Raw genomic sequence first — 57,671 nt, forward strand, 5'->3', positions numbered from 1 at the left:
CGTCGGACAGCGTCTTCACGTCGTCCGGATCGTTCGGGCACGCCACGATAGGCTCGTGGATGTCGGCGAGATCGATCTCGATGACGGCCGCGTACTCGGCGTCCGCATCCGGCGACAGCAATTGCGGGTCGGCGAGCCACTGCTCCATGCCCGTGATACGGCGTTGCAGGCTGCGCGGGTCCTGGTAGCCCTGGGCGATCATCCACTTCAGCAGCGTGATGTTGCTGTTGAGGTACTCGATGATCGGTTCCTTGTTCAGATGGACCGTGCAACCGGCGGCGGAGCGCTCGGCGGAAGCATCCGACAACTCGAACGCCTGCTCGACCTTCAACTCGGGCAGACCTTCGATTTCAAGGATGCGTCCCGAGAAAATGTTCTTCTTGCCCTGCTTCGCGACCGTCAGCATGCCTTGCTTGATCGCGTAGAGCGGGATCGCGTTGACCAGATCGCGCAGGGTCACGCCCGGCTGCATCTTGCCCTTGAAGCGGACCAGCACCGATTCCGGCATGTCCAGCGGCATCGTGCCGGTGGCGGCGGCAAAGGCGACGAGGCCCGAGCCGGCGGGGAAGCTGATGCCGATCGGGAAACGCGTATGCGAGTCGCCGCCGGTGCCGACGGTGTCGGGCAAGAGCATGCGGTTCAGCCACGAGTGGATCACGCCGTCGCCGGGGCGCAGCGCGATGCCGCCACGGGTGCTGATGAAGTTCGGCAGGGTCTGGTGCGTCTTGACGTCCACCGGCTTCGGATACGCCGCCGTGTGGCAGAACGACTGCATCACGAGATCGGCCGAGAAGCCGAGGCACGCCAGGTCCTTCAGTTCGTCGCGGGTCATGGGGCCCGTGGTGTCCTGCGAGCCGACCGAGGTCATCTTCGGTTCGCAGTACGTGCCGGGGCGCACGCCCTGGCCTTCCGGCAGCCCGCAGGCGCGGCCGACCATTTTCTGGGCCAGCGAGAAGCCCTTGCCGCTGTCGGCCGGCTGCTGCGGCAGGCGGAACAGCGTGGACGCGGGCAGACCCAGCGCTTCGCGTGCCTTGGCGGTCAGTCCGCGACCGATGATCAGCGGAATGCGGCCGCCGGCGCGCACTTCATCGAACAGGACGTCGGACTTGACCTGAAACTCGGCGATCACTTCGCCGTTCTTCAGCGCACGGCCTTCGTACGGGCGCAGCTCGACCACGTCGCCCATTTCCATCTTCGACACGTCGAGTTCGATCGGCAACGCGCCGGCGTCTTCCATCGTGTTGTAGAAGATCGGCGCGATCTTGCCGCCCAGGCACACGCCGCCAAAACGCTTGTTGGGGACGAAGGGGATGTCCTCACCCGTGAACCACAGCACCGAATTGGTGGCCGACTTGCGCGAGGAGCCGGTGCCGACCACGTCGCCCACATACGCGACCAGATGACCCTTTTCCTTCAGCGACTCGATGAACTTGACCGGCCCACGCTTGCCGTCTTCTTCCGGGGTGATGCCGGGACGCGCGTTCTTCAGCATCGCGAGCGCGTGCATGGGAATGTCCGGACGGGTGGTCGCGTCCGGGGCGGGCGAAAGGTCGTCGGTGTTGGTTTCGCCCGTCACCTTGAACACGGTGATGGTCAGGCTTTGCGGCACTTCGGGGCGGCTCGTGAACCACTCGGCGTCGGCCCAGCTCTGGATCACGGCGCGCGCGTTCGCGTTGCCCTTGTCGGCCAGTTCCTTGACGTCGTGGAACTGATCGAACATCAGCAGGGTTTTCTTCAGCGCATCGGCGGCGACGGTACCGACTTCGGCGTCGGACAGCAACTCGATCAGCGGCTCGATGTTGTAGCCGCCCAGCATCGTGCCGAGCAGTTCGGTGGCGCGGGCGCGCGAGATCAGCGCGCAGGCGGTCTCGCCTTTCGCGACGGCGGCCAGGAAGCCCGCCTTCACACGGGCGGCTTCGTCCACGCCGGCGGGCACGCGATGGGTGATCAGGTCGAGCAGGATCTGCTCTTCGCCGGCGGGCGGATTGGTCAGCAATTCGACCAGTTCGGCGGTCTGCTGAGCCGTCAGCGGCAGGGGAGGAATGCCGAGCGCGGCGCGTGCGGCTACGTGAGCGCGAAAATTTTCAAGCATGGGGGACCGTTGGTATTGCGTTTCAGGGAAAGGCTTTTCAGCCACACCGAGGCTGTTCCGGGCGCTGCTTTTATCGCCATTGTAATCGAGACGGATTACCTCGTCAAATGTCTTATGTCTTATGTCTTATACAAGACCTAGCCGCCCGGGTCTGCGATGAGTCGATAGACGTCTTGTCAGAGTACGGAACGTTCACGCCCGACGCATTGCCCCATCCCGCGCCGACGCGTTATACATCGTGACAAACCGAATCCGGAATCACGCCGCGACGATTCGCACGCTTTTACCTAACTAATCGTAGTTAATAGAGACGACGCCGAAGCCGCAAATCACACAAAGCAAAAGAATGGAGACTTCGATATGCCGAGATTTACGCCGCAGGGAGTCGAGGACCCGATGGCGACCCTGTGCCGGATGGCGCTGGAGACGCAGTACGACGACCTGCCGGCCGACGTGATCCGTCACGTCAAGCACACCCTGCTCGATGCGATGGGCGTGACCATCGGCGGATCCGCGATGGAGGGCATCCCCGCTATCGTGTCACTCGTGAAGGAGCGCGGCGGCAATCCGCAAACGCCGCTGCCCTTCTACGGTGGCCGCGTGCCGGCCAGCGAAGCCGCACTGGCGATGGGCCCGATGCCGCGCGCGATGGACTGCGGCGATCTGCACGAAGAGGCTGGCCACATCACAGAATACGTGGTGCCGACGCTGCTTGCTGCGACCGGTCTTTGCGGCCCGGTGTCGGGCAAGGCGTTTTTGGCGGCGATGGCCGTCGGTCAGGAAACGCTCGTGCGGCTGGGCACGGCCTATAAGGTCATCAACCGCGCGATCAAGCACCACGAATGCGGCGGTCACTACATCTTTGGCGCCGTGGCCGCGGTCGGCAAACTCATAGGGCTGACGCAAGAGGAACTGGAAAACGCGCAGGGCATCGCACGCACCATGACGCAACCCAACACGATGGGCATTTACTCGCCCGCCACGCTGATGGTGCGCATGCATCACGGGCTCGTGAGCCAGGCAGCGATTACCTGTTGCCAGTTGGCTCAACGCGGCATCACCGGGCCGCGTGCCGAGGTGCTGCTCGGTCCCAAAGGCTATTTCTCTACGGCGCGCTGGCACACCGATCCCGACTTCATTCTCAAGGATCTGGGCGAACATTGGGAGATGGAAAACATCATCACCAAGGGCTATAGCGCGTGCTATTTCTCGCATTCGTCCATCGACGCCATCCGCCAGTCGATGAAGGAAAGCGAACTCGGCGCGCACGATATTGCGAGCATTCACATCGAGACTTCCACGCCGGGCTGGCGCGCCGTGTGCGAGCCGCAGGAGAAGAAGTGGAATCCGGTCGCGGTGCCCGAGTGTCAGTTCAGCCTGCCCTATGTCGTCGCCATCGCAGCGTTCGACGACAAGGTGTTCCTCGAATCGTACAGCGAAGAGGCACGTTCTCGTCCCGAAGTGCGCGAGCTGATGACGCGCATCACCGCCGAAGAGAACCCCGACGTGTCCGATTGGGGTGCACGTCTGACCATCAGGCTGCGCGACGGGCGCGAGCTGATGAAAGAATGCATCTACGTGAAGGGACATCCCAGGAATCCGTTCACTACCGAAGATTTCATCGCCAAATTCAGGCTATGCGTGCCTTATTCGGCGATACCGCTTGCCCGGCAAACCGTGGACAACATGATCCGCGACATTCTGCAATTCGACGAAGTGGACGACGTGGTCAAAGTTCTTCTCGACCCGCTGGCACCGAACCCGACCTGACTTCGACCGGTGCCTGCACGGCCAACTCGAACCTGCTTTCATAACTTCCAAGGAGACACTGCCATGACCGCCACACAGCAAGCACAATCCTCGGTGCCATCCAATTGCCCTCCGCTGGAACAGGCGGTGGTGCAGTTCATCCAGGACCTGAGATACGAGCACATCGACGCGCACGCACACGCCGGCATCAACCGGCTGATGCGCGACCAGCTCGCGGTACAGATCGGCATTTCGAAGATGCCGTGGTCCGGGCAATTGCTGAAGTACGCGACGACCCAGCAGCGACCGGGCACGAGCCGCGTGAGCGCCTCGACGTTGACGATGAGCGCCATGGACGCCGCCTTTGTCAACGGTTCCTACGGACATGGATTCGAATACGACGACGCCCACGGTCCCAGCTACAGCCATCCGGGCAGTTGCGTGATCCCGGCTGCATTGGCCATCGGCGAGGAACTCGGTTCTTCGCTGGAGGAAGTGATCACCGCGATGGTCGCGGGCTACGAAGTCTACGCGCGCATCGGCCTGCTGGCCTCGCCGGATCTGCTGCAACGCGGCTTTCATCCGCACGGCACGCTGTCGAACTTCGGCGCCGCGGCGGTCGCCGCCAAACTTCGCGGCTTCGATGCCGAAACGACGCTGCAAGCGCTGGCGATTGCACTGAGCCATGTCTCCGGCACGACCGAATACACCTCAACCGGTGGCTCCATCAAGCGCATCCACGCAGGCATCGGCACGCGCAACGGCATCGTCGCCGCCGACATGGCCCGAGCCGGCATCACGGGACCGCGCGCGTTCCTCAGCGGAAACAAGGGCTTCTTCCGCACCTTTCTGCAACGTCCGGCGGGCGATGGCTCCGAAGAGCGCTTCGCTTTGGATCGGCCTTTCGAGATCGCTACCGTCTGGCTCAAGGCCTATTGTGCGTGTTACTGCACGCATGCCTACATCGACGCGCTGCGTCCGTTTTCAGCGCGTCGTGACGAGATTGCCGATGTGCATCTGAAGATCTCGCCTCATTTCAATGTCGTCGTCGGCACGGCCAACGCCAATGCGTACGAGCCGAGGAACATCGAGCACGTGCAGTTCAGCCTGCCGATTCAGGCCGCCTTCACGCTGCTCGGCAATGGCAATGGCTATCCGGTCCATCGCGACTACCTCGCCGGCAAGGTCGACATGACGCCCGTGATCGACATGGCGCGCAGCATCCGCATCACCCAGGAACCGGCGCTGGAGCGAGATTATCCGGGCAAGTTCGTCGCCGATGTGACGGTCACTTTCAGGAACGGCGACTCCGAGCATGTATTCGTGGAAGACCCGATGGGCACCGACAAGAATCCGATGCCCGAGCAGGAGCAGGACGCGAAGTTCATGGAACTCACCGTCGATGTGCTGGGCGCGGATCGAGCCGGGAAGCTGCTCGCCGCATTGCGTGCGATGGACCCGCGCATGAGAGCCGCGGAGCTGATGAGCCTGTGCGCCACGGAGCGTTGAGGAGAGCCGGCGCGACGCATGAGGCGTCGCGCTGGCTGCATGCATCAGTTCCCGCCGTTGCCGCCGAAGCCATGCACCCCCGCCTCCAGCGACGGCGACTGCGTGCGATAGCAATGCTGCATCCAGCGCTCGTAGCGCAGGCCATCGGAGAGCGGCAGTTCCATCGCGCGGCGCGCCATCTGCTTCATCGAAGTCAGCGCGAGCGCGTCGGCCTGAGCGATTTCCTGCGCCAGTTGCAGCGTCGCGCTCTCCAGTTGCAGAGATGGAACGGCCAACGCGGCCAGCCCCATGTCCGCGGCCTCGCGGCCCGTCATGCGCCGGCCCGTGACCAGGTAGTACATGGCCCGCTGCAAGCCCAGCTTGCGCGGCAGCCGCTGAGAGCTGCCGCCGCTCGGAAGCAGGCTGCGGCGGATATGTTCGTCGCCGAGTTGTGCGGCTTCGTCAGCGATCATCAGGTCGCAGGCGAGCGCCAGTTCGAAGCCGCCCGCGAGCGCGTAGCCGTTGATGCTGGCCAGCACGATCTGCGGTGCGGACTCCAGGCGCTCGTAGGTGTCCTGCATCAGGTCCTGGTGACGCAGATGCGCGGCGCGGTCGGCCAGCACCCCGCTTGCGAGCCATTTGAGGTCGTTGCCCGCGCAGAACGCGCGGCCGCTGCCCCGGATCACGAGCACCTTGATCTCGCCGGCCGCAGCGATACATTCGCGCACCGCGTCGTTGAGATGCTGCAAGGTTGGCCCGTCGAGCGCGTTCATGCGCTCGGCGCGGTTCAGGGTGATGCGGCGCACGTGCGGCGCGGGGTGGTCGATCAGCAATGCCACGATGTTCCCCTTTTTCATTCGCTCAGGCGAAGCGCACCAGATCGTCGACGCCTGCGCGCGTGGTGCGAAACTGGTTGACCGGGTGCCCGGTCTGCGCAAAGCCGAACGAGATGCCGCAAATCATGTGCTGCGTGTCGGGAATGCCGAAATACTCGCGCACGAAATGCGCGTGGCGTGCGAGCGCCCCTTGCGGCGTCGTGGCCACGCCGTGAGCGTAGGCTGCGAGCAGAAACGAGGAGACGAAGCCGCCTGCATCCACGAGCGCATACGGACCCAGTTCGGCAGGCACGGTGATGATGGCCACATGCGGCGCATCGAACATGCGGAAATTGCGGAATGCCTGCCGCGCACTGCGTTCGGCATCCTTGGGGCCGATGCCGAGCGACGTATAGAGCGCGATGCCCGCTCCGCGCCGACGCTCGCCATAAATGCCCTTGTAGCCGGGCGGAAACGGCAGATCGGATTCGGTTTGCGGATGGCTGAACGCGCGCTCCATCAGCGCCTCGCGGAAGCGCTCCGTGCTTTCGAGCGTTTCGGTGATGACGAGTTGCCACGGTTGCACGTTGCACCACGACGCCGAGCGGCTCGCCATGCCGACGATGCTGCGTATCAGTTCGGCATCGAGCGCCTTGTGCTCGTATGCGCGGCATGTTGAGCGGCCGCTCGTGAGTCGATCGAGAGCGGTGAGATCGGAAGTATGCGATGTCATTTCGATAAGCCTGTTGCCTGTTCCCAAGCCCTCAGATAAAGGTGTCGCGCGCGCGCAATGCTTCAATGCGGTCATCGGGCAGCCAGCCGCGCAGCGCGTCGACGGCGTTGTCCGTGCTCGATGCCGCGGGCGGCTCGGGCGGCGCGGCGGGCGTGCGCGAAAAGCGCGGGCCGGGCGCCGGGTGCATCACGCCGTCGAGGTCGATGAACGTGCTGCGTGCCTTGATATGCGGATGGCTCGATGCTTCGTCGAAGTCGAGCACCGGCGCGAGGCAGACGTCCGTTTCGCCGAACCGCCGCGCCCACTCGTCGCGCGTATGTTCCCTGAACCTCGCGGCCAGCACCTCTTTGGCCTTCGGCCATTGCGCGCGATCCATCTGCTTTTGCAGCAGCGGATGATCCTGTAGCTCTAGCTTTTCAAGCAGGAGCCTGTAGAACTTGCCTTCGATCGGCGCGACGCTGACGTACTTTCCATCGGCGCATTCATACACCTCGTAGAAGTGCGCGCCCGTATCGAGCAGATTGGTGCCGCGTTCCTTGCCGAGCATGCCTGCCGCGTGCAGACCCATCGTCACCGTCATGATTGACGCCACGCCGTCCACCATCGCGGCGTCCACGACCTGGCCCTTGCCGGAACTGCGTGCCTCGATGATGCCCGCGAGCAGTCCGAACGCCAGATACAACGAGCCGCCCGCATAGTCGCCCAGCACGTTGAGCGGCGGCGTGGGCGCCTGCCCCGCGCGCCCCATCGCATGCAGCGCGCCGGTGATGGAGATGTAGTTCAGATCGTGCCCGGCCACCTGCGAAAGAGGGCCGTCCTGACCCCAGCCGGTCACGCGGCCATACACGAGACGCGGATTGCGCGCGAGACACGTATCGGGGCCCAGACCCAGCCGCTCCATCACGCCGGGGCGAAAGCCTTCGATCAATGCATCGGCCTGATCGATCAGTTCGAGCACCATCTCGACGGCGTCCGGGTCTTTCAGATCGACGCGGATGGACTTGCGGTTGCGCAGCCCCAGATCGAACTGCACGGGACGCGGCGCACCGAGGCCCGAAGGCTCCTTGCGGTCCACACGGATCACCGTGGCGCCGAGGTCGGCCAGAAACATCGCGGCCAGCGGCCCGGGACCGATGCCCGCGATCTCGACGACCTTGACGCCCGCGAGCGGTCCTCCCCGGGAAGGTGCGTCGGACATGATCAGATCACTCCTTCGTCGCGCAATTGCCGCAGACGATCATCCGGCAGCTTCAGCAAATCCCGATAGATCGCTTCGTTGGATGCGCCGAGTTCCTGCGCCGGCTGATCGAACTGCACCGGCGTTTGCGAGAACCGGATAGGCAGGCCCATGCCCATCGCGCCGACATCGGCGAGGCCCGGATGCTCGAGCTTCACCACGGCGCCGCGCGCCTGCAACACGGGGTCCTTGAGCACATCGAGCGGCGAACGCACAGGGGCCGCGGGCACGCCGCGCTTTTCCTGAAGTTCGCGAATCACTTCTTCCGTGCTGTGCTGTCGCGTCCATTCCTCGATGGTCGCGTTGATTTCGGTCGCGTGCTTCATGCGCGGACCGCGCGTCGCGTAGCGCGGATCGACGGCCATCTCGGGCTTGCCGATAGCCTCCATAAGATTGCGGAACCAGTCGGGCTGGAACGCCACCATGGCCACGTGGCCGTCGCGCGTGCCGTACACGCCGAACGGCACGAGGCGATCCTGAAAGTTGCCCGAGCGCTTCGGGTAGCCGTTCGCGAAGAACACATCGAAGTGCTCCTCGGCCACCATCGAGGACAGGCAGTCGAGCATGGAGACCTGCACCAGTTGCCCCTCGCCCGTGCTGCCGCGATGGATGAGCGCCGCGAGAATGCCATTGACTGCGTAGAGCGGCGCGACGAGATCGGCGATAGGCAGGCCCCAGCGCGTGGGCGGCCCATCGGCGACACCGGTTACGTCCATGATGCCGGAGAGCGCCTGCACGATGATGTCCATCCCCTTGAGATTGGGGTAAGGGCTCGGCTCGCCGAAGGCCTTGATCGATGCGTAGACGATTTTCGGATTGGCCTTGGGCACGCTTTCATAGTCCACGCCCAGGCGCGCCGTCACGCCCTCGCTCGCGTTTTCGATGACGACGTCGCATTCCTTGACCAGTTCCATGAAGAGCGCGAGGCCCTGCTCCGACTTCAGATCGAGCGTAATGCTCTTCTTGTTACGCGCGCGATTGAGGATGGTCAGCGACACATCTTCCTCGTGCCTGACACCGAAGTGGATGCCTTCCCTGCCCACATAGGGCGGGTTATTGCGCGCGATATCGCCGCCGCCGGGCGACTCGACGCGAATGACTTCGGCGCCCAGACCACCCAGCAATAGCGACCCGTAGGGCCCGGCCAGCGCCACGGTCAGATCGAGAACGCGAATACCCTGCAAGGGTCTTGTAGCTGACATGCTTGTCTCCTGAAGCAGCCGCCAATCCAGCCATTGACGGCCGCCAGTCTTATTGAACCGCCGTGCCTAGTAGGACTTCGGCAAGTCGAGCTTACGCTCCGCGATATTCGACAGGATAAGCTGCGGCGTGACCGGCGCGATGTAGCCGATCCACGCTTCCCGCATGAAGCGCTCGACGTGATACTCCTTCGCATAGCCGAAGCCGCCGTGCGTGAGGATCGAGGTCTGACATGCGTTCATGCAGGCCTCGGATGCCAGCAGCTTCGCTGCGTTCGCTTCGGAGCCGCAGGAGAGTCCCTTGTCGTAGAGATCAGCGGCGGCAAAGATCATGTGATTCGCCGCTTCCAGTTCCGCCCAGTTGCGCGCCAGCGGATGCTGAACGCCCTGGTTCTTGCCGATGGGCCGACCGAACACCACGCGTTCCTTCGCATATTGCGTCGCGAGCTTGAGCACCGCGCGGCCGATGCCGATCTGCTCGGCGGCAACCAGCACGCGCTCGGCGTTCATGCCGTGAAATATGTAGCTCAGACCCTTGCCTTCCTCACCGATCAGCGCGTCCTTCGACACCGGCAGATTGTCGATGAACAGTTCGTTCGTATCGACGGCGGCGCGGCCGAGCTTGTCGATCTCCCGAATATCGACGTAATCGCGGTCGAGCTTCGTGTAGAACAGGCTCAGCCCTTCGCTGTGCTTCTTCACCTGTTCGATCGGTGTCGTGCGCGCGAGGATCAACATGTGATCGGCGACCTGCGCGGTCGAGATGAATACCTTCTTGCCCGAGATGAGATAGTTCCCGTCGGCCTGCTTCTTCGCCGTCACTTTGAGCTTGGTGGTATCGAGACCCGTATCGGGCTCGGTCACGGCGAAACACGCCTTGTTCTCGCCACGCGCGAAAGGCGGCAGCCACGCTTTCTTCTGCGCTTCCGTGCCGAAATGCACGACGGGCTGCAAACCGAAGATGTTCATGTGGATGGTGGACGCGGCAGCCTGCCCGCCGCACTCGGCGACCGCGCGCATGAAGAGCGCCGCTTCCGTCACGCCCAGATTCGCGCCGCCCACATCCTCCGGCATGCAGATGCCGAGCCATCCGCCACTCGCGACGGCGTCGAAGAACTCGTGCGGAAACTCGTGATTCTTGTCCTTGTTGCGCCAGTATTCGAGCGGAAAGTCCGTGCAGATCTTCTGCGCTGCATCGACGATGGCATGCTGATCCGCGCTGAGTTGGTAGTCCATGGCCTAGTCCTTCTCGAAGTATGAAATCAGGCCTTGTCGGCGGGACGCAGCATCATCAGACCGGTGCGAAGAGCGGTGCAGACGATCTCGTCGCGCTGATTCCGGGCAATGTGCCTGAAGGTCACGATGCCCGAGTCCTTGCGGCTTTTCGACAGACGCGTCTCGACAATCTCGGTCTCGACGCGGACCGTATCGCCATGAAAAGTGGGCTTGGGGAAGGCGATTTCGCCGAAGCCGAGATTGCCGAGCGTGGTGCCGAGGGTGGTCTCATACACGGTGATGCCCGCCACCAGCGCCAGCAGAAACATGCTGTTCACGAGACGCTGGCCGTACATGGTGTTCTTGCTGTATTCGGCGTCGATATGCAGCGGCGCGCAGTTGTACGTCATGGCCGAGAACAGGATGTTGTCGGTCTCGGTCACGGTGCGGCGGATGGCATGTTCGATCACCATGCCAGGCTTGAATTGTTCGAAGTAAAGGCCAGCCATTTATCTGTCTCCTGAGATTCGGTGAGCAATCAGCCGTTGAACGACTGTGCGAGTTCGATGATTTCGCGCGCCGTCTTGGCATGAGCAATGTCGATGTGTTCACCGTCGTAGATGCACGATGCGCGGCCTTCGGCCTGGGCTTTGTCGAGTGCGTCGATCATCCCCTGATAGAACGCCACCTCTTCCTCGGCAGGGCTATAGGTCCGGTTGACGATCTCGACGTTGGAGGGATGCAGCACCAGTTCCCCGCTCATGCCCAGTTGCCGGTCGTTGGCCGACGACACCTTGAGCCCGTCGAGGTCGTGCACCTGTTGCCAGACGCCGCCGATGGGCAGCTTGCCCGCAGCGCGCGCGGCCATGACGATGCGCGACTTGAGGTATTGGGTCTCGCGGCCGTCCAGCGACCAGACGGTCTTTAGCGCACGGGCCACGTCGGCGTTCTTGGCCGTTGCGCCGACGATGGCGGGCACGCGTTCATGCTGGGCGATCTCGTACGCCAGTTGCAGCGAGCGCGCCGTTTCCAGCAGCGGAATCACCTTCGTATGACCCACTTCCACGCCGGCACGGAACTCGGCCTCGGCCAGCATCGATGAAACGGTATGAATGTCTTCCGGGCCGCAAGGCTTGGAGATGACGATGCCTTCGACTACGGCACTGACGATAGCCAGAATGTCTTCGAAGTCGTACAGATGCGCGCTGCGGTTGACGCGCACCCACACACGCTGTTTCTGCTCCGCCAGCCATGTCAGCTTCGACCTGACGATCTCGCGCGCTTCGGCTTTCTGCGCGGGCGGCACGCTGTCCTCCAGATCCAGGATCAGCGCATCGGCTCTGGAATTGATGGACTTTTCGATCCACGTCGGCTTGTTGCCCGGAACGAAGAGGAAGGAGCGTATGGGTTTCATCTGGGTGGTCATCACTGTCTCGGTCTGTAGATTTACCTAACGATTGATAGTTAGTTTCCTCCTCACGCCGAGGTAGTGTCATTTGGGGTTTACACCGACATCGATCGGCGCATGACACCAGGCCACCAACCCTCATGGATAACACTCATGGAACATCCTCAAAACACCGCACAAACTATCTAACATTAATTAGGTAAAAGCGTTTTCATCCTGCGTGCCGGCGCTCGCGTCATCCGAGTTGCCTATCGAATGCCCGGCACATCGCCTTGCAGAACTCACGACTTTTGAATGCTCTTACTGGAGGAGAAATGAGAAACGCCATGAACGACATGCCGTCCGACGCCGCCGGCGCCACCGCTCAAACGCCGCTACATCTATCTCGCGATCACGTGATCCATGACAGCGGACGAGCGTGGTATGTGCTCGTGATGCTGACGCTCGCGTATTCGCTCGCGTACATCGATCGACAGCTTCTCAATCTGCTGGTCGAACCGATCAAGCGCTCGCTCGTCATCTCCGACACGCAGTTGAGCCTCGTTCAGGGCGTCGCTTTCATTGCCGCGTATATGGCCGCATCGCCGCTGTTCGGGCGGCTCGTCGATGTGACCAACCGGCGCAATCTTCTCTTGGTCTCCATCTGTCTGTGGTGCGCCTTCACCGCACTGTGCGGCAATGCGGATACGTATCGAGGGCTGTTCCTCGCGCGTCTTGGCGTTGGCGCCAGCGAAGCGTGCGTGTTCCCGCTCGCGCTATCGATGATCGCCGACTGCTTTTCGGCGAAGAAAATGCCGCGCGCGATGAGCATATTCATTCTCGGCCCGATGCTCGGCGGCGGGCTCTCGCTCGTCGCGGGCGGCTTCGTGATCGAATTCGCACGCGCCTTTCATGAACACTTTCCGATCCTCACGCAGTTCCAGACCTGGCAACTCGCGTTCGTCATCATCGGGTTGCCCGGGATGCTTTTTGCGTTGCTGGTGCTGCTTACCGTGCGCGAACCGGCACGCAGCAGCGTGATGAGCGCGCGCGAAGACGAGCGGCAGTTCTCGACAGGCGCTTCAGCGAGCTATCTCTGGCAGCGACGCGGGTTTTACGCTCGGATTCTGCTCGGCGTCGGCATGCTTGCGATCGTCGTGCTCGGCATGCCCGCATGGATGCCCACGTACCTGATTCGCACGCATGGCATGCCCGCCTCGCTGGTCGGATTTCGCTTCGGCGGGCTGGTCGTGGTCTTCGGCATTGCCGGCGCGTTGACCGGGCCGTGGGTCGCGCGCCAACTCGAAAAGCGTGGCTATGAAGATGCGCCGCTGCGAACCGCGGCAATCTCCATGATCCCGATGATGCTCTGCTGCGCGAGCATTCCGTTCGTACCGGGAACGACCGGTGCGCTGGCCGCGGCGGCCGGCATCGTGTTCTTCTTCAGCCTGCCCACTGGATGCATGGCCGCGGCGTTGCAGCTCGTTGCGCCGAGCCGCATGCGTGGCACTGTCGGCGCGATTTATTCGTTCGTCGCTCAACTCGTTGGCTTCGGCGCGGGCCCGACGCTGATTGCGCTCATCACCGATCGTGTATTCCAGAATCCGAAGATGGTCGGACATTCGATCGCCATCGTGTGCGCGATTGCGTCCGCGATCGCGGCGTGGTTGCTGATTACCGCGCTGCCGCACTATCGGCGCTTGCTGGCCGAAGAACGGGCGGCTCAGGTGCGCTGAACGAAGGTCTTATCGACGCGATCAACGACACGTTCCAAAGGCATTCATCCGCCAGCCGTCCCGCGAAGATCGAGGTCCGCGCGCGACGGCCTGACGACAGCGGCTCAGGACTAAGCAGCCACTTCCTTCTTGCGCGCGCGCCGCCGCGGCTTGCCCGGCGGCTGCGCGCCCTCGAAGAACATCGTGATGAACTGATCGACGATTTTTTCGAGCGATCCCTTCTTCGGATCGAACCATGTCTGAACCGAATTGATGAAGCCGAGGACATAGACACGGCTCAGCGCGATATCGATATCCTCGCGCAAAAAACCTTCCGCGCGCAGATCGTCGAAGACGGTGGTCCACAGCCGCTGATGCCGCTCGCGCCGTTTGATCTGACGCTCGCGCACCTGATCCGGCAACTGGCTCAGCAAGCGGCCATGTGCGAGCGCGTAATCGCCGAACTTGATCAGCGCACTCATCTGACCGATGACCGCCGCCCTGAAGCGGTCTTCGGCGTTAGCGTTCTCGGGCAGCGCGCCGAAGTGCTCGTTGATGTGCTGCACGATGCTGTCGGCGCCGTGCTCCATCACCACATCGACGAGTTCTTCCTTCGACGAAAAGTGATAGTAGATGCTGGCGGCCTCGATGCCGGCCTGATCCGCAATCGAGCGCATCGTCGTTGCCGTGTAGCCCTGCGTCGCAAACGAGCGTGCCGCCAGCCGAAGCAAGGTCTCTCGGGTATCCGCGCTGGGATTTACATTTTTCTTTCGCACGTCTGTTCCTACGTCTCTGTCCAGTTTCCACACCGACTCGCGGGCGCTCATGACGACCTAATGTTCGTTTGAGAGATTACCGCATTTCTTTTGGACGAGCCAGCGCGTTCACAGTACGGAACGCGCCGCTGCGAGCGACTGGAACACAGACGCATCTTCGGCGGAGTCCGGCTTTACACCCGCCCTTTCCACGGCACCATCGCTTTCTCCAGATACCGCATCAGCATATCGAAGCACAGCGCGAAGAAGCCGATGACGATGATCCCCATGATCACGACATCGCTTGCCAGAAACTCTGCCGCGTTCAACACCATGAAGCCGAGGCCGCGCGTCGATGCGACCATTTCCGCCGCGACGAGCGTCGTCCAGCCCACGCCGATGCCGATACGCATCCCCGTGAAAATCTCCGGCAGCGCCGACTTGAGAATCACGTGGATGACGACCTGCGTGCGCGTCGCGCCCATCGAATAGGCCGCGTGAATCTGCTCGATCGATACCGAGCGCACACCCGCGCGCGCGGCGATCGCGAGCGGCGCGAAGATCGCGAGATAGATCAGAAAGACTTTCGAGAACTCGCCGATGCCGAACCAGATGATGATGAGCGGCAGATACGCGAGCGGCGGCAGCGGCCGGTAGAACTCGATCGGCGGATCGAACACGCCGCGCGCGTGCCGCGAGACGCCCATCATCACGCCGACGGGAATCGCCGTGACGCAGGCGAGCGCGAACGCGCCGAACACGCGCAACAGGCTCGCGACGATATGTTCGGCGAGCGTCGAGTTGGCGAAGCCTTCGCTCGCCACCGAGATGAACTTCGCGAACACCGCTTGCGGCGACGGCAGAAAGAGCGGCTTGATCCAGTGCATGCCGGTGATCAGAAACCAGCCGGCCAGCAGCACGGCGACGGTCGCGATGCTCATCGCGAGACTGCTGCCGTAGCCCGGCACGCCGAACGTGTCGCCCGGTTTCACCGGCTTTTTCTTCGACTGCCGCGCGGGTCTGCCGGGTGGACGCCGCGATGCGCCTAACTCCCGTTCGATCGCGGGACCGGCCACGGTCATCGATGCTCGCTTATCCATGATGCAACTCCTCGGCGGCGTGATGCGCGGCGCGTTCGTCGCCGTAGATGATGCCGAGCACGCGCTCGCGCATCTCGATGAAATCGGGACTCGACTTGATCGCGCGCGCGTCGCGGGTGGCGAGGAAGCGGCGGTTGAAATCGAGATCGTAGCTATGCGTGATGCGGCCCGGACGCGGCGACATCACGATCAGCCGGCTCGCCAGAAAAAGCGCCTCCTCCACGCTGTGCGTGATGAAGAACAGCATCTTCTGCGTGCGCTGCCAGACATCGAGCAGCAGTTCCTGGATGGTCTCGCGCGTGAGGGCGTCGAGCGCGGCCATCGGCTCGTCCATCAGCAGCATCGCGGGATCGCAGGTCAGCGCGCGGGCGATGCCCACACGCTGCTGCATGCCGCCCGACAACTGATAGATCATGTGCCTGTGGAAGTCCTGAAGGCCGACCAGCGCGAGGTTGCGTTTCGCGATCTCCTCGCGCTGCGCCTTCGGCACGCCCTGCAGCTTCAGCCCGAAGGTGGCGTTGTCGAGCACGTTGAGCCACGGCAGCAGCGCATGCTTCTGAAACACGACGCCGCGATCGGCGCCCGGTCCTTCCACCGGCCGGCCGTTTAGCAGCATCTCGCCCGACGATGGCGCGATGAAGCCCGCCATCAGCGACAGCAGTGTCGTCTTGCCGCAACCCGACGCACCGAGCGCGACGACGAATTCGCCGTCGCCGATGGTGAGATCGATGCCATCGAGCGCATGCACGCGCTCGCCCGGGCGTCGTCCGGGAAACATCACATTGACGTTCTTCACCTGCATGCAACCCATATGTCCTCCCGGACTCGGATGTGGCAAGGGCAAGCGGCGCGTGCCCGGGTCAGGCTCACTTCAGCTTTTCGGCGGCCTCGACGTATTCGGCCGTCACGTACTTCGAATAGTCCGGCAGCACCGCGTTGACCCGCTTCTGCTGCTTCAGGAAGTCCGCCGTGTCCTTCAGCGCGAAGGCCGCGCGGCTCGATGCGCCGCCGCCGAGCCACTGCTTCGACGCCTGCTCCTGCGCCGACGGATAGCCGTACAGCGCGAGCGATTCCGGCACCTCGGCGGGCGTCCCGCCGATCGTCTTCGCGATCGCCGAAGCCTGTTGCGACTGCGCGCTCCACTTCGACGGATCACTGCGATATTGCTGGTCGATATCGGAAATCGCCTTGACGAACTTCGCCATGAAGTCCTTGTGCGCCTCGCCCCACGCGCGGTCCACCGCGATGCCGTCGAAAGTCGGCTTGCCGAGCTTCGAGAGATCGCCCGACGTGATCAGCACCTTGCCGCTTTTCTTCAGTTGCGAGAGCGCCGGATCCCACACATAGGCGGCGTCGATGTCGCCACGTTCCCATGCGGCCGCGATCTGGTTCGGCTGCATGTTGAGAATCTTCACGGAAGACGGATCGATGCCCCAGTGCTGCAGCGCAAACATCGTGTGATAGTGCGTCGTCGAAACGAACGGCACGCCGATGGTCTTGCCCTTCAGATCGGCCGGCTTCTCGACGCCCGAGCCGTTGCGCACGATCATCGCCTCGGCCTCGTTGATGTTGTCGAGAATCCAGAAGAGCTGCGCATCCACGCCCTGACTGACGGCGGCGGCGAGCGGACTGGAGCCGATCACGCCGATCTTGACGTCGCCCGAGGCCATCGCGGTCGCCACTTTCGCGCCCGATTCGAACTGGCGCCAGTTGATCTTGTAGCCGGTGGCCTTCGCGATCGAGCCATCCGCGATGCCGACGACCCACGGATCGACGATCTGCTGGTACGCGATCGTCACTTCCTTGTCCTCGGCATGCGCGGTCTGTGCGACGCCCCACGCGCACGCGGCGATCGCAAGCGAGGCCAGCGCGCGCGCCGGCGCGAACGTTCGAAGCAGCTTGCCGGACAGCCTTTTCAAGCCGGAGACGCGGATCGTTTTCATGAGCTTTCCTGGAGAAGTGGAGAATCGGGAACGCCTGCGCGCGACGCTCCCTTTTCCGGTGCAGGCTCGTTGCGCGTGCAGCGAACCGATGCCCGAGTATCCACAGCGAAAAATCCGGAAAGTTAGTGCCAGACGGAACCAATCGTTGGGTCCACATCGAGGGCGCCGTTTGCCGGCGCGCCGCCGCCGCGCTTCATTTATGTTGGCGGATCATACATAGCCCGATACGCGTCGCGCGGATCACGTCGGCCTACGACTTCCTTTGTCCTACCTATAATTGTGACGGGCCGTCGCCTTGCGATGGCCCGGTCAAACTTCACATTCTTGGCACTTATGGTCAGGCCAAGATTCTTCGAGAATTGCCTCACGCAATAGGACAGAGGCGAGCACCTTCAGGCAAGGCCGCACTCGCCCGGCTCCTCGCATATCCCTCATTTTTCTTCGGGAGATTAGCCATGAAGATCGTCGTAATGGGTGGGTCCGGCCTGATCGGATCGCGTGTCGTGACCTTGCTCAAGGAGGCGGGCCACGAGGCGCTCGCCGCGTCGCCGCGCAGTGGCGTCAACGCCGTTACCGGCGAAGGGCTCAGCGATGCATTCGCCGGCGCCGATGTCGTCGTGGATGTGACGAACGCGCCCTCATGGGAACCGCAAGCGGTGCTCGACTTTTTCAGCACTTCGGAGCGCAACCTCGCGACGGCCGAAAAGGCGGCGGGCGTGCGCCATCACGTCGCGCTCTCCATCGTCGGATGCGACCGCACGCCGGAGAATGCGTATTTCGTCGCCAAGGTCGCGCAGGAAAAACTCATCGAAGCATCGGGCGTGCCGTATTCGATCGTGCGCGCGACCCAGTTCATGGAGTTCATCGGCGGCATCGCCGATTTCAGCATGGTCGATGGAACCGTGCGACTCGGCGATGGCTTGTTTCAGCCGATCGCCGCCGACGATGTCGCCGGCTTCCTCGCGCAGATCGCGTGCGGCTCGCCGCTGAACGGCATGACCGATATCGCCGGCCCGGACCGCGCTCCCTTCGCGGACATCGTCGGACGTTATCTGAAGTCGGTGGGCGACACCCGCCCGGTTGTCACGGACAGCGAGGCGCGCTACTACGGCGGCCGTGTCGAGGAACAATCGCTCGTGCCGCTCGGCGACGCGCGGATCGGCCGCGTCAGTCTCGAGCAGTGGCTGGCGCAGGCGAAGAAGGCCTGATCCCGGGTTCGTGAACCCTAATTTTTCGAGTAAAGCATGAGCACAGCACGTAAGGTCGTCGTCGTCACCGGCGCATCGCAAGGAATCGGCGCCGAAGTCGTCAGGGCATTCCGGAAGCTGGATTATCGAATCGTCGCTACTTCACGTTCGATCAAGCCGTCGGACGATGAGAACATCCTGAGCGTCGCCGGCGATATCGGCGACCCCGCAACCGCCCGCCGCGTTATCTCGGAAGGCGTCGCCCGCTTTGGCCGGATCGATACACTCGTGAACAACGCGGGCATCTACATCGGAAAGCCCTTCACCGAACATACCGCCGAAGACTACGCCGCCGTGATGCATGTGAACATGGCGGGTTTCTATCACATCACGCAACTCGCGATCGCACAGATGGAAAAGCAATCGGGCGGCCATGTGGTGACGGTCACGACCAGCATCGATCACGCGGCGATGAGCGGAATCTATTCGGTGCTGGCGGCGCTGACGAAGGGCGGCCTGAACGCGGCAACGAAGTCGCTCGCGATCGAATACGCGAAGAAGGGCATTCGCGTGAACGCCGTCGCGCCGGGGATCATCAAGACGCCGATGCACGCGCACGCAGACCACGAAGCGCTGGGCGCGTTTCATCCGCTTGGACGCATGGGTGAGACGAGCGATATCGCCAGCGCTATCGTCTTTCTCGATTCCGCGCCTTTCGTCACCGGAGAGATTCTGCACGTCGATGGCGGGCAGAGCGCGGGGCGTTGAGATGGGTCTTTCCGGAAGCCGGCGAGACGGCCCCGCGCGAATTTTGCGAAGCTAGAATGGGACGACTCACCATCCGACGCCACGCCGCCGGATGGCGTTCCTCTCTCGCGGGGCATCCACATGACAGCACCGATTTCCCTCGTCCTGTTCGATATGGAAGGCGTCCTGTCCCACTACGACCGCGCGGTGCGCGTCGATCATCTGGCGGCGCTTTGCGAAAGACCTTCCGAAGCGGTGCGCGAAGCGATCTGGGGCTCGGGTCTCGAAGCTCGCGCGGATAGCGGCGAAATCGATGAAGACGCGTATCTCGCGATGCTCGGCGATCTGCTCGACTGCCCGATCAGCCGCGACATGTGGCTGGCATCGCGCCGCGCATCGATCACGCCCAATCTCGATACCATCGATCTGGCGGCGAGCGTCGCGCAAAACCATGCGGTCGCGGTGCTGACCAACAACTGCCGTCTGGTCTCCGATCACATCGGTTACCTGAATCCGCCGGTCGCGCGGGTGTTCGGACCTCACGTCTATGCGACGGCGTCGTTCGGTTCGGCGAAGCCGGCGGCGCAGGCTTATCTTCGATGTCTCGAACTGCTCGGCGCGCGGGCTTCGGAGACGTTCTTCATCGACGACTCGGATGCGAACGTGAGCGGCGCGCTCGATGCGGGACTGATCGCGTACAAGTTCGTCGATGCCGATGCTCTCGCAGACGAGTTCAAGCGCAGGAAGCTGATTTAGGACACGGCATTTCACGCCTTCATCAAGCAAGCCGAAAGCCCAAGGCAGCCGACCCGAAAGCTTGCGCGCGAAACCACACAAAAGACGTGCCATCCGGGCTTCATTTGCACCAACTGTGTTGACTTCCCTCAAGAAGCGCGCCTACAATTTTTTCATCTTCACGAAGGGGCTGATGCCTTGGACAGCAGCAGTAGTCGATCATCGAACAGATTCGCCGCCTAACCGGCCGGACGTCAGCGCAGCCTTTCCCAAGCCGCCGTCCCGCCAGTAGCGGACGGTGCGCGTCGCAGTAGTTTTCCCCGTGCACCTCTCTTAAGCGCCTCACAGGCGACGCTCACGCGCGCCCGTCTGGCAATTCGCCGCGTCCACGCGCGGCGGCCTGCGCGCGCCCGCTGCAAGCGCGCGTGAACGTGTGCGCAGTCCCAGATTACGGATAACAATAATGTCCACGCCATCGAACATTTCATCGCCAGGCAGCGCCGCGGCCGAACGCAGCGCCGTCCTCGATTCGGCCCATCTCGGCGACATCAAGGGCGCGTTCGGCACCATCGCGCATCACGACACAGCGCCCCGCCGCAACTGGTGGGCGCGCGTGCGGACCCTGCTCGCGATCATCGGCCCCGGTCTCATCGTGATGGTCGGCGATAACGACGCCGGAGCGTTCGGCACCTATACGCAGGCGGGGCAGAACTACGGCACCACGCTGCTCTGGACCTTGCTGCTGCTCGTCCCCGTTCTCTTCGTCAATCAGGAGATGGTGCTGCGTCTGGGCGCGGTGACGGGCGTCGGCCACGCCCGGCTGATCTTCGAGCGTTTCGGCAAGTTCTGGGGTGCGTTCAGCGTCATCGATCTGTTTATCCTCAACGCGCTGACCATCGTCACCGAGTTCATCGGCATCACGTTCGCGCTCGATTTTCTGGGCGTCTCGAAGATGGCGGGCGTCTGCATCGCGGCGGCGCTCATCATGGCCGCGGTCAGCACCGGCAATTTCAGGCGTTTCGAGCGCTTCGCTCTCGTGCTCTGCCTGTTGAGTCTGCTGCTGGTTCCCGTGCTCGTGTCCGTGCATCCGCCCGTCGGCCAGATGTCGCGCGACTTCTTCGTGCCCAACTGGCCGTCCCATGCAAAGCTCTCCGACGTGATGCTGCTCGTCATCGGCATCGTCGGGACGACCGTCGCGCCGTGGCAGTTGTTCTTCCAGCAGAGCTATGTCGTCGACAAGCGGATCACGCCGCGCTTCATGCAGTACGAGAAAGCCGACTTGTGGATCGGCATCGCCTTCGTGCTGATCGGTGCGGTCGCGATGATCTCGTTCAGCGCCGCGCTGTTCGCCGGCCACCCCGAGTTCGGACAGTTCACCGACGCGGGCGGCGTGATCGCGGGGCTGGAGAAGTATGTCGGCCGGACGTCCGCGACCATCTTCGCCGTCGCGCTGCTCGACGCATGCATCATCGGCGCCGCCGCCGTTTCGCTGTCGACTGCATACGCGATCGGCGATGTCTTCAAGATTCGTCATTCGCTGCATCGCGGCGTGTCCGATGCAAAGGGATTCTATTTCGTCTATTTCGGGATCATCGCGGCAGCGGCGGCACTCGTACTCATCCCCGGAAGTCCGCTGGGCCTGCTCACGGAGGCGGTGCAAACGCTCGCCGGTGTGCTGCTCCCGAGCGCGACGGTCTTCCTGCTGCTGCTGTGCAACGACCGCGCCGTGCTCGGTCCCTGGGTCAACTCCGGCGCGCTCAATGTCTTCACCGGCGCGGTGGTGTGGGTGCTGGTGATGCTGTCCATCGTCCTGACGGCGTCGGTCGTGTACCCGGACATCAGCGGCGAAACCATCGGCATGATTCTCGCGGGCGGTACGGTTGTCGCGCTTGCCGGTTATGCGATGATCTTCTTGCTCCGTGCGCGCAAAGGCCGGCACGAAGCGTTCGGCTTCGAATCGAACGTGCAACTGCGGCACTTGCGCGACACGTGGCGCATGCCGCCGCTCGATCAGTTGGAGAGGCCCCGGCTCACGTTGTCGAGCCGGATCTGGATGACCGCCTTGCGTGGTTACCTCGTCATCGCCGTGGGACTCGTTGTCGTCAAGGTCGTGCAGATGATGCTGATGAAGTGACCCGCCGCAATCCCGATATCACAAAGGAAACCATGAGATCACTCGTTCATCGAGCCTGCGGTCATCGCGATAAAAAGCTCGCGCGAATATCGGTGGGCGCGGCCTTGCTGATCGCCGCGCTATCGACCAGCGCGCGCGCCGACGATGCGCAGGATTGCCACGCGGCCGGCGGCTCGCTGCTGACCGGTCGCGCGGTGTCGCCTCCGACGTTCAAGCATGGCATGTTCCGTCACGGCGTGGAGCTGTCGCATACGCATCTGCGAATCAAGGGCGATGCCGACGGCAAAACATACGATATCGCGATCGACAACGTCTTCGCGTCGGGCTATCAGAAGAACAGCAAGGGCGTGCCCGCTCCGCTGAACACGATCAAGGTCGGCGACAAGATCGAAGCCTGCGGCATTCCGTACAGCGGCGGCATTCACTGGGTACACAACAATTGCGGGGACACGCCCACGACGTCCGATCCCAACGGCTGGCTCAAGATCGTTCAGGCGGATGGAAGCGTCGGACCGAACCTCGAGGATGGCCAGAAGTATTGCAGCCTCTGGCCGCATCGCTGAAGCGCTTCCTTTAGCGAGGCTGTTCGATGAACGCTTCGAACGCTGCCTTGTAATCCGGATGCCAGCGCGACAAGGCTGGCCGATTTTCCACGACATCTCCGATGGCCCACAACATGCGGCGCTCGTCGAGCGAGCGCGGCACATCGTTATCCGGACACAGGATGTAGAAGTCGCCTGCATCCAGACGCTGCAACATGAAGTCGACGGTCTGCTCGGGCGTCCATGCCGCGGCGGGCTTTTCCGTCCGATGCCTGCGCGTCAACTCCGTGAACACAAAGCCGGGAATCAGCAAATGCGCGCTGATGTTGCAGCCGGCGGTATTGCGCAGTTCGTGTTGCAGCGCTTCCGTGAATGCCTTCAGTCCGGCCTTCGAAACGTTGTACGCCGGATCGCCGGGCGGTGTCGTGATGCCTTGCTTCGAACCGGTATTGATCACGAGCCCCGGACGTCCGCGCCGGATCATGTCGGGCACGAAAACCTGCGTCCCGTGAATGGCGCCCCACAAGTTCACGCCCAGCACGCGCGTCCAGTTCTCGACGGGACCGAAAATAGTGCTGCCCGGCTGAATCCCGGCGTTGTTCATCAGGACGTCGACGCCGCCGAATCGTTCGACGACGGCCGCGTGCAGGCGACGGACATCGTCGATGACGCCGACATCGGTTTCGAATCCGAAGACGTTTTGTGCGCCGCCCACGCTCACTTGGGCGATGTGCTCCACGGCTTGCGCGATTCGATCGGCATCGCGGTCCGCAATACAGATACGAAGTCCGAGCTCGGCGAACCGCTTCGCCGCAGCGAGACCGATACCCGACGCGCCACCCGTGATGACGGCAACCGCGTCTCTCGTCAGAGCAGAATGAGACATGTGTCGATATCCCTGTTGTGCGCGGGCGCTGGCACGCGCACCGCGGCGATTCCGGTGAAAACAAGGGTAGCACGCCAGCGCGCGGTACACCGCGCATGCGTCGGCTTTCTGTATGGCGCCATCGGTGGCATCATTGCCGTATCGGCGGACACGCAATGCATCGCCGATGACAACCCGTTCGCGCGGCACTGGCTCGGAGGTCGCACATGTCCGTCTTTCTCGAAGTCGAGCACGTCACAACCTATCGCTACCGCAAGCCTGTCGAGTTCTCTCCGCATCGCGTGATGTTCCGGCCACGCGCCGCGCACGACATCCGCGTGCTGTCGGCGACGCTGGAGGTATCGCCGCACAGCTCGCAGCACTGGATTCACGACGTGTTCTCCAATTCGGTCGCGGTCGTCGAACCCCGTGTGCCCGCCGATGTGCTGGAGCTTCGCGCGCGTTTCGTGATCGAGCATTTCGGCGTCAAGAATCTGGAGTTGCCGGTCGTCCCCGAAGCCGAGAATTACCCGTTCCAATACAACGACGAGGACCGGCTCGATCTGGCGTCCTTCCTGCCGCCGCAATATCCCGACGATCAGCCGATGCTGCGCGACTGGGTGACGCAGTTTCTCCCCAGGCGCGGCACCATCCATACGCGCGACATCCTCGCGAACATCAACTCCGCCATCCGCGGCGACTTCCAGTACCAGTCGCGCGACGCGATGGGCACGCAGCGTCCATCCGAAACGCTGAACCGGCGCAGCGGCACCTGTCGCGATTTCGCGCTGCTGATGATCGAGGTGGTGCGCGGACTGGGACTGGCCGCGCGCTTCGTGTCGGGTTATCTGTACGACCGGACGCTCGACACGCCCGCCCCGCCCGCAGTGCGCAACACCGGATTGCAGCAGGGCGCGCGGCAGGTCGAAAGCCGCGATGAGCCGCTCGTCGTCGGCGCGGGCGCGACGCACGCATGGCTGCACGTCTTCCTGCCGGGCGCGGGCTGGGTGCCGTACGATCCGACAAATTCGCTCGTCGGCGGAACCGATCTGATCCGCGTGGCGTACACGCGCAAGCCCGAACAGGCCGCGCCCGTGTCCGGTTCCTGGTTCGGCGACGCGGCGGATTTCATCGGCATGGACGTGAGCGTCGGCGTGCGGCAAATCGAGCGGCCGGCGGAACCGGTGCCGATCGGCGAAAGCGTCTCGAACCAGGCCTGAGGCTCGCGGCTGGTTGCGTCAGCGCCCTGCCCGCGCGCGCATCGATTCGCCGACCGCATCGCGCACACACGCCGACATCCATTCCGATGCACGCGTGCGCGCCGCCCGCGCGGGCCGCGCGATCACCAGCGGCTGAATTACCGTCGACTCCTGAATCCGGCATTCGACCACGAGCGGCGATTGCGTCGCCGCCGGGCTTTGCGTGATCAGCAGCGACACGCCGAGCCCGCTCGCGACCATCGCTCTGACCAGTTCGATCGACGCGGCACGATGCACCACATTCGGCGACAACCCGCATTGCCAGAACGGCGTCATCAGAAAATCGCGGCTCTGCGGCAGGTCGATCAGGATGAAAGGCTCCGCCGCGAGATCGCGAAGCGAGATGGCGCGCTTGCGCTTCGCGAGGCGTGAACCGGCGGGCACGAGCCCGTACGGCCGCAATTGCGCAAGACAGTCGCGCTCGATGTCATCGCCCAGCCCGACGTCGTACATCAGCGCGAAATCGATCTGTCTCTTGCGCAGCCACGATTCGAGCTGCGGCAAATCTCCTTCGACGAAGCGAACCCGCAGCCGCGGATGCCGCTCCCGCGCAAGCGCCAGCGCGCGCGGCAGATAGACCGGCGCGATGGTGCGAAAGACGCCGATCTGCACCTCGCCGCCTTCCTCATCGCCGACATCGTCGGTCGAAAAAGCCGCCGCCGATGCCAGCAGTTGCCGCGCCTCCGCGAGCTTGCGCTCGCCGAATTGCGTGAGCGTCATGCGCGTGCCGGCCCCGCGCGTGAACAGCGGATCGTCGAAGAGCGCTTCGAGCTCGCGGATCGCAACCGAGATGGACGGCTGCGACACGCTCATCTGATTCGCCGCCGCGGTCGTGCTGCCGAGTTCCGCGGCGGCGACGAAATAGCGAAGCAGCCTGAGTGACAAAGCCATATGAAAATCGTATAGGCGTTAATTTATTCCGATATTTTATCTAATTACCCGGCGCGACCAGAATCATGACACCGGCCGGCTTTGGCCGGACCTTCAGGAGACGATGTCGTGACTGTGTCCAGGCTGCCGCTCGACGGCATACGCGTGATCGATTTTTCCCGGGTGCTGGCGGGGCCGCTGTGTTCGGCGCTGCTCGGCGATCTCGGCGCCGATGTCATCAAGATCGAGCCGCCGGGCGGCGACGACTATCGCGCGATCGGTCCGTTCGCGCACGGCGAGAGCGGCCTGTTCAGTGCGATGAATCGCAACAAGCGCAGCGTCGTCATCGATCTGAAGACCGAAGACGGGCAGATGCTCGCGCAATCGCTGTGCGCGCAGGCGGATGTCGTCGTGGAGAACTTCCGCCCCGGCGTTGCCGGGCGGCTCGGCATCGGATACGAGACCTTGTCGGCGCGCAATCCGGCGCTCGTCTATGCGAGCGTGTCGGGCTTCGGGCAGACCGGCCCCGAATCGCACCGGCCCGCCTACGACATCATTCTGCAAGCGCTTTGCGGGCTGATGGACGCGACCGGCGCGCCCGACGGCGAACCGACGCTCGTCGGCGATTCCGTGTCGGACGTCGTGAGCGGCATCTTCGCGTCCTGGGGCGTGCTGGCCGCGCTCGTCGCACGCGATCGCACGGGCAAGGGCACGCATGTCGACGTATCGATGTTCGACGCCACGCTGAACCTGACCGCGGCGCTCGTCGCCCGCTATGCGGCCACGGGCGTGGCGCAATCGCGCGTCGGCAATCGCCATCCGACATCCGCGCCGTTCGGCGCGTATCGCGCGTCGGACGGCCACTTCGTCGTCGCGGTGCTCAACAACAAGCTGTTCGCCCGGCTCGCCGATGCGATCGACCAGCCCGAACTCGCCGACGACCCGCGCTTCGCGAACGACACCTCGCGCTGCGCGCACGAAGCCGTTCTGCGTGCGTGCATCGAGCGATGGGCAGCGACGCGCTCCGTCGCCGAAGTCAACGCCGCGCTGAGCGCCGCGGGCATTCCCGTCGCGCCGATCCAGAGCATCCAGCAGGCGCTCGACAGCGATCACGCGCGGTTGCGCGGCGTGCTCGTCGATACCGTCGCAGCCGATGGATCGACGATGCGCCTGCCCGCGCAGCCGCTCAAATTCTCGGCGTATCCGAACCCACGCACGACGCGCGCGCCGCGCATCGGCGAACACACCGCGTCGGTCCTCGAAGACCTGCTCGGCCTCGACACGACAGCGATCGCCACGCTCGCCGCGTCCGGCGTCGTGCATACCGGCGAACCCGACATCATCCAGGAGAAAGATCTTGCTTAAGCGACTGGGCGTCACCGACGCCGACCTCGAAATCGCGGACGCGATTCGCCGTTTCGCGCACGCCGAACTCGCGCCGCACGCGGCGCAGGTCGATCGCGAAGAAATCCCGACGACGCGTTATGTCCATGCACTCGCCGAACTCGGCGTGATGGGCATGAACTTGCCCGAACGCTGGAACGGAATCGGCGCGTCGCCGGCGGCGATCATTCTCGCGCTCGTTGAAATCGCGAAGGCGTGCGCGGCCACGTCGTCCATGATCGGCGCGCATTATCTCGCGACCGATTCGATTCTCATCGGCGCATCGGATGAACTGCGCGACCGTTATCTGCCGGACGCCGCGACCGGCGTGAAACTCGGCGCATTCGCGCTGACCGAGCCGCAGGCAGGCTCCAATCCCGCGGGCATGACGACGCAAGCCCTGCGCGACGGCGACAGCTATCACATTCGCGGCGTGAAGCACTTCATCTCCAACGCCGACGCGGCGCAGTTCATCGTCGTCTATGCGAAGACCGCGCCCGGTCCGGGCACACGCGGCATCAGCGCGTTCGTGGTCGATCGCGACACGCCGGGCGTCACCGTCTCGCCGCCGGAAAAGCTGATGGGCATTCACGGCGCGCCCGCGCATGAAGTCGCGCTGGATTGCGTGGTGCCCGCCGCGAACCGGATCGGCGACGAAGGCAGCGGCTTTCGCACCGCGATGAAAGTGCTCGACAACAGCCGCCTCGATGTCGCGGCGACGAGTCTCGGCATCGCCGAAGCAGCATTCTGCGATGCCGTCGAATGGGCGAAACAGCGGCACGTCGGCGGCGAGCCGCTCGCGAACAAGCAGGGCTTGCAGTGGTCGTTCGCCGACATGAAGACGCGTCTCGAAGCGGCCTGGCTTCTGACGCTTCAGGCCGCCGCGCGCCGCGCCGCCGGTGAATCGTTCACGGAAATGGCGTCGATGGCGAAGCTCTACGCATCAGAGATGGTGTCGTTCGTCACGGACGCCGCATTGCAGGTTCACGGCGGCTATGGCTTCACGCGCGAGATGAGAATCGAGCGCCTCGTGCGTGACGCGCGCATCCTGCGGATCTACGAGGGTTCGTCGGAGATTCAGCGCACTGTCATCGCCCGTTCGCTGTTCGCTTGACACTACATCGGGAGACGAATCGTGAAGGTTCTTGTAGCAGTCAAACGCGTCGTCGACGCGAATGTGAAAGTGGGCGTGAAGTCCGATCAATCCGGCGTGGATATCGCGAACGTGAAGATGTCGATCAATCCGTTCGATGAGATCGCTGTCGAAGCCGCCGTGCGCTTGAAGGAGGCCGGTGTCGCGATCGAAGTGATCGCCGTGTCGTGCGGTGTCGCGCAGTCGCAGGACACGCTGCGCACGGCGCTCGCGATCGGCGCGGACCGCGCGATTCTGGTCGAATCCAGCGCGGAGTTGCAGCCGCTCGCGGTCGCCAAGTTGCTCAAGGCGCTGGTCGACAAGGAGCAGCCGCAACTCGTCATCCTCGGCAAACAGGCCATCGACGACGATTCGAATCAGACCGGCCAGATGCTCGCCGCGCTCGCCGGTCTGCCGCAAGCGACGTTCGCTTCAGGCATCGCAGTCGATAACGGCTTCGCGATGGTCGAGCGCGAAGTGGACGGCGGCGCGGAAACCTTGTCGCTGAAACTGCCCGCCGTCATCACGACCGACCTGCGCCTCAACGAGCCGCGCTACGTCACGCTGCCGAACATCATGAAAGCGAAGAAGAAGCCGCTCGCTACGGTTCGGCCCGGAGAACTCGGCGTCGATGTCACGCCGCGCCTGCAAACGCTCAAGGTCACCGAGCCGCCGAAGCGCGCGCCCGGCGTGAAACTGCCCGGCGTGCCGGCGCTGATCGACAAGCTCAAGACCGAAGCCAAGGTCCTTTGACGGAGACAGGGAAATGACGATTCTGGTTATCGCGGAACATGGCAACACGTCGGTCAATGCGGCGACATTGAAGACCATCGGCGCGGCGCGGAAGATCGGCGCGGATATTCATGTGCTGATCGCCGGTCATCACGCGCACGGCATTGCAGAAGAGGCGGCGAAGATCGCGGGCGTGTCGAAAGTGCTGCTGGCCGATGCGCCGCAACTCGAAGCCGGCCTCGCGGAGAACATCGAAGCGACGGTGCTGCCCATCGCCGCGAACTACTCGCATATCCTGGCGCCCGCGACGGCCTTCGGCAAGAACGCGATGCCGCGCATCGCCGCGAAGCTCGATGTCGCGCAGATCAGCGACGTGACCGCCATCATCGCCGACGACACATTCGAGCGCCCGATCTACGCGGGCAACGCCATCGCCACGGTGCGATCGACCGATGCGGTCAAGGTGCTCACGGTGCGCGCGACGAGCTTCGATGCCGTATCGGCGGAAGGGGGAAGCGCTTCGATCGAGCGCATCGAAGCGGCTGCTGATCGCGGGCTGTCGCGCTTCGTCAGCCGCGCAGCGACGAAGCTGGAGCGCCCCGAACTGACGAACGCCGGCACCATCGTGTCGGGCGGACGCGGCCTCGGCAGCGGCGAGAACTACGCGAAGATGCTCGAACCGCTCGCCGACAAACTCGGCGCGGCGCTGGGCGCATCGCGCGCCGCCGTCGATGCGGGCTTCGTCCCGAACGACTATCAGGTCGGGCAGACCGGCAAGATCGTCGCGCCGCAGTTGTATGTCGCCGTCGGCATTTCGGGAGCGATCCAGCATCTCGCCGGCATGAAGGATTCGAAGGTGATCGTCGCGATCAACAAGGATCCGGACGCGCCGATCTTCGGCGTGGCCGACTACGGTCTCGTCGGCGATCTGCACGACATCGTGCCGGCATTCGTCGACGCGATCTGAATCCGCACACATCTTTCTCACGAAGTGCCTTACCGCTCAGGAGACGAGCATGGAACGCAACACTTCAGCACCCGCCGCGAACGCCTCGCTGATCGAGCGCCGCTCGATCGACTATATTCCCGACGCGGAGCGCCACGGCAGCCTGTTCAGCCAGTTCACCCTGTGGTTCGGCGCGAATCTGCAGGTCACGGCGGTCGTCGTCGGCGCGCTCGCGGTCGTGCTCGGCGGCGATGTGTTCTGGTCGCTGATCGGGCTGCTCATCGGCCAGGTCATCGGCGGCGCGGTGATGGCGCTGCACGGCGCGCAAGGCCCGCAACTCGGCCTGCCGCAGATGATCTCCAGCCGCGTGCAGTTCGGCGTGTACGGCGCGATCATTCCGCTCGTGCTCGTCTGCGTGATGTATATCGGTTTTTCGGCGGGCGGCACGGTGCTCGCGGGACAGGCCATCGGCGCGCTCCTGCATACGGACAACACGACATCGATCCTGATCTTCGCGGCGCTGATCGTGCTGCTCACCGGTTTCGGCTATCGCGTCATTCACGCAATGGGCCGCGTGTCGAGCATCGTCGGCACGCTCGCGTTTCTGTATCTGTTCGCGAGCCTGCTGCACGGCCATGCGCCCGAGACGCTGCTCTCGAACCGGCACTTCACCGTGGCTTCCTTTCTGCTGGCGATTTCGCTGTCGGCCTCGTGGCAGATCGCGTACGGGCCGTATGTCGCGGACTATTCGCGCTACCTGCCGAAGTCGACTTCCGCGCGCAAGACCTTCTTCGCCGTGTTCAGCGGCACCGTGATCGGCGCGCAGGTATCGATGACCTTCGGCGTGCTGGCCGCCGCGCTCGCCGGCGAGCGCTTTTCGGGGCACGAGGTCGGTTTCATCGTCGGACTCGGTGCGACGGGCGCGATTGCCGCCGTGCTCTACTTCACGATCGCGCTCGGCAAGCTCACGATCACCACGCTCAACGCCTACGGCAGCGTGATGTCGGTCGCGGCGATCGTCACCGGCTTCGGCGGACAGCGCGAGATCTCGTCACGCACGCGGCTCGTCTTCGTGCTGCTGAGCGTCGCGGCATCGAGCGGACTCGCGCTCGCCGGACAGCACTCGTTCCTGAAGGCGTTTTCTTCGTTCCTGCTGTTTCTGCTCGTGTTCTTCACGCCGTGGAGCGCGATCAATCTCGTCGATTACTACTGGGTCACGCGCGAGCGCTACGACGTGCCCGCCCTCTTCGATGTCAATGGCCGCTACGGACGCTGGAATGTCACGGGCATCACGGTCTATGCGCTCGGCGTGCTCGTGCAGATGCCGTTCGTCGCGACCGGCTTCTATACCGGAGCGTGGGTCGATGCGCTGGGCGGCGTCGATGTATCGTGGATCGTGGGCATCGTCGTGCCGGGCATTCTGTATTACGCGATGTCGCGGCTCGGGCGATCGCAGGTGCCGGAGCGTGTCGCGTCCGAAGCGATGCCCAATGCGGATTAGCCTCGCCTAAATCTTCTGCTTGTCTCCGCGATAGATGATTTCGACATTCTCCGGCGAAGGCGTCAGAAGCAGGAGGCCGACGAACACGATGATCGGCGTGATGAACAAGCTCAGAAGAAACGTTCCGAGATAGCCAAGATGCGTGCGCCGGCCGCGATACGCGACGAGCAGGCTCAGAACGATATAAACGAGGCTGGGAATCACAATCATGATGGCCTCCCGTGATCGTCGCGGCTGCAACGAGCAATCAGCTTAACATCACAAGCATCTAACGTTGTTTCGCGCCTGGATTGGCGGCTCGCGACACGTTGGTTTCATCACCGGGCGCGGTGCCGCCGCTGCTTTCGGAGGCGGCGGCGCCCGCGTCGCCGGCTTTCGGAAAGAGCTTTGGAAGATCGCGCCATTGCGGCAGCGGATGCGACTGCGGGTCGATCACCTTCGGCGCGGGAAGATCCGGCTGCTTGGCGATGTCGCTTCCGAGAATCAACGGAAGCTGATCTTTCCCGCCGCCGACCACGACGATCTTCGAGTTGCTGGAGTTCGACAACTGCACGGTCGCTTCGATGCCTCGCCATGTCAGCAACTGGGGCGTCAGCGAATTGGCGACGATGGAATAGAACGTCTGAATGCCGATGGCTTCGATCCGCTTGCGCTCCGCTTCGTCCTGCGCCTGCGCGATCAGGAATTTATACGCCTGCGCATTCTGTTCTTCCGTGAGCTTTCTGTTGATCGAGTCGTTCACCGTGGTCGGCAGATCGAGATCGCGCACGACGACGCGCTCGAAGAAAATGAGCCCCTTCGCGGCCGGCGATCCGTGCATCTTCTCCAGTATGCGGCCTTCCAGCTCTTCGACATTGATGCGATACAGATCGTGCGGATCGCATTTCCCGATGATGTCGCGCACGGCGCCGAGCGAAATCGGACGCACGACCCGGTCCACGTAGTCATAGCCGACTTCCTGATGCAGCTTGCCCGCGTTATCCGGCACCGGGCGATACAGCACGGAAATCTCCACCTGAACGCTCAGGCCGTCGCGCGCGAGCGCGTGGACGCTCTCGTCGAGCGTCTTCGTCCTGACTTCGTAGGTGTAGATCCGATCGAATGGCCACTTGATGTTCAGCCCTTCGTGATAGACGAAGTCCGTCTCCGTGCCGTGTCTCAGCAAGCGATAGAGCACGCCGACATGGCCCGCCGGAATGATGATGAACGTGAAGGGAATCAAAAGCAGCACGATGACGCCGACGACGAGCGACACCGCGATGAACTTTTCGCTCCGGCTCATCCGATACCGGACGTGCCTGACTATGCGGTGCTTTTGAGGTTCGGAAGCCTCGTCATCGACCTGATCCGCTGGGCTCATCTGGCATCAACTCGTACGGATAACGAATAATTCGCAGAATTTTGCGGCGCAAAAAGTGTTTGCATAGTAACATCAAGCGCAAGATCGGACGACACCTGCACACGGAAATGCTCGCTCCCGCATCGGCCTCCATTCCCTCGGTAGACAGCGCTGCAACGCCCGCGCAACTGCGCCGTTTCTTCTATGCCGCGTATTGCGACACGCCCGCGCCGTTCAGATGGTTGAGCGCGATTCGCCCTTACGTCTGTCCTTACGACAAACTGCTGCCGTTCATTCGGGACGGCGCCGAGGTTCTTGACGTGGGCTGCGGCGCGGGATCGCTGCTCACGCTGCTCGCGGCCATGAAAAAGATTCGCCGTGGCGTGGGTTGCGACGTCATGGCGCCGCCGCTGGAATCGGCGCGTGCCGCAGCGCAGCGTGTCGGCGCACAAGGCATTCTGACGTTCGAGCACGTACGGTCGGTCGCCGAAGCGCCGGAAGGTCCGTTCGACGTCGTTGCGATGGTGGATGTCCTGCATCACGTGCCGCCGGGAAGCAGAAGCGACGTATTCGCCGCCGCGGCGCAGCGCGTCAAACCGGGCGGCATTTTTCTCTACAAGGATATGACCGCGCGCCCGGGCGGGCGTCGGCTGGCCCACAATATCGACGATTACATCTTTACGCGCGAGTGGGTGGAGCAAGTCCCCGAAGGCGCCGTGGAAACCTGGGCCGGCGATCATCGGCTCGCTCTCGTGCATGGTGAATTCATTCCCCGTCTGATCTATGGGCACGAGCTTCGGGTGTTTCAGCGACTCGAGCATTGAAACGAGCGTGCACATGCTTTCAGATGCGCGGCGAGTGCTTCGGGCGCATCTGAAAAGTTATGCTCAGTGATGTTTGCAATCGTATCGGCGGAGAACCGATGGGGGATTACTCGGCCGGCGGGCTCGCCGCTTCCGCTCTGGCCTTTCGCGTCTCCTTCGCCTTGGTGACGAGATCGTTGACGTGGTTCCACAGGTACTTGTCAGTGACCGATTTCGAGTAGGAATCAGCCGCCGCCAGCAGCAGACCGACCGGCCCGAAAAGCATCTTGATGCCGATGCCTGCTGCCACGTGCGCAGCGCCATTGACGACATTTCCATCCATCAGGAGACTCGCGCCGGGGACGAACGCTTCGCCCACGAGTTTCACGCCATTGGTGGCCGGACTCGTGCTGCGCGTCACAGCGGGAGTGTCGCTGGTAATTCTTTCCGTATGAGGAGTCTCGGTGACCGCGGTGTTGTCTTTCATGTCTTGGCCCTCAGGTCAACTTAATTGACAACTTCAACCACACTAGAACAATATACGCAGAAATTCCGGTGACTACCAGTAAAAAGGTGGTGTCGCATGTTCGTACGAAACCCTGCTGGAAATGATTCCATCAAGGCATCACAAACGTGTGACATGGTACGCGGAGCCGCATCGTGACGCGCCGTCACATGCTTCTATCGGCTTACGTGCTGGTGCCCGGAAGTCACTTCGGCGCGATGTGGCGCCATCCCTATAGCGAAACCGATTTCTGCGATCGCAGGCTCTACGAAAACCTGGCTCGCAGCCTCGATCGCTATGGTTATGACTATGCGTTCGTGCCGGAATCGCTCGCCGCTCCAATGGGTGAAGACGGCGAATGGCAAACGATGACAAGCCGCGGTGCAAGCGGCGCGATCCGTCACGATCCCGCCTTGCTGGTTGCGCCGATGATCGGCGTCACGCGCCGCCTGAGGTTCACGGTCACGCTGTCGACGACCTATATGGAGCCTTATCATATCGCCAGAACGCTTAGTACACTGAATCATTTTAGTCAAGGTCGAATGGCGTGGAATGTCGTCACGTCGGCGGGGCCGAGCAACGGCATCAACTTCGCGCACCTGACATCGCTCGATCATCGCGATCTATACGATCGTGCGGAAGAAGTGCTGACGGTGTGCCACGACCTCTGGTCCTCGTGGGATGAAGGCGCGCTCATTGCCGACAAGAAGTCCGGAGTCTATGCCCGCGCCGACAAGATCCATCAGATCGATCACAAGGGCCGTCACTTCGATATACGCGGCCCGCTGACGCTGCCGTACCGGGTCGGACCCACGCTGATGGCCGCGGGCGTCTCGCCGCGAGGGCGCGACTTCGCGGCGCGCTGGGCGGAAGTCATCTTCGCGATACAGAGCGAGCCCGCCGCCATGCGCGAATTGCGCGACGACGTCCGCGCCCGCGCCGCGCGCATGGGGCGCTCGCCGCAGGACATACGCCTGATGGCGGCGGTGCAACCCGTGATCGGCGAGACGCGTGAAATCGCCGAGGCCCGCGCCGCGCATCTCGACACGCTCGTGGACCCCGACGCAGCCCGAAGCTATCTGGCCGCGATGCTGGGCCTCGACCTGTCGGGCGTATCGGGCGATGCACCCTTGCAGCCGATTCTCGAAACCCAGCGCAAGCGGCCCGCGGTCGATGCGGGCGGCACGCTGGCGTGGCTTGCGAAGCTGCTCGATGCGAAACCCGACATTCGCGTCGATGATGTCGCCATCGGGCTGTCGGCGAGCACGGGCACGCCGCGTCTCATCGGTACGGCGTCGGATGTCGCCGATCAGCTTCAGGCGTTGTTCGAAGACTGCTGCGACGGCTTCGTCATCACGCCGACGCATTTTCCGGGCACCTTCGAGGAATTTGGCCGCGCCGTGATTCCCGAGCTGCGTGCACGTGGATTGACGTCCACTCATCATCAGGATGGCTGATTGAATGGACGCGTTGACCGATCCGATCGACGGCGGCCACGACGCGACGCGCTGGTCCGCCGACGAGCTGACGACGCTGACCGTATGCGACCTTCTGGAGCGCCAGGCCGCGCGCACGCCCACCACCGCCGCGTTGTTGCACGGCGCGCGCCAGATGACCTACGCGGAACTGAACGTGCGCGCGAACCGGCTGGGCGATCTGCTCATGTCGCACGGGCTCGGGCCGGGGGACATCGTCGCGATCGCGCTGCCGCGTTCGTTCGACATGGTGCTGGCCATTCTCGGCGTGCTCAGGAGCGGCGCGGCCTATCTTCCGCTCGATCCGGCGTATCCGGCGGATCGGCTCGCCTTCATGTCGCGCGATGCGCGGCCATCGTGCGTGCTGACCAACACGAGCCTCGCCGCCGAACTCGCCGAAATCGTGCGGGAGATTCCGATACTGCATATGGTTGATCTCCCCGCGAGCGATCATGCCGCGCGTGAGGAAACGGCGCATCGCACAGCCGCACGCCCGCTCGATGCGGCGTATGTCATCTATACGTCGGGCTCGACGGGCCGCCCGAAAGGTGTGGTCGGCCTGCACGCCGGTCTCGTCAATCGACTGTGCTGGGTGGCCGAAACCTATGCGTTCGCGCCCGGCGAAACGGTGCTCGCCAAGAGCTCGATGAGCTTCATCGATGGCGCGACGGAACTGCTCGCACCGCTGATCGCGGGCGCCACGGTCGCGCTGACCGATGCCGATGTCGCCAGAGACCCGGCGCTGCTGACGGCCGAAATTCCGCGTCTGGATATCGGCCGCATCACGGTCGTTCCGAGCCTGCTCGCGGCGCTGCTCGATCAGCCCGATCACGTCGCGCTCAACCGCTGTCCACTCTGGATATGCAGCGGCGAAACGCTGCCGCCCGCGCTGGCTGAACGCTTTGCCGCCTGCGTGCCGGATGCCTGTCTCGTCAATTTCTACGGGTCGTCGGAAGCGAGCGGCGACAGCCTGCATGCCGTCGCCACGCCGGCGAATGGCGCGCCGATCGGCCACGAGATCTGGAACACGTCGGCTTATGTGCTCGATGAACGCCTGCAACCCTGCGCCACGGGTGAGGCCGGCGAACTCTATCTTGCAGGCGCGGGACTGGCCCGAGGTTATCTCGGGCAACCCGGCCTGACGGCAGAGCGCTTTCTGGCCGATCCTCATGGTCCGCCCGGCTCGCGGATGTATCGCACGGGAGACCGCGCGCGTCGACGCGGCGACAACGAAATCGAATATCTCGGCCGCGCCGACAGGCAGGTCAAGATACGCGGCTTTCGCGTCGAGCCTGGCGAAATCGAAGCTGCGCTCTTCGCCCATCCGCATGTCGCGGCGGCGGCTGTCGTCCTGCAGGAGGATGCACCGGGCGAAGCACGGCTCGTCGCTTATGTCGTGCCCGCGGCCGGCTATGAAGAAGCCGACGTGCGCGACTCGCTGGCGCGCCGGATGCCGGACTACATGCTGCCGTCGGCCTTCGTCGCGATGTCCGCGTTGCCGCTCCTTCCCAACGGCAAGCTCGATCGCGCCGCCTTGCCCAAAGCGATGCGTGACGGCGCTCGCGGTCCTTCCGGCAGAACGCCCGTCGAGATCGAACTTGCGCGCCTGTTCGCCGATGTGCTGCGGCTGGATGACGTCGGCATCCACGATGACTTCTTCGCATCGGGCGGCCATTCGCTGCTTGCCGCACAGCTCGCGAACCGGATACGCGCCGTATTGCAGGTCGATGCGAGTGTCAGCGATGTGTTCCGCGCGCCGACCGTCGAACGGCTTGCCGCGTTGCTCGAAGGCGGCGGCACGCGGCGGCTGCGCCTGTCGGCGGAGACATCGCGCGAGCGCGCCTGCCTGTCGGCGGGACAGCAGGGATTATGGTTTCTGGCGCGGCTGGGCGATGGCGCGGCGGCCGCCGCCTACAACCTGCCCTACGCCTTCGAGCTGTCCGGTCCGTGCGATGCGCACGCGCTGCGCCTCGCGCTTCACGACGTCGCCGCCCGGCACAACAGCCTGCGCACGCTCTTTCGTCATGCGGACGACGGCCCGTATCAGCATGTCCTGCGCGCGAGCGAACTCGATGATCTGCTCGCCGTGACGAACCTGACGCCCGCCGAACTCGATCGCCATATCGCCGACGAGACCGGCGCGCCCTTCGATCTCGAAAGCCGCATTCCCTTCAGGGCGCGCCTGCTGCGTTGTACGCAAGATCGCGCCGTATTGGTTTTCAGCTTTCACCACATCGCCTTCGATGGCGCGTCGCTCGCGCCGTTTCTGCGTGACGTATCGACGGCCTACGAAGCGCGGCGCGCCGGCACGCGGCCGGACTTGCCGCCGCTGCCGGTGCAATACGCCGATTTCGCGGACTGGCAGCGCAAGCTGCTCGGCTCCGTCCACGAAACGGGCAGTCTCGCGCAACGGCAGCTCGCGTACTGGCGCGGCATGCTGGTCGACCTTCCCGACGAATTGCCGCTGCCGCGCGTGCGCCCGCGACCGGCCGACGCGCTGGGCCGCGCCGAACGCATCGCGTTCCGGATCGATGCGGGCCTGCATCGTCGCGCGGCGCACTTCGCCCAGGCTCATCACGCCACGCTCTTCATGGTGTTGCAGTGCGCGTTGGTCGCGGTGCTGCGGCGCTTCGGCGCGGGCACGGACGTGTTCATCGGCACGCCGGGCGAAGGCCGCTTCGACGAGCAGCTCAAGGATCTCGTCGGCTACTTCGTGAACAGTCTGGTGCTGCGCGTCGATGCGAGCGGCAATCCGACGTTTCGCGAACTGCTCGCGCGCGTGCGCGATGTCGATCTCGCCGCCTACGCCAATCAGGATGTGCCGTTTTCGAGCATCGTGGAGACGCTCAATCCCGAGCGCGGCGCCGCGCGTCATCCGCTGTTCCAGGTTGCGCTGACGCTCGAATATGGCGATGACGCGCGGCTCTCGCTGCAAGGCCTGACGGCGACGCCGCGCGCCATCGGCAATGCGGCGGCCAAGTTCGATCTCGCGTTCGAGTTCATCGCCCACGGCGGCGGCGATGACGGTCACGGCGTCATCGAAGGCAGTCTCGAATTCGCCGCCGACCTGTTCGAGCCCGCCACGGCGCGCCGCATGACGGCCGCGTTTCAGGGCCTGCTCGATCAGGCCATCGCCGATCCCGACGCGAGCATCGGGCGTCATGTCGTGCTCGCGCCCGAGGAACGCGCGGCGCTGCTCGGCTTCGGCGCGCCATCGCAGACGCGCCAGCGAGAAGCGCAGTCGATTCCGCAACGCTTCGCGCGGATCGTCGAGCGGCAGCCGCACGCCATCGCGTTGCGTTGCGGCGCGCGCGCACTGACGTACCGGCAGCTCGACCGGATGTCGAACCGGCTCGCGCATCGGCTCGCGGCGCACGGCGTTGCACTGGAAACACGCGTCGCCGTCGATATGGCGCGCTCGCTTGAGCTGATCGTCGCGACGCTCGCCATCGTGAAGGCCGGCGGATGCTATCTGCCGCTCTATCGCGGTCAGCCGCCTGAGCGCATAAGGCGCATGCTCGACGACACGCAAGCCGCGCTCGTGCTCCACGATACCGACACACACCCCGGCTACGGCGCCGTCGCAACGCTGCGCATCGATCCCGCGATGCTCGACGAAGGCGACGACAGTCCCCTCGCCATCGAAATCCCGCCGCAGTGCCTGATCAACGTCATGTACACGTCCGGCTCGTCCGGGCTGCCCAAAGGCATCGAGTTGACGCACAGGGGCATCGTCGATATGGCGATGGACCTGCTCGATCTTCCGCCGCAACGCGTGCTGTTCCAGTCGGCCTATGCGTTCGACGCCAGCAGCTACGAAATCTGGAGCGCGTTATTGCGCGGCGACGAACTCGCCGTGGCTTCGTGCGAGCAGTTGACGCCCGCCGATCTGCGCCGCGAAGTCGCCGACCACGGCGCGAACAATCTTCTCCTGACGACGAGCCTGTTCAATCTGCTGGTCACGGAAGACCTGGAGTGTCTGAACGGCCTGCGCACGATCCTCACCGGCGGCGACACGGCCTCGGTCGCGAGCTTCCAGCGCGTCTTGCAACGCTTTCCGGAGATCACCCTCCTGAACTGCTACGGCCCGACCGAGACCAGCGTGTTCGTCACGAGTTTTCCGGCGACGCCCGACCGGCGGCTGCGGCATCCGGTTCCGATCGGCGCGCCGCGTGCGTCCGCGCAGATTCACGTGCTCGACGACTTCCTGAACCTCTGCCCGATCGGCGTGGCGGGCGATCTCTACATCGCGGGCGATGTCCTCGCGCGCGGGTATGTCGGGCAGACGGGCATCACGGCCGAGCGCTTCGTCGCCGATCCTCACGGACGGCCCGGCGCGCGCATGTATCGCACCGGCGATCTCGCGCGCTGGAACGAACAGGGCGAATTGGAATTCGCCGGCCGCGCCGATCAGCAGGTGAAGGTGCGCGGACTGCGCGTCGAACCCGGCGAAATCGAAACCGCGCTGTCCGAGCAGCCCGCGATCCGCGCGTGTGCGGTGCTGGCGCAGCAGGACGGCGCGACCGGCAGCCGTCTCGTGGCCTATGTCGTCGCCGACGAGCATTACGACGAGCGGCATGTGCGCGCGGCGCTCCGGCAGCGCCTGCCCGACTACATGGTGCCGGTCGGCTTCGTGCGGCTCGACAGGCTTCCGATCACGCGAAACGGCAAGCTCGACCGCAAGGCGCTGCCGGCCTATCAGGCGCGGACATCGGCGACGCGCCCGCCCGCGACGCCGCGCGAAGCCGCGCTGGCGAAGCTGTTCGCGGACGTGCTCGATATCGAATCCGTCGGTGCGGACGATGGCTTCTTCGCGCTGGGCGGCGACAGCATCCTGTCGATTCAGCTCGTCAGCCGTGCACGCAAGGCGGGGCTCGTGCTGACGCCCGCGGATGTCTTCCGGGAAAAGACGCCGGCCGCGCTCGCTGTCGTCGCGCGCGATCTGAGCATCGAGCCGCAGTCCGCCGATGCATCGTGGCCGGACATGCTGGCCGCGTTGCGCGCCGATGTGCCCGATGCCGCAGACGTTCTCCCGCTTGCGCCGTTGCAGGAAGGGCTGTTCTTCCATGCCATGTTCGACGCTGCCGGTCCCGATCCGTACATCGTGCAACTGGTGCTGTCGTTCGAAGGCGACCTGAACCGCAACAGGCTGCATGCCGCGCTGAACAGGCTGATCGAACGGCACGAAGCGCTGCGGGTCAGTTTTCATGCCGTCGATGGACGCACCGTGCAGGCGCTGCGCCGCGCCGTCGAAACGCGCTGGCGAGACATCGATCTAACCAACGCCGCGAATCCGCACGATGCGCTCGCGGACTGGCTCCGGCAGGACCGCGAGCATCGCTTCGATCTGACTTCAGCGCCGTTGCTGCGCGCCGCCCTGCTGCGGCTGGGCCACGGTCATCATCGGCTGGTGCTGAGTCTTCATCATCTTCTGATCGATGGCTGGTCGATGCCCGTCATCGTGTCCGAGCTGATGCAGGCTTACGCCGGCGAAGCGCTCGGCCATGCGCCGCCGTTGCGCGACCAGTTCGTCTGGCTGGCGAAGCAGGATCGCGAGTCCGCACGCAGCGCGTGGAAGGCGGCGCTCGACGGACTGGACGGACCGACGCGTCTCGTCGCCAACGCGGACCCCGGCGCGAACGCCGCGCGACAGGAATCCGTCGCCGGGATGCTGGATGCGGAAACGACGGCGCGTCTCGTTGACTGCGCGCGCCATCGCGGCCTGACGCTGGCGACCTTCGCACAGGGCGCGTGGGCGATCCTCCTCGGCCATTGGGCCGGGCGGCACGATGTCGTGTTCGGCGTCACGGCAGCGGGACGGCCAGCCGAATTGCAGGACGTCGAGAAACGCGTCGGGCTTTTCATCAACACGCTTCCACTGCGCGCGATCCTGCATGCCGGCGAGACCGTCGCGCAGTTGCTCGAACGCATCCAGCGGGACCAGTCGGCGCTGCTGCCTCATCAGCACATCGGATTGACCGAGGTGCAGGCGCTCGTCGGCCACGGCGAGCTGTTCGACACGCTGGTGGTCGTCGAAAACTATCCCGCCGCGCGCATGCAAAGCGAGATCGACGGCGTCGTGCTGACAGGGATGACCGTCAACGACACGACGCACTATCCGGTCAGCCTGATGGTCACGCCGGGACGCGAACTGGAGTTGCGGATCGATCATCGCGCGGATCGGATATCCGACCACGATGCGCGGCGGCTTCTCGCCACGCTCATGCAAATCCTGCGGTCGATGGCTGCGCAGCCGGACGGTCTCGTCGGACGCATCGACCTGCTCGCGCCCGGCGAACGCGACGAGATCGAGCGCTGGAACGCAACCGCGCATCCCGTCGCCCAAGACGATGTCGCGGCGCGCTTCAGTGCGCAGGCCGCGCGCACGCCGGACGCCATCGCGGTGACGCAGGGACCGGATCAACTGACGTACCGAGAACTCGACATGCGCTCGAACGCGCTGGCTCATTTTCTCGTCGAGCATGGCATCGGGCCGGAGCGCATCGTCGCCCTGACCATGCACCGGACGCCCGACATGGTCGTCGCGATGCTCGGCGTGCTCAAGAGCGGCGGCGCCTATCTGCCGGTCGATCCGCATTATCCGCAGGGACGCATCGACGCGATGCTCGCCGATGCGCGGCCCGCGCGCACGCTTTCGGCGCTGCCGCCGCTCGCGGGCTGGCCCACAGGCGCGCTCGTGCGCGCCGTCGCGCCCGGTCATCCCGCGTATGTCGTCTATACATCGGGCTCCAGCGGCAAGCCGAAGGGCGTCGTGGTGACGCGCGCGGGCATCGCGAGTCTGGTCGGCGCGCAGGCCGAGCGCTTCGGCATCACGGAAGCATCGCGCGTGTTGCAGTTCGCGTCGCTCTCGTTCGATGCCGCCGTCTCCGAAGTGCTCGTCACGCTGCTGCGCGGCGCGCGCCTCGTTCTCGCCGATCCGGCGTTGATGTCGGCGGAGCGCCTCGCCGGGCTGATCCGCGAGCAGGACATCACCTGCGTGACGCTGCCGCCCGCGCTGCTCGCGGTCATGGACCCCGCGACGATTCCCGCCGCGTGCACGATCGTCACCGCGGGCGAGGCGATCTCGCCCGACACGGCGGGGCGCTGGTCGAACGGGCGGCGGCTCGTCAACGCCTACGGACCGACGGAAGTCACCGTATGCGCGACGATGAGCGACGACCTCGCCGGCCAGCTCGCGCCGCCGATCGGACGTCCGGTGTGGAACAGCCAGGTCCATGTGCTCGATGCCTGCCTGCGATCGTGCGCGGCGGGCGTGACCGGCGAGATCTACGTTGCCGGCGCGGGACTGGCGCGCGGATACTTCGCGCGGCCCGACCTGACGGCCGAGCGCTTCGTCGCCAATCCGTTCGGCGCGGCCGGGACGCGGCTTTACCGCACGGGCGATCTGGGACGCTGGCGAGCCGATGGCCAACTCGACTATCTCGGCCGCGCCGATCAGCAGATCAAGTTGCGCGGCTTTCGCATCGAGCCGGGAGAGATCGAAGCCGTGCTGATGGAAGACGATGGCGTGCGGTCCTGCGCCGTCGCCGTGCGCGAGCGGCAACTCGTCGCGTATGTCGTGCCGGCATCGACATTCGATGCGCAATCGCTGCGCGCCGCCGTCGCGAGACGTCTGCCCGCGCACATGGCGCCGTCGGCGTTCGTGGTGCTCGACGCGCTGCCGCTCACGCCCAACGGCAAGCTCGATCGCAAGGCGTTGCCCGCGCCGTCGCGCGAGGTATCGGCGCGGCGCGTTCCGGCGACGGAACGGGAAGCCGCGATCGCGCGGCTCTTCGCCGAAGTGCTCGACCGCGAGGATGTGCAGGCGGACGACAGCTTCTTCGCGCTGGGCGGAGACAGCATTCTGTCGATCCGCTTCGTGAGCCGCGCGCGTACGGCGGGCCTCGATCTGAGCCCGGCGGATGTGTTCCGGCACAAGACGCCGTCCGGCCTCGCGCAGATCGCTGGCGTTCTTCCGGATGCCGGACGCGTTACGGCATCGCCGCCAGAAGACGATGCGACCGGCCGCGTGCCCGCCACGCCCATCATGCGATGGCTGAGCGGGCGCGGCGGCGCGATCGGCGCATTCAGCCAGTCCATGCGGATAAGCCTGCCGGCCAACGCGCGCCACGCGACGCTCGTGCAGGCATTGCAGGCGGCAATCGCGCGGCATGCGTTGCTGCGGGCGCGTCTCATCGACGGAGAACTCGATGTAACCCCCGGCGACGCCGATGCGCCGACACTGCTGCAACGGATCGATGCGCGCGACTGGACCAGCGCCGATGTCGAGCGCGACGCCGCGCGTCAGCAACACGCGCTCGAACACTGGCTCGCGCCGCAACAGGGCCGCGTGCTGCGGGCCGTCTGGTACGACCGGCGCGCGGCGGCGAGCATGCTCCTGCTCACGATCCATCATCTCGTCGTGGATGGCGTGTCATGGCGCATCCTGCTCGACGATCTCGCACAGGCCTACGATCTCGCCGCGCGCGGCCAGCCGTGCGTGCTGCCGCCGGTGCCGACGTCCTTTCACCGCTGGGCGCGCCATCTTCACGAGGATGCACACGCCGCGCGGCGCGTCGCCGAACTCGATCGCTGGCGATGGATCGTCGCCGCCCCTGACTTGCCGCTCGCCGCGCGCGCGCTCGAACGCACCGACACGCTGGCGACGGCACGTCGCGTGAGCGCGCGGCTCGACGCCGCGACCACGGCGCGATTGCTCGGCAGCGTTCCCGCGTTGTTCCGCGGCGGTGTGAACGACGTTCTGCTCGCGGGCTACGCGCTCGCCGTGGCCGGATGGCGCGGTGCGAGCGGCCCGGTCCTGCTCGATCTCGAAGGGCATGGCCGCGAGCCGGGCGACAGCGGTCTCGATCTGTCGCAAACGGTGGGCTGGTTCACGAGCCTTCGTCCCGTGCGCATCGATATCGACAGCGTCGAAACCGGCGCGACGCCGCTTTCCGCGCTCGTGAAGCGGGTCAAGGAAGCGTTGCGGGCGCTGCCCGATAACGGCATCGGATATGGGCTGCTGCGCTATCTCAATGCGCGGGCGGCCGCGCATCTGCAAGGCGCGCGCGCGCAACTGTCGTTCAACTATCTCGGCCGCTTCGGGGGTTCGGGCGGCGTCTGGTCGGCGGCAGGCGGCCTGTCGCTCGAAGGCGGCGACGATGCCGATGCGCCCTTGTCCCATGCCATCGCGCTGGATGCACAGGTCATCGACGGCGACGAGGGGCCGCAGCTGCACGCGCACTGGACCTTCGCGGGCGGCCTGTTCGACGAGACATCGATTCGCGAACTGGCCCGCCGCTGGTTCGACGCGCTCTGCGGCATGGCGCGGCTCGAATCCGGCGGGCTGACGCCATCGGATGTCGGCGGCGATTTCACGCAGGCGGAGATCGACGCGATCGAGACCGCGACGCCCAGCGCGCAGGACATCCTGCCGCTTCTGCCCTTGCAGGAAGGGCTGCTGTTCCATTCGCAATACGATGCGTCCGGCCCCGATCCCTACATCGCGCAAGTTTCGCTGACCTTGGAAGGACACGTCGATGCAGCGCGTCTGCGGGCCGCGGCGGACGCGCTGCTGGCGCGCCACGAAGCCTTGCGCGTGAGCATTCGCACCGTGAGCGGGCGGCCGGTTCAGGTCGTCGCCAGTTCGGTGAACGCGCCGTGGCGTGCGGTGGATATTTCCGGCGCGCAAGACATGGCCGGGGCGCTGTCGGCCCTGCTCGCGTCGGAATGCGAACGCCGCTTCGATCTCGAACGCGCGCCGCTCCTGCGCTTCGCGCTCGTCAAGACCGGTCCGCGACGGCATCGGCTCGTGATGAGCAACCATCATCTGCTGCTCGATGGCTGGTCGATGCCGGTCGTGGTGTCTGATCTGATGTCGCTGTATGCGGGCGATGCGCCGAAGGCCGCGTTTCCTTTGCGCGATCAGCACGCATGGCTGAAGCGCCAGGACAAGACGGCCGCGCGTGCCGCCTGGCGCGAAGCGCTGCGCGGACTGGACGGGCCGACACGGCTGACCCGGCCCGAACCGGGTTCGGATGCGCCGGACGCGCGCACGATCCGGATCGATCTGCCCGAGAGCCTGAGCGGCAGGCTCGTCACGCTGGCGCAACGCCACGAAGCGACGATGAGCACGATTCTCCAGGCCTCGTGGGCCGTGCTGCTCGCCCGGCTCACGGGACGCGGGGACATCGTGTTCGGCATCACGGTGTCGGGCCGTCCCGCCGAGTTGCCGGATATCGAGCGGCGCGTCGGCCTCTTCATCAATACGCTGCCGCTGCGCGTGGTACTCGATCCGGGCGAGCGCTGGCCCGATCTGTTTCGGCGCATGCAGGCGGCGCAAGCAGACCTGTTGCCGCATCAGCATCTCGGCCTCACCGAAATCCTGGAGCAGTCCGGACACAACGAACTGTTCGACTCGCTGCTGATCGTCGAGAACTATCCGATGGACGCCCGCCGCCTGCATGGCGCGGCGGACGGCCTCGCGGTCGCGGGCATCGACGGTTACGACGGCACGCACTATCCCGTGACGCTCGTGGCGATTCCGGGCGAACGCATGACGCTGCGTCTCGACTGCCGGATCAGCCAGTTCGCTGCCGAAGCAGCGCACAAGTTGTTGAACCGGTTCGTGCGCGTGCTGGAGCATGTCGCGGCGGCGCCGGAAGAGGCGGTCATCGCCCGCGATCTGCTCGCGCCCGCCGAAGCCGAACGCCTGAACGCGTGGAATCGAACGACGCACGCCATTCCCGATGACGACGTCGCGGCGCAGTTTTCGCGGCAGGCGCGGCGCACGCCTGAGCTCGTCGCGATCGAACAGGGCGAAACGCGCTGGACGTACGCCGATATCGACCGGCGCTCGGATGGTTTCGCGCATGCGCTGATCGCACGCGGCATCGGCCCCGACGATCTGGTCGCGCTGACCTTGCCGCGCACGCCCGACATCGTGGTGGCCATGCTCGGCGTCCTGAAGAGCGGCGCGGCCTTCCTTCCGATCGATCCCGCTTATCCGCCGACGCGCATCGCGGCCATGCTCGCCGACGCAAAACCCGCGCTCGTCGTTGATCGCTTGCCAGCGCATGACGGCGACGCGGTATTCGCCGCCATCGCGCCCGCTGCGCACGCCGAGCATCTGGCCTATGTGATCTATACGTCCGGCTCCACTGGCACGCCCAAGGGCGTCGCGTTGCCGCGCGCCGGCCTCGTCAACCTGCTTGCGGCGATGCAGGAGCGCATCGGCCTGAAATCCGGCGACCGCCTGCTCGCGGTGACGACGCTGGGCTTCGATATCGCGTGCCTCGAATTGCTCGGTCCGCTGCTCGCGGGCGCGACGATCGTGCTTGCCGCCTCCGACGCCGTGAAAGATCCGCGCCGTCTCGCGCGCCTCGCCGCTGCATCACGGGCGAACGTGGTGCAGGCGACGCCGACGCTCTGGGACGCGCTGCTGCGCGAAATCGAAGACGGCCCGCAGCCCGCGTTCCGGCTCGCGCTGACCGGCGGCGAGGCGATGTCCGCGCGTCTCGCGGAACGGCTGCGCGCCCATGCCCGCCGCGTGATCAATGTCTATGGACCGACCGAAACCACGATCTGGTCGACATCGGCGGAGCTGGCGGCGGACCGGACCCGAAACGGCATCGGACGGCCGGTCTGGAATACGCGCGTGCATGTGCTCGACCGCTGGCTGGGCCGCTGCCCGCCGGGGACGGTGGGCGATCTGTATATCGCGGGGCGGGGACTCGCGCGCGGATATATCGGCAGGCCCGATCTGACCGGCGAGCGTTTCGTCGCCGATCCCTACGGCGCGCCGGGCGAGCGCATGTATCGAACCGGCGATCTGGCGCGCTGGTCCGCCGACGGCGAACTGGAGTTTCTCGGCCGCTCCGATCATCAGGTCAAGATACGCGGCTTTCGCGTCGAGACCGGCGAGGCGGAAGCCGTGTTGCGCGCGCAGGCATCGGTGCGTGACTGCGCCGTTGCGCTGGTGGACGGGCAACTGGCCGCTTATGTCGTCGCCGATGCGGACTACGACGAAGCCCAGGTGCGCGATGCTCTAGCCCATAGCCTGCCCGACTTCATGGTGCCGGCCAGCTTCACGACGCTCGATCGTCTGCCCGTGACGCTCAACGGCAAGCTCGATCGCGCCGCGTTGCCTGCGCCCACGCCCGCACCGCGACGCTTTCTCGCCCCCCGCGACGCCCGCGAAGCGGAACTGGCGCGGCTCTTCGCCGAGACGCTGGAGCGCGAAGCTGTATCCATCGACGACAACTTCTTCGCGCTCGGCGGACATTCGCTGCGCGCGGCGCGGCTCGTCAACCGCATCCGCGATTCGCTGGGCGTGGATCCCGGCATTCGCGCGCTGTTCGAAGCGCCGACCGTCGCGCGCCTGGCCGCGCGGTTGCGGCATCGTCACGCGTCGGATGCGCTCGCGCCGCTGTTGCCGCTACAGCATGCGAACGCCGCCGCGCCGCTCTTCTGCGTGCATCCCGGATATGGCCTGAGCTGGTGCTATGCGACGCTCATCCCGCATATCGGCGTCGATGTTTCGCTCTACGGTCTGCAATCCCCGATGTTGAGCGGCGAAGCGCCGCCGCCTTCGGTCGCCGGGCTCGCGGACCGGTATATCGCGCATATCCGCGCGATCCAGCCGCGCGGTCCCTATCGCCTGATGGGATGGTCGTTCGGCGGCCTCGTCGCGCACCGGATCGCGACGAGCCTCGAAGCGCTGGGCGAGACCGTCGCGCATGTCGTGCTGCTCGACAGCACGCTGCCCCAGAGTCCACCGCACGACACGCTCGCGCCGGCCACGCATCTTGGCAATGTCCTCGCGATGATCGGCTATCCGGCCAGCGACATCGCGCCCGGCGCGCTGCGCTGGGACCGCGTGATGGACCATATGCGCGCCATCGAAAGCCCGCTCGCGCATGTGCCGCAGAGCGCGTTGCCGGCGCTGGTCGAAGTCACCGCGTGCCATGCGACGCTCGCCGCCGCGTTCCGGCCCGCGCCGCTCAGTGCGCCGATCACGTTCATGCGCGCCGCGGCGTCGCCGTCCGGCGAATCGTCGCTGCCGGCATGGCGCGCGAGCGCACGCGGCGCGCTCGACATCATCGATGTGCCCTATGAACACGACCACATGATGCGGGCCGACGCGCTCGCCGTCATCGGACCGATCATTCGTGATCTATTTGCCAATCGGGTGAGACACAGTGAATGAGCTATCGCGGCATCTGGCGGCGCGGCCGCTGACCGGTCGGGCATTCATCGACAGCCTGCAGGACGGACGCGAGGTCTTCTTCGATGGCGCGCGGATCGACGGCATCGCGACTCATCCGGCGTTCCGCAACAGCGCGCGCTCGCTTGCGCGCCTCTACGACGCGCTGCACGATCCCGCGCAGCAGCCCGGCCTCACCTGCGCGACCGACACGGGCAACGGCGGCTTCACGCACTGCTACTTCCGGCACGCGCGCAACGCGGACGATCTCGTCGCGCAGCAGCAGGCCATCGCGGCATGGGCGCGCCTTACCTACGGCTGGATGGGACGCACGCCGGATTACAAGGCGTCGATCATGAACACGCTGAACGTGAACGCGGATTACTATGGGCCGTTCGCCGGCAACGCCCGGCAATGGCACAAGCTCGCGCAGGAAACCGTGCCCTTCATGAATCATGCGCTCGCCAATCCGCCGATCGATCGCGCGCGGCCCGAGAAGGCGCAGGACGTCTACATCCACATCGACGAGGAAACCGACGGCGGCCTCGTCATCTCGGGCGCGAAAGTCGTCGCGACGTCCGCCGCATTCACGCACTACACGTTTCTCAGCCATCACGCCGGCATCGCCAAAAGCGACAAGAGCCGCGCCGTCATGTTCTTCACGCCGATGAACGCGCCGGGGCTCAAGCTCATCTGCCGGAACTCGTACGAATATCAGGCGACCCAGGTGTCGAGTCCCTTCGATTCGCCGCTCAGTTCCCGCTTCGACGAGAACGATGCAATCCTGATCCTCGACCGCGTATTCGTGCCGTGGGAAAACGTGCTGAGTCACGGCACGGACGCCATGCCGCCGGATTTCCCGACCGCTTCTGGCTTCATGCACGGCACGAGCTTTCACGGCTGCACGCGATATGCGGTGAAGCTGGACTTTCTCACCGGGCTGCTCTCGAAAGCGCTGCACGTGACGAGCGGCGACGAGTTTCGCGGCAATCAGGTGATGCTCGGCGAGGTCATCGCGCTGCGCCACATGTTCTGGTCGCTCGCCAACACGATGGCGCGTCAGCCCGACCGCTGGATCGACGGCGCCGTGCTGCCGAATCTGCACGCCGCGCTGGCGTACCGCGCGCTCGCTCCGGATTCGTATGGGCGCATCAAGGAAATCGTCCACAAGATCGTGGCGTCCGCGCTGATCTATCTGCCCTCGTCCGCGCGCGACTTCGACAACCCGGACATCGACCGGTATCTGTCGCGCTACGTTCGCGGCTCCAACGGCATCGGGCATCGCGAACGCATCAAGCTGATGAAGCTCATGTGGGACGCGGTCGGCACCGAGTTCGCGGGGCGTCACGAGCTGTACGAACGCAATTACATGGGCAGCCACGAAGAAGTGAAGGTGCATCTGCAAGCAATGGCGTCGGCGGACGGCTCACTGAAACAGATGACGGATCTCGTCGATCAGTGCCTCGCCGACTATGACGAACACGGATGGGTGAATCCCGTCTGGAAAACGCCATGACCCGGAGAGCGAGATGAATCCTTTCGATGACGAGACCGGCGAGTTTTTCGTTCTGTGCAACGATGAAGGGCAGCATTCACTGTGGCCGTCGTTCGCGGCCGTGCCCGCCGGATGGAACCGCGTGTTCGGCGTGGCGACACGTCATGCATGCATCGACTACATCAACGAAAACTGGACCGACATACGGCCGGCGAGTCTGCGGCGTGAAGCGCAGTAGCATGGAGACCACGAGCACCCATGAAATTCATCAAGCTGCTGTTCGGCGAGGCCCGGCGCGATCGCACGCCCTTGCTGCTGGCATCGACATTGCCAGGGGTGATGATGTCCGGCGTGATCGCGCTGGTCACGACCGTGGCGAATTACGATCAGTCGAAGGGGCCGAATCTCTATCTGATGGCGTTCTTCATCATCGCGAGCGTGGCGCTGCTTCTCGCGATGAACTATGCGCTCAACGCCACCACCGCCGTGATCTCGAACTTCATTTTGCAAAAGCGCCTGGACATCGCGCGGGCGGTGCGCTCGCTGGATCTGGAGGCCTATGAAAACATCGGCGCGATGCGCGTGGATTTCGCCATCGGCCGGGACTTGCAGACGATCGAGGAAGCCGCGCCGACCGTCATCGTGCTGATCTATTTCGTCACGCAGCTGTTGTCGTCGGCGCTGTATATCGGTTACCTCTCGCTGATCGCTTTCGCGGTCACGCTGCTGTTTCTCGGGGTCGCGACGTTCTTTTATCGCAGCAGTTATGCGCATGCGGAAGCGCTGTCGAAGGAAGCGACGGAACTCGAAAGCGCGTTTCGTTCCAGCTTCGATCATCTGTTGCGCGGCTTTCGCGAGATCAAGATGAATGCGCGCCGCGACACCGATCTCTTCGACAATTACATCGTGCAACGCGCGCTTGCCGTGCAGGATTTGCGCGTGAGTTCCGGCCGCGGCTTCAATCGCGGACAGACTCTAAGCGACGCGTTCTTCTACGGCCTGCTCGGCTGCATGGTGTTTCTGACGCCGTACTACATCAGCAATTCGTCGACGCCCGCGAAGATCATTCTCGTCATCGTGTTTTCCGGCGGCGCCATCGCCAGTCTGATTCAGGCGCTGCCAGCGGTTTCCCGCGCCGATCTCGCGGTCGACCGGCTTCACGCGCTCGAACGCGAACTGGAGCAGGCGAAACGCGCGGCCGAAACGGGCCCCGGCGCATCCGCGCCCGTGCTGGCGCACGGCATCGCGCTGCGCGGCGTGAGTTACACCTACAAGTCGCCGGGCGACCAACAGGGCTTTCACGTCGGTCCGTGCGATCTGTTCATCAAGGCCGGAGAGATCACGTTCATCGCGGGCGGCAACGGCAGCGGCAAATCGACCCTGCTCAATCTGATCACCCAGTTGTATGCGCAGGATGCGGGCGAAGTGCGCTGGGATGACAAGACCGTCACCGATGCCAACGCGACAGCCTACAGGCAGCTCTTTTCGGTGATCTTCTCCGACTTCCATCTGTTCGACCGTCTCTATGGCCTCGACGCCGCGCACGACGATCTGGCCGATCTGATTCGGGAAATGGACCTGTCCGACAAGGTTCACTACAACCTCGGGCGCTTCAGCACGACGGACCTGTCGAGCGGTCAGCGCAAGCGGCTCGCGATGGTGAGCGCGCTCGCGGAAGGCCGGCCCGTGCTGATCTTCGATGAATGGGCCGCCGATCAGGACCCGCAGTTCCGTCGCTATTACTACGAGAAACTTTTGCCGAGGCTGAAGGCGGCGGGCAAGACGATCATCGCCGTCAGTCACGACGATCGCTGGTTCAACGCCGCCGACAAGGTCGTCTGGATGGAAGAAGGCAAAGTCCAGCGCGTGATGACGACGCCCGCCGCTACATGAACGGTTCGTGACACGCGCGATGACGTTCAATTCCTCTTGATCCGGAATCGAAGCCGATATGTAATAGCGAGGCATTCCTCATCACTGGCGCAAGACGCTCATCGGTCTGGGGCGCGCCGCGTCCGGCATGGCCGGATTCCCTGCGCGACTTCTAATTCATTGCTAACTCCCGGCGCCTATATTTCGTTGCAACCCGAAGCACGAACAAGGGAGCAACAGCATGGACAACCCATTCGACGACGATGAGGGCACGTTCTGTGTCCTCATCAACGAATCGCGGCAGCGCTCGCTCTGGCCCGCTCATCTCGACGTTCCTGCCGGCTGGGAAGTGGAGCATACGATTAGTTCACGAAAGCAATGCCTGGACTACATCGATGCGCACTGGACCGACCCGCGGTCCGACCGAACCACGATATGAGGAGTGGAAAATGACGAAGCGCGTCGTGAAAGTTATCGATCTCGTTCCGGGCCGGGCTGTACAGCTTGCGGCCATCGACAATCAGGCGATCGACCACGAAAGGTTCTGGCGCGACCATGTATGCGCACAGCAACCCGTCGTGATCAGACACGCTGTCACGAATTGGCCCGCTTTCAGGAAATGGGGCACGCCCGGCTATCTCGAAGCGCTGGCGAACCGCCAGGTGGGCGTGTCGGATACGTTCAACGCCAGCCCGGCGGGCGTCTGGTATCAAAACCTCCCGAAGTATGGTCTCGATGAAGCGATCGCGTGTCTGCGCAATGCGGGGCCGGACGACACCTTCGCCATTCGCGCCTTGCCGATTCCGCAGGAATGGAAGGCCGACCTCGGAAGCTACGATTTTTTGAGCGCGAACCGGGATTTGCCGCCACGCGCTTATGCGCGCGACCGTCTCTTCATCTATCGGAATGCCTCGACCGAATGGCATTACCACACGACGGACGAGACGCTGACGACGCAGATCATCGGCAGAAAGCGCGTCTCGATGTTCAGGCTCTCGAAGGAAGACTGGCATGCATACGCCGTGCCGATCAAATCCAACCTGCATCACATGGATGAACGGGCGCGCTTCTTTCCCGAGGATGCATCGCTGACCAAATTCGAAGCGACGCTCGAACCCGGCGACGTTCTCTATATCCCGCCGTTTTGGTGGCATGGCGTTGATCCCGCCGATACCGGATTCGGCATCACGCTGGCGCATTGCTTTCGCACGCCGTTCAACCGGCTCGGCTCGCTCAGCGATCCGGCCGTGAAAGACGTGATCCGGGCACAGGGCAGTCTCATGCTGGCGCTTCGCATGAGAGCCTTCGTCGCGCTGGGCTCGCTTACCCGAATCGTGAATCCCTGAAGTGTTTCGTCCAGAACTCGCGTAACGATGTTTTCGAACATCGGTTTCCGGAGCACCCGCGTGCTCTCATTTACGGATTGATGCCATGCTCAGCCTTCCTCTCGCCCCCGCTCAATCGGGCATCTTCTTTCGACAGCAACTCGATTTGCGCGACCCGCGCTTCAATCTCGCGCAGCTGACGGAGATCATCGGACCGCTCGACGTCGAAGCGCTTCACGCGGCGCTGCGCCGGACGGTCGGCGAAGCGCAGGCGATGCAGGTGCGCATTGTCGTCACGGATGGCATGCCGCATCAGGTGCTGCCGGACGAGATGGAAGATTTCGCGCTTCGGGTCGTCGATGTCAGCGATGCGCCCGATCCTGTCGAAGCGATCGATCGGGAAGTGCAGGCTGCGCTCGCCAGCGCCATCGATCTCGACCGGTATCCGCTGTTCGACGGCCAGCTCTTCCAGGCAGGTCCTACGCGGTTTTTCCTGTTCCAGCGGATACATCACATCGCGTTCGACGGCTTTTCGTTCTTCCTTTTCACGCAACGCCTCGCGGCGGTTTATTCGGCGCTGGTCGAAGGACGCGAGCCCGCGCCATGCGCGTGGGGGCAACTCACCGAACTGATCGACGACGATAACGCGTACCGCGCGTCGAATGCGTTCGAGAGCGACCAGCAATTCTGGCGCGAATATCTGGCGGACTGCCCCGAGCCGGTGATTCTCGCCGAATGCATGGCGCACGAGCCGATTCCGGCGGACGTCGCCACACAGGCGATCGCGCAGATGCGTTTGTCATCCGAAACGACGCAGCGTCTCCGGCAAGTCGCCGAACGCCACGGCGCGACGTGGCCGCAGTTTGTCACGGCGGTCATGGCCGCGTATGTCGCGCGTCTGAGCGGACAACCCGAAGTGGTGCTCGGCTTTCCGGTCACGGCGCGGGTGGGCCGGCGGGCGAGAAACGTGCCCGGCATGATGTCCAATGCATTGCCGTTGCGCGCGACGCTCGGCGCGGATACGTCGATCATCGATCTGCTCGGCGACGTCTCGCGGCAGAGCCGGCGCATCCTGCGTCATCAACGCTATCGTGTGAAAGACATACGGCGCGATGTGGGACGCATCGAATCCGACAGGCCGCTCTTCGGCCCCACGGTCAACATCATGCCGGACTACAGCCTTGCGCTGGAGTTCGCCGGCTGCCGCATCGGATCGAATCGCTCTTTCTACGGAACGCCCGACGACCTCGCGCTGATCATCCACGACGAGGGCGACGAACTCGGTATCGAACTGATGTTCGACGGCAACCCGTCGCTCTATTCGTACGAAGACGTGGATGCCCATGCAAGACGCATCACGCGTCTGCTCGAAAACGCGCTGGAGCAGCCCGATGCGCCGCTGCATTCCTTCGAGCTCCTTCTGCCCGAGAGAAAGGCGTGGCTCCAGTTGTGGAACGACACGGCCGCGCCTTATCCCGAGCATCTGTGTATTCATCAGCTTCTCGAAGATCAGGCTCGACGCTCGCCCGATGCCATTGCGCTCGAATGCGACGGCGAGTCGCTCACGTTCGCGCAACTCAATGCGCGCGCGAATCGCCTCGCGCATCGGCTGATCGCGGCGGGCGTGCGTCCGGAAGACCGCGTGGCGCTGTGCATGGCGCGCGGCATCGGCGCGATCGTCGCGCTCTTCGGGATACTCAAGTCCGGCGGCGGCTATATACCGCTCGATCCGGCGTATCCGGGCGAGCGCCTGAGCTACATTCTCGGCGATACGGCGCCCGTGCTGCTGATCGCCGATGACGCCGGACGCAAGGCGCTGGGCGATACCGGCGCGCTTGCCGTTCTCGATCCCGACGCGTCGCTCGACGATGCACTCCCGCAAGGCGATCCGCTCGTGCCCGGGCTCGCCTCGCATCATCTCGCCTACGCGATCTATACGTCCGGCTCGACCGGCAAGCCGAAGGGCGTGATGGTCGAGCATCGCCATGTCGTGAATCTGCATTACGCGCTGCATTCGACGGTCTTCGCGCATTGCGCCCCGCACTCGGGCGTGACGCTGAACGCCAGCATCGCCTTCGATGCCTCCGTGCAAAATCTCACCGCGCTGCTTGGTGGACACCGGCTCGTCATCGTTCCCGCCGACGTGCGCACCGACGCGATGGCCCTGATCGAGTTTCTCGATACGGCCCGCATCGACGTATTCGACTGCACGCCGACGCAGCTCGATTCCCTCTTCTCCGCGGGGCTGCTCGAACAACGCAAGTCGCCGCTGACGGTGCTCGTGGGCGGCGAGCCGCTCACGCCGCAAACCTGGAACCGTCTCGCACGAGCCGAACAGATACGCGCCTTCAACGTCTATGGCCCGACCGAATGCACGGTCGATGCGACCGTCGCGGAGATCACGACCGAACAGGCGCGACCCGTCATCGGCAAACCGCTCGCCAATACGCGCACCTATGTTCTCGATGCCCTGCGGCGCGCGGTGCCTCCCGGCGCGGTGGGCGAACTTTATATCGGCGGCGCGGGCGTGGCGCGCGGCTATCTGAACCGGCCCGAACTCACCGCCGAGCGTTTCCTCGACGATCCCTTCGTTCCGGGCGCACGCATCTACCGCACCGGCGATCTCGCGCGCTATCAGCTCGACGGCAATATCGAGTTCCTCGGCCGCAACGATCATCAGATCAAGATTCGCGGCTTTCGTATCGAACCCGGCGAGATCGAAACGCAAATCCTCGCGCATCCTTCGGTGCGTGAAGCGGTGGTCATCGCTCGGGCGCGGCATCAGGGTTCGCAGGATCAGCAGCTCGTCGCCTATGTCACGCTCTTTTCCGGGACCGACGCCAGCGCGCTGCGTGAGCATCTGGCCTCGCGTCTGCCCGACTACATGGTGCCTTCGGCCTTCGTCACGCTCGACGCGCTGCCGCTCACGCCCAGCGGCAAGCTCGATCGCCGCTCGCTGCCCGATCCGCAAGCCGATGCGTTCGCGCTGCGCCCGTTCGAAGCACCGCAGGGCCGAACCGAAATCGCACTCGCCGATCTGTGGGCCGAATCGCTTGGTCTGGAGCGTGTAGGCCGTCACGACAACTTCTTCGCACTCGGCGGCCACTCGCTGCTTGCGGTGACGCTCATCGAGCGGCTGCGGCGCATCGGCCTGCATGCCAGCGTGCGCGATCTGTTCGCCACGCCCGTGCTCAGCGCGCTCGCGGCTTCGCTCGAACATGCCGCGCCGAAGCCCGAGATCGTCGTGCCAGCCAACGCGATAACGCCCGGCTGCACCGCGATCACGCCGTCGATGCTGCCGCTCATCACGCTGACGCAGACGGATATCGATCGCATCGTCGAACAGGTTCCCGGCGGCCTTGAAAATGTTCAGGATATCTACGCGCTCGCCCCGCTTCAGGACGGCATCCTGTTCCATCACATGCTGACCACCGAAGGCGATCCGTATCTGCAAACGGCGCGCCTCGCCTTCGACAGCCGCGCCCGTCTCGATGCGTGGCTCGATGCGCTTCAACAGGTCGTCGAGCGGCACGACATTCTGCGTACCGCGTTCATCCACGATGGACTCAGCACGCCCGCGCAAGTGGTCTGGCGCAAGGCGTCCGTGTCCATTACCGAAATCGCAATCACGCAGGGCGACGCGGCAGAACAGCTTGCACGACACTTCGATGCCCGCACGCAACGCCTCGATCTCACGCAGGCTCCGTTACTGCGGATCGCGCTTGCCCCCGAAACGGGAAGCGGGCGCTGGCTCGTGCAATTGAACTGGCATCACCTGATCGGCGATCATGCGACGCTGGAAGTGATGCATGCGGAAATCGGCGCGATCCTCAACGGCCGTGGGCAATCGCTCGGCGCGGCTCAGCCGTTCCGCGATCTGGTCGCGCAGGCGCGGCTCGGTGCGGCTCAGGACGCGCATGAAGCCTTCTTCCACGACATGCTCGCCGATGTGAGCGAACCCACGCTGCCCTTCGGCCTCACCGACGTTCATCATGACGGCTCGGCCGTCGCCGAAGCACACGCGACGCTGCCGGCGTCGCTCGATACGCGTCTGCGCGCTCAGGCCAAAGGCATCGGCGTGAGTCTTGCGAGCCTGTGCCATCTCGCCTGGGCGCGCGTGCTCAGTGCGGGCAGCGCGCTCGATTCGGACGGACGCATCGTGTTCGGCACCGTGCTGCTCGGACGCATGCAG

General features: G+C 64.5%; 39 protein-coding genes and 1 pseudogene (2 of these 40 running past the window's edge). 23 read left to right on the forward strand and 17 right to left on the reverse strand.

The features are described 5' to 3' along the window. A protein-coding gene (gene acnB, locus IAG25_RS04160; protein ID WP_187603644.1) for a bifunctional aconitate hydratase 2/2-methylisocitrate dehydratase crosses the window boundary here: on the reverse strand, window positions 1-2,092 show its 5' portion. 494 nt of this gene lie to the left of the window's left edge; 2,092 of the gene's 2,586 nt are visible here — the first part of the coding sequence; the start codon lies at window positions 2,090-2,092; its stop codon lies off the left edge, out of view. Window positions 2,093-2,452: 360 nt separating this feature from the next. On the opposite strand from acnB, the gene IAG25_RS04165 reads away from it, so the two are divergent. Both IAG25_RS04165 and IAG25_RS04170 read left to right on the forward strand, forming a co-directional pair. After that, entirely contained in the window at window positions 2,453-3,862 is a 1,410-nt protein-coding gene (locus tag IAG25_RS04165; protein ID WP_187603645.1) for an MmgE/PrpD family protein, read from the forward strand. A 63-nt stretch (window positions 3,863-3,925) separates the two neighbouring features. Next, the gene (locus tag IAG25_RS04170) at window positions 3,926-5,350 is read left to right on the forward strand and encodes an MmgE/PrpD family protein (RefSeq protein WP_187603646.1); all 1,425 of its coding nucleotides are present in this window, start codon (window positions 3,926-3,928) and stop codon (window positions 5,348-5,350) included. Between the two features lie 44 nt (window positions 5,351-5,394). Here IAG25_RS04170 and IAG25_RS04175 read toward each other — a convergent pair whose 3' ends face one another. The 7 genes from IAG25_RS04175 to IAG25_RS04205 all read right to left on the reverse strand — a co-directional run bounded on the left by IAG25_RS04175 (window position 5,395) and on the right by IAG25_RS04205 (window position 11,954). Beyond that, window positions 5,395-6,168, reverse strand: coding sequence for an enoyl-CoA hydratase/isomerase family protein (locus IAG25_RS04175; RefSeq protein ID WP_187603647.1), 774 nt, complete (start codon window positions 6,166-6,168; stop codon window positions 5,395-5,397). Window positions 6,169-6,190: 22 nt separating this feature from the next. Further along, window positions 6,191-6,877 (reverse strand): nitroreductase family protein, encoded by a 687-nt coding sequence (locus tag IAG25_RS04180; RefSeq protein WP_187603648.1) that lies wholly within the window; start codon window positions 6,875-6,877, stop codon window positions 6,191-6,193. 31 nt (window positions 6,878-6,908) lie between these two features. Further along, a complete protein-coding gene (locus IAG25_RS04185) occupies window positions 6,909-8,075 on the reverse strand; it encodes a CaiB/BaiF CoA transferase family protein (RefSeq protein ID WP_187603649.1) in 1,167 nt (388 codons plus the stop codon). A gap of 2 nt (window positions 8,076-8,077) precedes the next feature. Beyond that, a complete protein-coding gene (locus IAG25_RS04190; RefSeq protein ID WP_187603650.1) occupies window positions 8,078-9,316 on the reverse strand; it encodes a CaiB/BaiF CoA transferase family protein in 1,239 nt (412 codons plus the stop codon). A 66-nt stretch (window positions 9,317-9,382) separates the two neighbouring features. After that, the gene (locus IAG25_RS04195) at window positions 9,383-10,549 is read right to left on the reverse strand and encodes an acyl-CoA dehydrogenase family protein (protein ID WP_035499048.1); all 1,167 of its coding nucleotides are present in this window, start codon (window positions 10,547-10,549) and stop codon (window positions 9,383-9,385) included. Between the two features lie 26 nt (window positions 10,550-10,575). Continuing rightward, on the reverse strand, window positions 10,576-11,037 hold the full coding sequence (locus tag IAG25_RS04200) for a MaoC family dehydratase (protein WP_035499049.1): 462 nt from the start codon (window positions 11,035-11,037) through the stop codon (window positions 10,576-10,578). 29 nt (window positions 11,038-11,066) lie between these two features. Then, entirely contained in the window at window positions 11,067-11,954 is an 888-nt protein-coding gene (locus IAG25_RS04205) for an HpcH/HpaI aldolase/citrate lyase family protein (protein ID WP_187603651.1), read from the reverse strand. A gap of 296 nt (window positions 11,955-12,250) precedes the next feature. Here IAG25_RS04205 and IAG25_RS04210 point away from each other — a divergent pair, with 296 nt between their 5' ends. Beyond that, window positions 12,251-13,651, forward strand: a complete 1,401-nt coding sequence (locus IAG25_RS04210; RefSeq protein WP_187603652.1) for a spinster family MFS transporter — start codon at window positions 12,251-12,253, stop codon at window positions 13,649-13,651. A gap of 110 nt (window positions 13,652-13,761) precedes the next feature. On the opposite strand, the gene IAG25_RS04215 is transcribed toward IAG25_RS04210, so the two are convergent. The 4 genes from IAG25_RS04215 to tauA form a co-directional block, all read right to left on the reverse strand. Continuing rightward, window positions 13,762-14,361, reverse strand: coding sequence for a TetR/AcrR family transcriptional regulator (locus tag IAG25_RS04215; protein WP_255503502.1), 600 nt, complete (start codon window positions 14,359-14,361; stop codon window positions 13,762-13,764). A gap of 218 nt (window positions 14,362-14,579) precedes the next feature. Then, a complete protein-coding gene (locus IAG25_RS04220; protein ID WP_222946351.1) occupies window positions 14,580-15,485 on the reverse strand; it encodes an ABC transporter permease subunit in 906 nt (301 codons plus the stop codon). Continuing rightward, window positions 15,478-16,296: a taurine ABC transporter ATP-binding protein gene (locus IAG25_RS04225; RefSeq protein WP_187603654.1), complete on the reverse strand. Its 819-nt coding sequence runs from the start codon at window positions 16,294-16,296 to the stop codon at window positions 15,478-15,480. Before IAG25_RS04225 ends, IAG25_RS04220 begins: the two co-directional genes overlap by 8 nt. A 55-nt stretch (window positions 16,297-16,351) precedes the next feature. Further along, on the reverse strand, window positions 16,352-17,428 hold the full coding sequence (gene tauA / locus IAG25_RS04230; protein ID WP_187603655.1) for a taurine ABC transporter substrate-binding protein: 1,077 nt from the start codon (window positions 17,426-17,428) through the stop codon (window positions 16,352-16,354). A gap of 455 nt (window positions 17,429-17,883) precedes the next feature. Here tauA and IAG25_RS04235 point away from each other — a divergent pair, with 455 nt between their 5' ends. The 5 genes from IAG25_RS04235 (at window position 17,884) to IAG25_RS04255 (ending at window position 22,794) form a co-directional block, all read left to right on the forward strand. Next, complete coding sequence (locus tag IAG25_RS04235; protein ID WP_187603656.1) at window positions 17,884-18,636, forward strand: SDR family oxidoreductase; 753 nt, start codon at window positions 17,884-17,886, stop codon at window positions 18,634-18,636. A 36-nt stretch (window positions 18,637-18,672) separates the two neighbouring features. Further along, window positions 18,673-19,383 carry an SDR family NAD(P)-dependent oxidoreductase gene (locus IAG25_RS04240; RefSeq protein ID WP_187603657.1) on the forward strand — a complete coding sequence of 237 codons (711 nt, stop codon included), beginning with the start codon at window positions 18,673-18,675 and terminating at the stop codon, window positions 19,381-19,383. 120 nt (window positions 19,384-19,503) lie between these two features. After that, window positions 19,504-20,118 carry an HAD family hydrolase gene (locus tag IAG25_RS04245; protein WP_187603658.1) on the forward strand — a complete coding sequence of 205 codons (615 nt, stop codon included), beginning with the start codon at window positions 19,504-19,506 and terminating at the stop codon, window positions 20,116-20,118. Window positions 20,119-20,560: 442 nt separating this feature from the next. Further along, window positions 20,561-22,231 carry an NRAMP family divalent metal transporter gene (locus tag IAG25_RS04250; protein ID WP_187603659.1) on the forward strand — a complete coding sequence of 557 codons (1,671 nt, stop codon included), beginning with the start codon at window positions 20,561-20,563 and terminating at the stop codon, window positions 22,229-22,231. Between the two features lie 32 nt (window positions 22,232-22,263). Next, a complete protein-coding gene (locus tag IAG25_RS04255; protein ID WP_255503503.1) occupies window positions 22,264-22,794 on the forward strand; it encodes a hypothetical protein in 531 nt (176 codons plus the stop codon). A gap of 10 nt (window positions 22,795-22,804) precedes the next feature. On the opposite strand, the gene IAG25_RS04260 is transcribed toward IAG25_RS04255, so the two are convergent. Then, entirely contained in the window at window positions 22,805-23,659 is an 855-nt protein-coding gene (locus IAG25_RS04260; RefSeq protein ID WP_187603660.1) for an SDR family NAD(P)-dependent oxidoreductase, read from the reverse strand. A 206-nt stretch (window positions 23,660-23,865) separates the two neighbouring features. Between IAG25_RS04260 and IAG25_RS04265 the strand changes: the two genes are divergently transcribed. Next, window positions 23,866-24,858, forward strand: coding sequence for a transglutaminase family protein (locus IAG25_RS04265; RefSeq protein ID WP_187603661.1), 993 nt, complete (start codon window positions 23,866-23,868; stop codon window positions 24,856-24,858). Between the two features lie 18 nt (window positions 24,859-24,876). Here IAG25_RS04265 and IAG25_RS04270 read toward each other — a convergent pair whose 3' ends face one another. Next, a complete protein-coding gene (locus tag IAG25_RS04270; RefSeq protein WP_187603662.1) occupies window positions 24,877-25,788 on the reverse strand; it encodes a LysR substrate-binding domain-containing protein in 912 nt (303 codons plus the stop codon). 108 nt (window positions 25,789-25,896) lie between these two features. Between IAG25_RS04270 and IAG25_RS04275 the strand changes: the two genes are divergently transcribed. Genes IAG25_RS04275 through IAG25_RS04295 form a run of 5 tightly spaced genes read left to right on the forward strand, consistent with a single transcriptional unit; the run spans window position 25,897 to window position 31,461 of the window. Further along, on the forward strand, window positions 25,897-27,132 hold the full coding sequence (locus IAG25_RS04275; RefSeq protein WP_187603663.1) for a CaiB/BaiF CoA transferase family protein: 1,236 nt from the start codon (window positions 25,897-25,899) through the stop codon (window positions 27,130-27,132). Further along, entirely contained in the window at window positions 27,125-28,264 is a 1,140-nt protein-coding gene (locus tag IAG25_RS04280; RefSeq protein ID WP_187603664.1) for an acyl-CoA dehydrogenase family protein, read from the forward strand. The genes IAG25_RS04275 and IAG25_RS04280 overlap by 8 nt, the downstream gene beginning before the upstream one ends. A 21-nt stretch (window positions 28,265-28,285) precedes the next feature. Next, complete coding sequence (locus tag IAG25_RS04285) at window positions 28,286-29,035, forward strand: electron transfer flavoprotein subunit beta/FixA family protein (RefSeq protein WP_187603665.1); 750 nt, start codon at window positions 28,286-28,288, stop codon at window positions 29,033-29,035. Between the two features lie 13 nt (window positions 29,036-29,048). Continuing rightward, window positions 29,049-29,981 carry an electron transfer flavoprotein subunit alpha/FixB family protein gene (locus IAG25_RS04290; protein WP_187603666.1) on the forward strand — a complete coding sequence of 311 codons (933 nt, stop codon included), beginning with the start codon at window positions 29,049-29,051 and terminating at the stop codon, window positions 29,979-29,981. Between the two features lie 49 nt (window positions 29,982-30,030). Next, window positions 30,031-31,461 carry a purine-cytosine permease family protein gene (locus IAG25_RS04295; protein ID WP_187603667.1) on the forward strand — a complete coding sequence of 477 codons (1,431 nt, stop codon included), beginning with the start codon at window positions 30,031-30,033 and terminating at the stop codon, window positions 31,459-31,461. Between the two features lie 6 nt (window positions 31,462-31,467). Here IAG25_RS04295 and IAG25_RS04300 read toward each other — a convergent pair whose 3' ends face one another. Then, window positions 31,468-31,671, reverse strand: coding sequence for a hypothetical protein (locus IAG25_RS04300; RefSeq protein ID WP_187603668.1), 204 nt, complete (start codon window positions 31,669-31,671; stop codon window positions 31,468-31,470). A 58-nt stretch (window positions 31,672-31,729) separates the two neighbouring features. Continuing rightward, window positions 31,730-32,743 (reverse strand): prohibitin family protein, encoded by a 1,014-nt coding sequence (locus IAG25_RS04305; RefSeq protein WP_255503504.1) that lies wholly within the window; start codon window positions 32,741-32,743, stop codon window positions 31,730-31,732. Between the two features lie 137 nt (window positions 32,744-32,880). Between IAG25_RS04305 and IAG25_RS04310 the strand changes: the two genes are divergently transcribed. Continuing rightward, window positions 32,881-33,624, forward strand: coding sequence for a class I SAM-dependent methyltransferase (locus IAG25_RS04310; RefSeq protein WP_187603670.1), 744 nt, complete (start codon window positions 32,881-32,883; stop codon window positions 33,622-33,624). A gap of 106 nt (window positions 33,625-33,730) precedes the next feature. On the opposite strand, the gene IAG25_RS04315 is transcribed toward IAG25_RS04310, so the two are convergent. Further along, entirely contained in the window at window positions 33,731-34,090 is a 360-nt protein-coding gene (locus IAG25_RS04315; protein WP_187603671.1) for a DUF6072 family protein, read from the reverse strand. Window positions 34,091-34,263: 173 nt separating this feature from the next. On the opposite strand from IAG25_RS04315, the gene IAG25_RS04320 reads away from it, so the two are divergent. From IAG25_RS04320 to IAG25_RS04355, 8 genes and pseudogenes are all read left to right on the forward strand, one after another. After that, window positions 34,264-35,565 carry an NtaA/DmoA family FMN-dependent monooxygenase gene (locus IAG25_RS04320; protein WP_309243914.1) on the forward strand — a complete coding sequence of 434 codons (1,302 nt, stop codon included), beginning with the start codon at window positions 34,264-34,266 and terminating at the stop codon, window positions 35,563-35,565. Window positions 35,566-35,668: 103 nt separating this feature from the next. Continuing rightward, a pseudogene (locus tag IAG25_RS04325) lies at window positions 35,669-48,790 on the forward strand (amino acid adenylation domain-containing protein); the annotation flags it as partial. Continuing rightward, complete coding sequence (locus tag IAG25_RS04330; protein WP_187603673.1) at window positions 48,783-50,303, forward strand: 4-hydroxyphenylacetate 3-hydroxylase N-terminal domain-containing protein; 1,521 nt, start codon at window positions 48,783-48,785, stop codon at window positions 50,301-50,303. The pseudogene IAG25_RS04325 and the gene IAG25_RS04330, both read left to right, overlap by 8 nt. 13 nt (window positions 50,304-50,316) lie before the next feature. Then, window positions 50,317-50,520: an MbtH family protein gene (locus IAG25_RS04335; RefSeq protein WP_187603674.1), complete on the forward strand. Its 204-nt coding sequence runs from the start codon at window positions 50,317-50,319 to the stop codon at window positions 50,518-50,520. 20 nt (window positions 50,521-50,540) lie between these two features. Next, complete coding sequence (locus IAG25_RS04340) at window positions 50,541-52,175, forward strand: cyclic peptide export ABC transporter (RefSeq protein ID WP_187603675.1); 1,635 nt, start codon at window positions 50,541-50,543, stop codon at window positions 52,173-52,175. A 220-nt stretch (window positions 52,176-52,395) separates the two neighbouring features. Beyond that, on the forward strand, window positions 52,396-52,593 hold the full coding sequence (locus IAG25_RS04345) for an MbtH family protein (RefSeq protein WP_187603676.1): 198 nt from the start codon (window positions 52,396-52,398) through the stop codon (window positions 52,591-52,593). Between the two features lie 10 nt (window positions 52,594-52,603). Further along, window positions 52,604-53,500 carry a cupin-like domain-containing protein gene (locus IAG25_RS04350; protein WP_187603677.1) on the forward strand — a complete coding sequence of 299 codons (897 nt, stop codon included), beginning with the start codon at window positions 52,604-52,606 and terminating at the stop codon, window positions 53,498-53,500. Window positions 53,501-53,585: 85 nt separating this feature from the next. Beyond that, the coding region annotated (locus tag IAG25_RS04355; RefSeq protein ID WP_187603678.1) for a non-ribosomal peptide synthetase crosses the window boundary (this coding region is incomplete at its 3' end): on the forward strand, window positions 53,586-57,671 show 4,086 of its 13,137 nt. 9,051 nt of the annotated region lie beyond the right edge of the window.

This window comes from Caballeronia sp. EK (assembly GCF_014384845.1).
Lineage (GTDB): Bacteria > Pseudomonadota > Gammaproteobacteria > Burkholderiales > Burkholderiaceae > Caballeronia > Caballeronia jiangsuensis.

Coding starts and splice junctions, on each gene's coding strand:
- IAG25_RS04165 (WP_187603645.1), top strand. CDS start 2,453: ATGCCGAGATTTACGCCGCAGGGAGTCGAGGACCCGATGGCGACCCTG.
- IAG25_RS04170 (WP_187603646.1), top strand. CDS start 3,926: ATGACCGCCACACAGCAAGCACAATCCTCGGTGCCATCCAATTGCCCT.
- IAG25_RS04180 (WP_187603648.1), bottom strand. CDS start 6,877: ATGACATCGCATACTTCCGATCTCACCGCTCTCGATCGACTCACGAGC.
- IAG25_RS04185 (WP_187603649.1), bottom strand. CDS start 8,075: ATGTCCGACGCACCTTCCCGGGGAGGACCGCTCGCGGGCGTCAAGGTC.
- IAG25_RS04190 (WP_187603650.1), bottom strand. CDS start 9,316: ATGTCAGCTACAAGACCCTTGCAGGGTATTCGCGTTCTCGATCTGACC.
- IAG25_RS04195 (WP_035499048.1), bottom strand. CDS start 10,549: ATGGACTACCAACTCAGCGCGGATCAGCATGCCATCGTCGATGCAGCG.
- IAG25_RS04200 (WP_035499049.1), bottom strand. CDS start 11,037: ATGGCTGGCCTTTACTTCGAACAATTCAAGCCTGGCATGGTGATCGAA.
- IAG25_RS04205 (WP_187603651.1), bottom strand. CDS start 11,954: ATGACCACCCAGATGAAACCCATACGCTCCTTCCTCTTCGTTCCGGGC.
- IAG25_RS04210 (WP_187603652.1), top strand. CDS start 12,251: ATGAGAAACGCCATGAACGACATGCCGTCCGACGCCGCCGGCGCCACC.
- IAG25_RS04220 (WP_222946351.1), bottom strand. CDS start 15,485: ATGGATAAGCGAGCATCGATGACCGTGGCCGGTCCCGCGATCGAACGG.
- IAG25_RS04225 (WP_187603654.1), bottom strand. CDS start 16,296: ATGGGTTGCATGCAGGTGAAGAACGTCAATGTGATGTTTCCCGGACGA.
- tauA (WP_187603655.1), bottom strand. CDS start 17,428: ATGAAAACGATCCGCGTCTCCGGCTTGAAAAGGCTGTCCGGCAAGCTG.
- IAG25_RS04235 (WP_187603656.1), top strand. CDS start 17,884: ATGAAGATCGTCGTAATGGGTGGGTCCGGCCTGATCGGATCGCGTGTC.
- IAG25_RS04240 (WP_187603657.1), top strand. CDS start 18,673: ATGAGCACAGCACGTAAGGTCGTCGTCGTCACCGGCGCATCGCAAGGA.
- IAG25_RS04245 (WP_187603658.1), top strand. CDS start 19,504: ATGACAGCACCGATTTCCCTCGTCCTGTTCGATATGGAAGGCGTCCTG.
- IAG25_RS04250 (WP_187603659.1), top strand. CDS start 20,561: ATGTCCACGCCATCGAACATTTCATCGCCAGGCAGCGCCGCGGCCGAA.
- IAG25_RS04255 (WP_255503503.1), top strand. CDS start 22,264: ATGAGATCACTCGTTCATCGAGCCTGCGGTCATCGCGATAAAAAGCTC.
- IAG25_RS04260 (WP_187603660.1), bottom strand. CDS start 23,659: ATGTCTCATTCTGCTCTGACGAGAGACGCGGTTGCCGTCATCACGGGT.
- IAG25_RS04265 (WP_187603661.1), top strand. CDS start 23,866: ATGTCCGTCTTTCTCGAAGTCGAGCACGTCACAACCTATCGCTACCGC.
- IAG25_RS04270 (WP_187603662.1), bottom strand. CDS start 25,788: ATGGCTTTGTCACTCAGGCTGCTTCGCTATTTCGTCGCCGCCGCGGAA.
- IAG25_RS04290 (WP_187603666.1), top strand. CDS start 29,049: ATGACGATTCTGGTTATCGCGGAACATGGCAACACGTCGGTCAATGCG.
- IAG25_RS04295 (WP_187603667.1), top strand. CDS start 30,031: ATGGAACGCAACACTTCAGCACCCGCCGCGAACGCCTCGCTGATCGAG.
- IAG25_RS04300 (WP_187603668.1), bottom strand. CDS start 31,671: ATGATTGTGATTCCCAGCCTCGTTTATATCGTTCTGAGCCTGCTCGTC.
- IAG25_RS04305 (WP_255503504.1), bottom strand. CDS start 32,743: ATGAGCCGGAGCGAAAAGTTCATCGCGGTGTCGCTCGTCGTCGGCGTC.
- IAG25_RS04315 (WP_187603671.1), bottom strand. CDS start 34,090: ATGAAAGACAACACCGCGGTCACCGAGACTCCTCATACGGAAAGAATT.
- IAG25_RS04335 (WP_187603674.1), top strand. CDS start 50,317: ATGAATCCTTTCGATGACGAGACCGGCGAGTTTTTCGTTCTGTGCAAC.
- IAG25_RS04340 (WP_187603675.1), top strand. CDS start 50,541: ATGAAATTCATCAAGCTGCTGTTCGGCGAGGCCCGGCGCGATCGCACG.
- IAG25_RS04345 (WP_187603676.1), top strand. CDS start 52,396: ATGGACAACCCATTCGACGACGATGAGGGCACGTTCTGTGTCCTCATC.
- IAG25_RS04350 (WP_187603677.1), top strand. CDS start 52,604: ATGACGAAGCGCGTCGTGAAAGTTATCGATCTCGTTCCGGGCCGGGCT.